This window comes from Sporichthyaceae bacterium, from assembly GCA_036269075.1.
In the GTDB taxonomy this organism is placed as follows: Bacteria; Actinomycetota; Actinomycetes; order Sporichthyales; family Sporichthyaceae; genus DASQPJ01.
In genome coordinates this window covers 1-57,671 of sequence record DATASX010000012.1, presented here as the reverse complement: position 1 = coordinate 57,671, position 57,671 = coordinate 1, and the positions used below count along the sequence as shown (strand labels likewise).

Below are 57,671 nucleotides of genomic sequence, written 5' to 3'. Positions count from 1 at the left end.
CTGCCGGGCCCGGGTCGCGCCGACGTGCAGCAGTCGGCGTTCCTCGGCGACCGCGGCATCGTTGACCGCGTAGCTGATCGGAACCATGCCCTCGACCAGGCCGACGATGAACACCACGTCCCACTCCAGGCCCTTCGCGGAGTGCAGCGAGGCCAGGGTGACGCACTCCAGCGTCGGGGCCTGCGAGTCGGCGGCTCGGCTGTCCAACTCGGCCACGAGCGCCGCGAGGTCGGCGCTCGGGTCGAGCTCGACCATCTCCTCGGCGATGCGCAGCAACGCCGCCAGCGACTCGGCCCGCTCCCCGACCGCGCCGGCACCGGAGGCCGAACCGGCCACCAACCCGGCGTCTGCCAGCAACGTCCGGACCGCGTCGACCAGGCCGTCCGGTTCCTCGGCGGAGTCGGTTCCGATCGCTCGGGACCGGGCCGCGCCGCGCAGGCGGACGATCGCGGCTTTGACCTCGGGGCGTTGGAAGAACTTCTCCCCGCCACGCAGCGCGAACGCGATACCGCGGTCGCTCAAAGCCTGCTCGTAGGCCACCGACTGGCTGTTGGTGCGGAACAGCACGGCGATCTGTGCCGCGTTGACACCCTCGGCCATGACGGCGGCGATCCGGGCCGCGACCGCCTCGGCCTCGGCGGGCTCGTCGGAGTGCTCGGTGAGGCTCGGCGCGGGCCCGTCGCCGCCGACTGCCCGCAGCGCCACCGCCTCGGCGCCGGGCCCGAGGACCGCATTGGCCACCCGGACGATCTGCGGCGTCGACCGGTAGTTGCGCACCAGGCGGACGAGTTCCGTGCCCGGGTGCCGGCGTGGGAAGCCGAGCAGGAACTCGGCGCTGGCGCCGGCGAACGAGTAGATCGTCTGGCTCGGGTCGCCGACGACGCACAGCTCGTCGCGGCCACCGAGCCACAGTTCGAGCAGGCGTTGCTGCAGCGGGCTGACGTCCTGGTACTCATCGACCACGAAGTGGCGGTACTGGCGGCGGACCCGCTCGGCGACGTCGGAGTTCTCGGCGAGGACACCGACCGTGAGCAGGAGGATGTCCTCCATGTCGATGACACCCCGCCCGGCCTTGACGTCCTCGTAGTTGGCGTAGAGCTCGGCGAACCCGGCCGGGTCGAGGTTCGCCGGCGGGGTGCGCCCGACCTTCGCGGCCGCGGCGACATAGTCGGCTGGGGCGACCTGGCTGACCTTCGCCCACTCGACCTCGGCGGCCAGGTCGCGGACCTCGGCCGGGCCGGGCCGCACACCGTTCCGGACCGCCGCGGCAGCGACCAGGGGCGCTTTGCTCGCCTCGACCCGAGGCAGCTCGCCGCCGATCGCGGTGGGCCAGAAGAACTGGAGCTGGCGCAGCGCCGCGGAGTGGAACGTGCGGGCCTGGACCCCGCCGGCGCCGAGGGCCCGCAGCCGGGTGCGCAGCTCGCCGGCGGCCCGGGTGGTGAACGTGACCGCGAGCAGGTGCTGGGCCGGGAACGCACCGGTGACCACGCCGTGGGCGATCCGGTGGGTGATGGCCCGGGTCTTGCCCGTCCCGGCCCCGGCCAGCACGCAGACCGGTCCGCTCAAGGCCTCGGCCACAGCCCGCTGCTCGGGATCCAGGGCGTCGAGGATCTGCTGCGGGGACGGGATCACTGAGCCATCCTGACAAATGGGTACGACAACTCGGCGCCGGGCAGCCTCCCCGACTCCCCGGGATGGAACACTTCCCCGGCCGAACTGGTTGAAGTTGCGAACGGTTTCCCCAGGAAGGGTGCCTCAGTGACCCAGAGCGCGACCATCACCGTTTTCAGCACCTCGTGGTGCGGTCCGTGCCGCCGACTGAAGACCCTGATGCAGGCGGAGGAGATCCCGTTCACGGCCGTCGACATCGAGACCGACCCGGAGGCCGAGGAGTTCGTCAAACAGGTCAACCGTGGCAACGCCATCGTCCCGACCGTGCTCTTCCCGGACGGCACCACGCTGACCAACCCCACCCTGGCGCAGGTCCGCGCGCAGCTGGCGGCCGCGGGCTGATCGCTGCGCCCGTCGGCAGGCGGACGTCCGAATTCTCGACCTGATCCTGGAGCGCGGGTTTAACCTGCAGCGATAGGCCTCTCACTTGAATTTCTCGCACGCATCCGCCGCGGTTGGACCGCGCTGCTGACCGCGGGGTCGATGGCAGCGGTCGCCACGCTCTGCGTGCTGGACAGCGACAACGCCACGGGCGTCTCGAGCTGTCAGGCGCCCCCGGCGAGCAAGGGCGGCGACGAGGGCCCCAATTCCGCCACAGTCGCCGCAGCGCAGGCCGAGGCGGACCGCATGATCGCGCTGGTGCAGAGCCCGGCCGGTGCCCGCGCGGTTGCGACCGATCCATCGGGAGGCGGCCCGGTCTGGGAGTCGGCGGTCACCAAGCACAAGGTGCAGAGAGGCCGGTCCTGGAAGCTGCCGGGGACGTTCGAGCAAGCGCTGACATGGCTGGTCTCCTACGACCCTCCGATGCTTGCTCGAAACGGCCTCGAGATGGAGAACGCCTCGACCTCGTACGCCAGCGCAATCGGGCCCAAATTCGCGACTGCCGATCGGACCTACGGCGACGTGCACCGCGGCCACTGGTCGGACGCCTCGTTGAAGGTCGTGGTCAGCCGCGGCTCCGGGGACACCGCCTACCTGGACGCGGTCGGCCTGGCGTATCCGCTGGACGACCACATCCGCCGCGACATCACGCCGTGCCCGCGATTGCGATGCCGGTCGACCAGCCGTGCCCATGAACGGTCTCGCCGAATGGCGTCGGCCCGGCGTGGACAACCCGGGACAGCCTGATCTGGACCGGACGCTGGTGCCGGCAGGAACGCCGAGCGGCGGGCGGATCTGCTACTACGGCGAGGCCGTCAGCGCGTCGGCCCAGCGAGTGCTGGACGGGCCGACCGCGGCGTGGATGGCGCAGCAGGTCCGCTCGGTGCATCTGGACCACGACGACTACGACGGCCCGTACGGCGGCCTGGGAACCAGCGGCCCTGGCGCGGTGATCCTGGCGCTGTCCTATCCCGGTCGGCCGGACGTCGACGTGCAGGCGGAGAACCGGTCGGGTCTGCGGGACGCGGCCAACGGCCACATCGAGGCCGACGGGACCCCTTGGGGCGACAGCGGGTTGTTCTGCATGCTCACCCGCGCGCTGCCGAACCTGCCGCACGACCTGACAGACGGTTGTCCCACAACCGTCCACTGACCGCGGCGCGGCTCACCACTTGTTGTCCGGCGGCAGCGGACCGCCGAACCAGAGTTCGATCAACCACCGCGCGATCGAGATCGCGCCGGGCATGAGCGCTTCGCCTCGCTTGCCGGCGGTGATCAGTTCCTCGCGGGTGAACCAACGGGCCTCGGTGATCTCGGCGACGTCGACGCTGATGGTCGGATCGGTGGCGTGCGCCGTGAATCCGAGCATCAGCGAGGCCGGGAACGGCCACGGCTGGCTGCCCTCGTAACGGACGTCGGCGACGCGGACGCCGACCTCCTCGTGCACCTCCCGGATCACGGCCTGCTCGAGGGACTCACCCGATTCGACGAATCCGGCCAGCGTGGAGAACCTCCCCGGCGGCCAGGCCGGGTTGTGGCCGAGCAGGCAACGGTCGTCGTCGTCGATGACCAGCATGATCACGGCCGGGTCGTTGCGCGGGAAATGCTCGGTGCCGCACCCGGTGCAGACCCGGACGTGACCGGCCGCGGCGACGCTGGTCGGCGAACCGCATTTCGGGCAGAAGCCGTGTCGCGCGTGCCAGTTCGACAGGCCGACGGCGTGTGCGAACAGGCCACTGGCCGCGGCGGGCAGCGACGCGGACAACTCCCGGACGTTCGCCGAGCGCTCGTCGCCGCCCAACTCGAATGGGCCGTCGGCGGCGAAGAAGGGGGTGCCGTCCGGGCCCATGCCGAGGAAGTAGCGCGCCGCTCCCGGGTCGGTCTGCCCCGGGGGCAGGTAGGCGAGGTCGGAGCTGTCGGCGCGGAGTGCCACTGCGCCGTCGTGGACGCGCAGCATCAGGGCCCGCGGGTCGTTCCAGGCCTGCTCGAGGGCGGCCGGGTCGGACCGCAGGGTCGAGGCCCGGTCATGGGACCCGCCGGACAGCGGCATCGCCGGCAGCTTCGCGTCGATGCTCCGATCGGTGGCCCAAGCGGATCTCTGCACCGTCATACGGCCGACCCTATGTCGCGGCCGGTACCGGCCCACCGGACAACACCGCCGCCAGGCTCGCCGCATCCGGCAGTTCCGGTCGGGTCGTGCGCCCGGATCGCACGAAGTGGAACGCCGCGGTGACCGCCGCGGGGGCGACGCCGGCTATCTGCGCCCAGGCCAGCCGGTAGAGAGCGAGCTGGGTGGGGTCGGCCTCGGTCCGCAAGCCGGTCTTCCAGTCGACGATCTCGTATCCGGTCGCGGTGGCGTAGACGGCGTCGATCCGACCGCGCACGACCCGCCCGGCCAACGGCAACGCGAACGGCGCCTCCACTCGGATCGGCACCCGGTCGGCGAACTCGCTGCGCTCGAAGGCCTCCTGGAGCATGGCGAGTTCGGCGTCGCTGCACCACGCAGCGTCTGCCCCGCCGGGCAATTCGTCGTCGTCGACGAGCACCTGCTGGCCGAACCGCGAGACCAGCCACGAGTGGAAGCGCGATCCGCGCAGCGCGGCCGGGGCCGGCGGGCGCGGCATCGGTCTGGCCAGGTCGCGGGCCAGCGCGTCGGGCCGGGTGGTCAGCACCCCGAACTGAGACACCGTCAGAGTCGTCGGCAGCGTGACCTCACGACCCCGCGGCCGCCGGGCTTGCGCGGCCGCCAGCAGCAGGTCGAGGTCGTGGTCCCAGGCCGCCACGCGGCCGCGTTCGAGGTCGGTCAACCCGGCCAGGACGGGGCCGGAGCGCTCGTCCGGCCCGGCCCCGGCGAGGGCGGCGCGGACCATCTCGGCGGCGTCGCGGCGGACCCGGAACGCCTCGGCGTCGAGCGGTGCCGGCCAGACCTGGCCGCCGGCCTCGGCGAAGGCCGGGTTGGTCGCGCCCGGCGTCGGATCCGGTTCCCAGGGTCCGCCGGGGTCGCGGCCTGCTGCGGTGGTGAAGGCCCGCGCAGTGGCGAGGTACTCCGAGGGACCGCGGGGCCGTTGCTGAGTAGGACCCCACCAGTGGCCCGACATGACCAGCCGGTGCCGCGGTCGGGTGACCGCGACGTAGGCCAGCCGTAGCTCCTCGGCGGCGGCCTGTTCGCGGACGGCGGTGTCGAACACGCCCAGCCCCTTGGTGGACCACGCGAGCACCTCCGGCAGCGAGTCCCGGTCGCCGCGCAGTGGGAACGGCAGGCAGTGCCCGCCGGTCGTCCACCGCGACCGGCCGCGGGTGGACGGGAACACCCCGGCGCACAGGCTGGGCAGCACGACGACATTCCACTCCAGACCCTTGGCCTTGTGGGCAGTCATCAACTGCACGGCGGCACCGGCGACCGGCTCGGCCGAGTCGAGTCCGCGCTCGTGCTCGGCGGCGGCCTGCAGGTAGGCCAGGAACGCGCCGACCGAGCAGCCGCCGTCGAGGTCGGCGAAATCGGCGGCGACGTTGAGGAACGCCTCGACCGAGTGCCGCCGCCGTACCCGGCTCCCTGCCGCGCCGACGGCCAGTTCCACGTCCAACCCGGTCCGGGCCAGGATCAGGTGGAGCAGTTCGAGCAACGGGTCGCCGAGGTGGGCCCGCAGGCTGCGGAGTTCCGCGTCGAGGGCGGCGTAGCGGACCCGGGCCTGCTCCGAGTACGGCAGCTCGCCCGGGGCGGCCATCGCGTCGGCCAGCGCGGGCCGTTCCACCGGGTCGGGGATGCGGATCGTCGACCGGCGCGCGGCGGGATGGGCGGAATCGGCGGGATCGGCGGGATCGGCGACCAGTTGCTTGGCCCGGCGGCCGAGCAGCGCGAGGTCGCGCGGCCCGATGCGCCACCGGGGCCCGATCAGCAGTCGGATCAGCGCGGCGTCGGCGGTCGGTGAGTCCAGAACCTCGAGCGTGGCGATGATGTCGGCGATCTCGGGCAGGTGCACCAGGCCACCGAGCCCGACGACCTCGACCGGGATCTGACGCCGGATCAGCTCGGTGTGCAGCGGCCCGATGTCGCGGGTGGCGCGCACCAGCACGGCTATCTCGGCCGGTGGCGTGCCGTTGTCCAAGGCGTCGGCGACCTGGTCGCCGAGCCAGCTCAGCTCGTCGGCCCAGGTCGGCAGCAGTGCGGTCCGGATCTCGGCCGTGCTGTTCGGCAGCGCCGGGAGCAACGGCTCGACGCCGGCGTGCAGGGCCCGCAGCGGGGCCGCGAGTTCGTTGGCCAACGCCAGCACCGGGGCCGCGTTACGACGGTTCTGCCGCAGTGTCAGCCGTTCCGGGAGCTCACCGGCCCCGGCGGCCGGGTCGACGAAGTGTTCCGGGAACTCCTCCAGGTTGGCCACGCTGGCCCCGCGCCAGCCGTAGATGGCCTGGCACGGGTCGCCGACCGCGGTCACCGGGTGTCCGGCCCCGAACAGACCGACGAGCATCCGGCGTTGGGCGACCGAGGTGTCCTGGTACTCGTCGAGCACGACGACCCGGTGGCGGGCGCGTTCGGCCACACCGACGGGTGGACACTGCTCGGCCAGGCAGGCTGCCAGGGCCATCTGATCGCCGAAGTCGACGAGGTCGCCGGCTTTCTTGGCGGCCCGGTAGGCCTCGACCAGATCGGTGAACTCGGACCGCCGGCGGGCCGCGACCAGGGCCCTGCCGAGCGCCGAGGAGGCGCCCGCCGACTGCGGTTCGCGTTCCAGCCGCTCGATCAACTGCCGGTCGAACGACCGGAGTTCGGCCAGGTCGACGAGGTGTTCGGAGCACTCTGCCTCGAGCGCCAGCAGGTCCGGCGCCAGCAACTTGATCGACTTGGTCAGGGATCGGATCGGGCCGGGCGCGGACCGGATGACTCGGGCGGCCAACTGGTAGCGGGCAGCGTCGGTCAGCAGCCGCGCCCCCGGTTCGATCCCGAGCCGCAGGCCGTGCTCGCGGATCAGGTCGGCGGCGTAGGCGTGGTACGTGGAGATGCTGGGCTCGCCGGGATCCTCGTCGTGGGCGGCGACCACGGCCGGGTCCGGGACCAACCCGGCGCGACGCAGGGCAGTGCGCACGCGGTGGGCCAGTTCGGCCGCGGCCTTGTTGGTGAAGGTGAGCCCGAGGACCTCGTCCGGGCGGGCAGCCCCGGTGGCGACCAGCCAGACCACCCGCGCGGCGATGACCGTGGTCTTCCCGGATCCGGCGCCGGCCACCACGACCAGCGGGTCCGGTCCGGCTGTGATGGCCGCCAACTGCTCGTCGCTGTAAGGCACCCCGAGCAACCCGCACAGATCGGCCGGTTCGCGGACCGCGCTTGCCGCCGCGGGCCCAGCCAGCCTCATGCCAGTCCTCCACCGTGGGCGTGGGCGCTGCAGCAGCGCCGGAACTCGCACATGTCGCACTCGGCTGACGGCTCGGGGTCGAACCGCTCGGCCCGGACGCGCCGGGCGGCCGCCCCCAACTGCGCGGCGAACCGATCGGCGACCTCGGGGTCGGCGGCGGCCGCCTGGGTGTGGATCTTGGGCTTGCCGGTGCGGTCGGGTTGGCGCAGCATCACCAGCTCGGCACCACCTGACGGACCGTCAGCTCCGTCGAGGTCGGCCAACGCTCCGGCCTGCACCGCGAGTTGGTACGCGCCGAGCGCCGGGTTGTCGGCCACGTCGGCCTTCGACACGGCGGTGCGGCCGGTCTTGAGGTCGACCACCCGGACCGCGCCGCGGGCGTCGCGCTCGACGCGGTCGATGCGGCCGCCCAGCCGCACCGTGGTGTCGCCGGCCTCGAGCTCGACCCGGAACGGCACCTCGACCCCGAGCAGGCTGCGATCCGGGCGGGAACCGTGCCAGGTCAGGAACGCCTCGAGTGTGCCGGTGGCCTCCTCCTGCTGCTGCTCGGACTGCCAGTCGGCCTCGAAGGGCACCTGGTCCCACACGTCGCGCAGTTGGGCGGCCAACTGTTCGGCGGACACGGCGGAGCCTGCCTGCTCGGCCAGCGCGTGGAGCAGGCTGCCGACCGCCGTCGGGGCCGAGGGCGCCGATGCGGCGCCCACCTCCCGACCCAGGAACCACCGCAGCGGGCAACTGGTCAGCCCCTCGACGGCCGAGGGGCTCAGGTCGAGCGGCCGCTCCGCGGCACGGAGCGGCTGCGGGGCGAGGCTGGGTTCCAGGACGCCCCACCAGGCGTCCGGATGCGCGGCGGGCGCGAGCCTGCGACCGTCGGGGTCGCGCGCGGCCGCGAGACGCGCCAGGCGGGCCGCGGCGACCGACCGCAGTGAGTCACTGCACGAGGCGTCGGTGACCACCGACCGCAACTCGGCGGCCAGCGCAGCGGCGCTCAACGCCCGCCGCCCGGTCTGCAGATCCTCCACCGCGGCAACGCCCAACTCGTGCACGAACCGGGAGGGCCGGTCCTGTTCCGAGTCGCCCCCGGACACCGCCGTGACCAGCAACCGGGCCCGCGCCCGGGTCACGGCGACATAGAACAACCGGCGTTCCTCGGCCAGCGTCGCCGACACGCTCGGCGGCGGCGCGAGGCCGTCGGAGGTGATGCGGTCGCCGGACAGCAATGTCCCGCGCCGACGCAGGTCCGGCCAGCAGCCCTCCTGGACGCGGACGACGGCGACCAGCGGCCATTCCAGGCCCTTGGCCCGGTGCGCGGTCATCACCGCCACCGCATCGACGCCGCGGGCCGCCGAGCCGGGGCTCTCGAACGGGACCTCGCTTGCCGCCACGCAGGTCAGGAAGTGCCGCAGGTCCGGGCGCCCCGGGCTGCGCTGGGCTTGTTCGGCGAGTGTGAACAGGGCGCAGACCGCATCGAGGTCGCGGTCGGCGCGAGCCGCCGCCGGCCCACCGCCCAGCGCCGACCGCTCCAGCCGGTCGGGCCAGTCGGTGCCCGACCACAGGTGCCACAGGACGTCGTGCGGACCGGCGCCGCCGGCGTGCGCCTGCGCCGCGCCGGCCAGCAGCCGCGCCAGCCCCCGGACCGCAGCGGCCACCGGGTCGTCGAGGTCGAGCGAGTCCGGGTCGGCGAGGGCGTCGCGCAGCAGCTCGCTCGCCGAGGCCGCCGGCTTGCCGACGGACCGCGCCATCTGCCGGAGCCGGCGGCCCAGCGTGCGCAACTGGACCGGGTCGAGGCCGGCCAGCGGTGACAGCATCAAGGCGGCGGCCAGGTCCGGGGCGACCGCGGCCGGGTCGGCGACGACCTGAAGCCCCGTCAGAAGGGTTGCCACCGCGGGTTCGGCCCGCACCGGTACCTCGTCGAGTGCCAGGAACAGCGGGATCCCGGCCGCGCCGAGCACCCGTCGGACGGCCGGGATGTCGCGCACCCCGGAGCGCACCAGAACGGCCATCGCGCTCCACGGCGTGCCCTCCTCCAGATGGGCGCGGCGCAGCACGTCGGCGACGTGGCTCAGCTCAGCGGCCGCGCTGCCGAACAGGCGCACCTCGACCTCGGACTCCGGCCCGGGCGGCAGCACGCTGCGCAGCCCGCGGTGCCGCAGTGCCACCGCCGCGGACAGGCCGCTGACCGGCAACCGGCGGGCCACCTGCCGGCTGGCGGCCAGCAGGCCGGGGGTGGCGCGGCGGGATACCTCGAGGACGACGGTGGGCGCGGCGGTTCCGTCGAGAGCCCGGAAGCGGTCGCCGAACTCGAGGATCTCGCGGACCTCCGCGCCCCGGAACGCGTAGATGGACTGGTCCGGGTCGCCGAATGCGATGAGCTCGCGCCCGTCGCCGGCGATCTGCCGGAGCAGCCGGACCTGCGCGGGGTCGACGTCCTGGTACTCGTCGACCAGCACCACGTCGTAGCGCGCGCGGATCGCGGCGCGAGCGGCCGGCTCCTCGAGCAGGTACAGCGCACGCCGGATCAGCCCGGCGTGGTCGAGCATCCCGCGGGCGTCGATCACGTCGAGGTACGTGTCGGCGAAGTCGGCCAACGCCGACCAGCGGGCCGCGCCGGCCGGGTCGGCCTCGACCAACGCGCGCAACTCCACGTCGCGTTCGGCGATGCGGGCCAGCACCGCCTCGACCTCGTCGGCCAATCCGCGGGTTCCCAGCGCCGCGGCGATCTCCTCGGGCCAGTCGATGGCCGCCGGGGTGCGCGTACTGCCCCGCAGCAACTCGCGGACGGCAACGTCCTGCTCGGCACCGGAGAGCACCCGCAACGGCGGCAGGTCCTGCCCGCGCGCGGCGTTCAGCAACGCCAGACCGAAGGCGTGGAAGGTCCAGGCGGCCGGTTCGACAGTGGTGCGCGCCAGCCTGCGGCCGATGCGGTCGCGCAGCTCGCCGGCGGCCTTGCGACTGAACGTCAGGACCAGGATCCGACCCGGATCGACCCCGCGGGCGACCCGGGCGGCGACGGCCTCGACCAATGTCGTGGTCTTGCCGGTGCCCGGACCGGCCAGCACCAACAGCGGACCTCCGGAATGGTCGACCACGGCACGCTGCGCCGGGTCGAGCCGCGGCGGGTCGGCTACGGGCGCGGGCCCGCGCACCAGCCTGGCGCCGCCGTGCCTGACCTCCCGACGCGACATGCTGCTCCCCCGAGCGCTCGACGGACTCCCCCGACCGGCGGCCTGGCGCCGGATGAACTGCTTGGGAACATCCGATCAGGCACCACCGACAGTTTCATCGGCGGACTCACCTCACCTCGCGCGGAAGTGCACCGGCTTCGGTTCGGTTCGCCCGCTTCATCGGCGGACTCACGGCCTATCCCGGGATCCAGCGGGCCCGGTCCATGTCGATGCGACCGCTCCGGCGCAGCGGCACCCCTTCGGCCACCCACTCCCGGCGCGCACGGAGGTCCTTGCCGGGCGGGGCCGTCCCGTCGGCGTGCACGACCCGCCACCAGGGCACGCCACCGCCCTCCCGGGACAGCACCGAGCCGACCTGGCGCGGTCCGCCGCCGCCCAGGTACTCGGCGATGTCGCCGTAGGACATGACCCGCCCGACCGGGATCGACTCGACGACCGCGAGCACGGATTCCGCGTAGTCCTCGGACACGGCTCGGCCGGGCGAGGGATCCCCTGGCCCGGCCGGATGCCTTGCGCCGTCGCCCGACGGGGCGTCACCCCGTCGGGCACTCATAGCGCGCCTGCGTTCGTGCTGATCAGTTCTCCTTGTTGCCCTTCGGCAACGAGGCGCCGTTGGTGAAACCCGCCAGCACGGGCACCGAACCCGGCTGGAACGAGGCGGTGCCCTTGGCCAGGGTCAGCCCCGCGATGCCGGAGTGCTGCTGGGCGTACGCCAGGACGTGGGCCAGGTCGGCCACACCGTTGCTGCCTGGCAGCGGGGCGATCGCCAGTGTCGACAGGACGCCGAACGCCTTGCCCTCGGAATCGATGAAACCGCTCCCGGAGTCGCCTGGCACACCCGGCGAGAACGTGTAGACGGTGTGCTCCCAGCCGTCCGGGTCGGTGCCGAGGCTGACACCCTGCTTCGGCGACAGGTACGAGATGCCGCCACGCAACGGCGAGTTGCCGTAGCTGAGCACCGACTCCCCGCCGTTCACCGGGGTCTCCCGCAGCCCGGTCGGGCCGCCGAACAACGGGATCGACGGGTTGACCTTGTTCAGCGCTTCGTCCGGGATGCGGACCAGGGCGAAGTCGTTGTTGGCGCAGACGTCCTCGGTCTTCTCCCCCAGCTTCTGCATGGTCAGCCAGGAGTTGTAGACCAGGGTTCCCGACACCTTGGAGTCGCCCAGCAGCACGGAGGTCCCGAGCGGCAGCGACTTGGAGTTGCAGCCGTTGGTCTCGTTCGGACCGCCCGTGCCGGAGCAGTGGGCGGCCTGGCCGATGTACGCGTGGTGCTGCGCGTCGTAGAACACGAAGTTCGACGTGCACACCGCGTCCTTGGTCGTGGTGTTGATACCGGGGTGGATCGAGGACGTACCGAAATCAGCCCACTTGGGAATGGCGGGCGGCGGTGCCGTTCCGGCGCTGGCCGTCGCCATCGGCGCGAACACGGCGGCGGTCATGGCGGCGGCGGCGACGGCGGTGCCAAGCGCGGTCCGGCGGAACACTCGCTTTGAGCTCATCGGCGAACTCCAGGGGCGTCGAAGGACATCTGTGCCGGGCGTGCTCGGGACCGTAGCCCGTCCGGCGTGAGGAATTCGGGAACGAACCGCCACCGGCTTGCACAAACTCCCCGGAAGGGCCCGTCCGCACCCAACGAGCAGCGTTGCTCGCAAGGTGATCGAGACTGTGTGGCTTTGCGCAATCATGGCGCTAAGGCCCTGGTCAGCCCAATACCCCTGATCCGGGGCAATCAGTCGAAACCGGGACAACCCGGCCGCCCACGGATCGAATTCTCAGCTAATTTTCAGAAAACCCACCGGCCTAGTACGACGGTTTGTCCGGTTCGATCTGATTCACCCAGGCCAGCACGCCGCCGCCCACGTGCACCGCGTCCGCGAAGCCGGCGCCCTTGGTCACCGCGAGCGCCTCGGCCGAACGCATTCCACTCTTGCAGTAGAGGACGACCTGCTTGTCCTGCGGCAGGCGGGCCAACGCGTTCCCGTTGAGGAATTCACCCTTCGGGATCAGGGTCGCCCCGGGGATGGAGACGATCTCGAACTCGTTGGGCTCCCGGACATCGATCAGCGCGATCGCCGCGTTCGAGTCGAGCAGGTCCTTGAGCTCCTTGACGGAGATCGTGGACTCCTTCACCGCGTCGGACGCCTCCTCGGAGACCGCGCCGCAGAAAACCTCGTAGTCGATCAGCTCGGTGATCGCCGGGGCGCTCGGGTCACGACGAACCTTCACGGTGCGGTAGCTCATCTCCAGTGCGTCGTAGATCATCAGGCGCCCGACCAGCGGCTCGCCGATGCCGGTGATCAGCTTGATGGCCTCGGTGACCATCACCGAACCGATCGAGGCGCACAGCACGCCCAGCACGCCGCCCTCGGCGCAACTCGGCACCATGCCGGGCGGCGGGGGCTCCGGGTAGAGGTGCCGATAATTCGGCCCGTACTCCTCCCAGAACACGCTGACCTGGCCCTCGAACCGGTAGATCGAACCCCACACGTACGGCTTGCCGAGCAGCACGCAGGCGTCGTTGACCAGGTAGCGGGTGGCGAAGTTGTCGGTCCCGTCCACGATCAGGTCGTAGTCGCGGAAGATGTCCAGCACGTTCGTGGAGTCCAGCCGGACCTGGTGCAGGTTGACCTTGATCAGCGGGTTGATCTCGGCGACCGACTCCTTGGCCGACTGGGCCTTGGGCTTGCCGATGTCGGACTGGCCGTGAATGACCTGGCGCTGCAGGTTCGACTCGTCGACGACGTCGTCGTCGACGATCCCCAGCGTGCCCACTCCGGCCGCAGCCAGGTAGAGCAGCGCCGGAGACCCCAGACCACCGGCGCCGACGCACAGCACCTTGGCGTTCTTCAGCCGCTTCTGCCCGATCATGCCGACGTCCGGGATGATCAGGTGGCGGCTGTAGCGACGCACCTCGTCGACGGTCAGCTCAGCGGCAGGTTCGACCAACGGTGGCAGGCTCACGGCAATCTCCGAGGTTCGGGCTCAATGCTGTGTGGGCGACAACCGTGCCACGGACCGCCCCATTCCGCGCCGCCGACCCCCGCCGAAGTGCCCTAACCCCGAGCGGTTGCCGGGCCCGCCCCGTACGGCAGCCAGTTGGGCCGGCAACCCTCCAGCGACTTGGTCTGCTGAACCATCACCGGGGCCGGGGCGCCCGGGTACGGGCAGTGCACGTGGTGGTGGCCGAGGGCGTGCCCGACCTCGTGGTTGATGACCTCGAAGCGGTAGTGCCGCAGGTCGTGGCCGTAGGTGGGCGATCCGTAGAGCCAACGATCGGAGTTGATCACCGCGCGGCCGCGCTGGAAGCAGGACACCGCGCTGTCGGTCTGCAGCGGCGCGCACTCCTTGTCGGTCAGCGCCGGGCTGGACAACGACACCCGGACGTTCACCCGACCACCCGAGACCCGGACGAACCGCAAGGTGCGCCCGCCCTGGCCCCAGCCGAGCGGGTCGTTGAGGATCCGGCCGACGTAAACCGCGAACATGTCCGCGTCGACGGGCAGGCCCTGCTCTACCTCGACCGTGTAGCGGATGATCCGCCCGACCCCGACTGCCGGGTCGGTGCCCGGGGCGATCAGGTAGCGGCCGGTGGTCCGAGCCACGTCGGGTCGATGGGCGGCGGCCACCGGAGCGGCGGTGACCAGGGAGACGGTCAGCGAGATCGCGGACACCACAGACAACTTACACCACATAGTCATCAACGGTAACTTCCACAACAGCCCACCGCTCACACCTCGAAGGGGTCGGGCGTGTCAGTCGACCAGGTCGCCGGCCGGTGCCGGGTCCGGCTCGTCGGCGTCCTCGGTGTCCGGGTCGGCCGGCAGCAGCACCAGCACGCTCGCGCCACCCAACGGCGGCCCGTTGCGAGCCTCGACGGTCCCGCCGTGCGCTGCGGCGATCGCCCGCACGATGGCCAGCCCGAGCCCGGCGCCGCCGCCGGTGGCGTCGCGGGTGCGGGCACCGTCGCCCCGCACGAACCGGTCGAACGCCGAGGACAGCACCGTGGCCGGGAAGCCCGGGCCGTCGTCGGAAACCGCCAGCTCGACGGAATCGCCGTGCATCGTGAGGTTGATCCGCACGTGGTGGGCACCCGCGCCGCGGGCGTTCTGGAGCAGGTTGCCCAGGACCTGGCGCAGCCGGTTCTCGTCGCCCGGGCACACGGCCAGGTCGCCGGACACCGAGACCTCGAGGTCGAGCACCGGACCGAGCCGACGGGCCTCGGCCAGGCACAGGTCCAACAGGTCCAGCCGGGTCGTGCCGACCACCAACGTCCCGGCCCGCTGCCGGGCCAGCAGCAGCAGGTCCTCGGCCAGCCGGGCCAGGCGCTCGTTCTCGGTCGCCGCCGCCCGCAGCGAGCGGTCCAACCCCGCGGCGTCCCCGGTGTCTGCCGCCAGGCGGGCCAGTTCCAGCTCGCCGCGCATCACCGCGATCGGCGTACGCAGCTCATGGCTGGCGTCGTCGACGAACGCGCGCTCCCGCCGGAACGCGACCCGTAGCCGCTCGAGCATCCCGTCGAGGGTCTGGGCCAGGCGGGCCAGTTCGTCGCCCCCCGGGACGGATGACAGTCGCGCCTCACTCTCGAAGGAGGAGATCGTCTGGGCCTCCTTGGCCATCCGATCGACCGGTGCCATGGCGGCCCGGACCACCCGCCAACCGGCCAGCACCACCAGGGCGATCAGCAGCGGCGCGGCGATCGAGATGATCAAGATCAGCCGGTTCTGCGCGTTCAGCACCGGCTCGGCGGACACCCCGACCGCGAGCAGCCCCAGGCCGCCACCCAACGGACGGGTGAACAGCCGGACCGGGGCGTTTCCCGAGGTCTCCAGGTTGAGGTTGCGGGTGATGCCGCGGCCCTCGAGCTGTTTGGCCTCCTCGACGCTGAGCAGCCGACGCCCGGCCAGCGCCGTCGAGGACACGAGCACATTGCCCGCCGGGTCGTAGAACTGTGCGAGCGGGTCGCGGGTGACGGTGTCGAGACTGCCGGAGTGGACCGCCGAGGCCAGGTAGCCCGCCCGGATCTGCAGGCCGCGCTCCTGCGCGCTGGTCAGCTGTTGGTTCAGGACCGCGTAGAAGATCCCGAAGGCGATCAGCAGCGCACCGGAGGTGGCCATACCGAAGGTCAGCGTCACCCGGGCCGTCAACGAGGTGGGCCGAAGTGTCACCGCAGCAGTGTGGAGCCAGTTTTTCGTTTTCATGATTCAGTCATCCGGCTCGCGGCACCGTGGGGGTACGGCGAAACCGGGACAAGTCTGCACGCGGTGGACCGAACAGGGCCGCCCGGTACGGAATCTGACTCGGCGAGGTCGTAGACGCTGGTTCCACGTCACCCAGAGCTCCCCCACCGGCCGGTCCGCGGGACCCGGATCAGTCCGGTGGGGGTACTTGGCGTTCGGGCGGGGTAAGACTCGGAAATGGCAACTGGTGTTGCCGATGAGAGCGAAGCGGTAGGACAAGCACGGCGTGCAGACGCGTCCGACTGCTTCGATCGGAGTCGGCATCCAACGGCACAGTGGAACGGATCCGCATGCGACTGCTGCTCGTCGAGGACGACCCCGGCATGGCCGAGATGTTGTCCGCAAGCCTGCGGCATCAGGGCTACGCGGTCGACCGTGCGCGCAGCGGCGACGACGCGCTGTGGAAGGTCCGCGAGAACCCGTACGACGTGATCGTGCTCGACGCGATGATCCCGCCGCCCGATGGCTTCGAGGTCTGCAGGCAGATCCGCGACGAGGGCCGCTGGGCCCCGGTCCTGATGCTGACCGCGCGCGACGCCGTCGCCGACCGGATCCGTGGCCTCGACGTCGGCGCCGACGACTACCTGACCAAGCCCTTCGCGCTCGACGAGCTCCATGCGCGCCTGCGTGCGGTGACCCGACGTGAGCCCGCCGAGCGGCCGGTGTCGCTGGCGGTCAACGACCTGACCATCGACCCGGTCACCCGGATCGTCGCGCGCGGCGGCGTGGAGATCCCCCTGTCGCCGAAGGAGTACGCACTGCTGTGCGAGTTCGTCCGCCGGCCAGGTGAGGTGCTCTCCCGGACGCACCTGATCGAGCACGTCTGGGACTTCGCCTACGACGGCACGTCGAACATCGTCGACGCCTACGTGAAGCACCTGCGCAGCAAGATCGACCGGCCCTTCGGCCGCGACACGATCAAGACGATCCGCGCCGTCGGCTACCGCTTGGACCCGGAGGCCTGACCCGCCTCGCCGGCAACCGGCAAAGATGCACAGGTCCTGCACAGCCAACCCTCACGACCCTGTCACGCGCCGAGCGCGACGATGGAATCGCCCGCACGGACAAACCGGTTGAGCTCGATCCAGCGTCTCACCGGCTCGTGGGGCAGCGCAGCAGTCCGGAGCCTCACGATGCCCCGGCCGGGAGTTCGGCCCCGGCCCGCGTCGCCGGACCTGCCACGAACGGGCCGCCCCGGACCGGGACTGCGAACGCAGAGCCGGGGCGGCCCGTCGTCCGTTCCGCCGAGCCGGGGGTCAGGCGGTCCGCTTTGTGGCCGCCGCCTTTGCGGTAGCCGTCTTCTTCGCCGGGGCCTTCTTCGCCGGGGCCTTCTTGGCCGGGGCCTTCGCCGCCGCCTTCTTCGCAGGCGCAGCCTTCGTGGACTTGGCGGCGGCGCTCTTCTCGGCCGCCTTGGCCGGGGCCTTCTTCGCGGGCGACTTGGCGGCGGCCTTGCGTGGTGCAGGGGCAGGCGACTCCTCCGGTTCGGCGGTGCCCTCGCGGCGGGCCTTGGCCCGGGCGACGCTCTGGCGCAGCGCCTCCATCAGGTCGATGACCTCGGCCGCGGGTTGCGCCTCGGCGTCCGGCGTGACGATCTGACGCCCCGCCACCTTCGCGTCGACGACCGAGCGCAGGGCGGCCGCGTACTCGTCGGTGTAGTCGTTCGGGTCGAACTCCGAGGTCATCGTCTCGATGTAGGCCTGTGCCATGTCGACCTCCTGCTGACGCACCGTCACATCAGCATCGGGGACGAGCGCGGCAGGGTCGCGGATCTCCTCGGGCCAGAGCATCATCTGCAGCAGCAGCACGTCGCCGTGCGGCCGGATCGTGGCCAACGACTCCCGCGAGCGCAGCGCGACCTTGACCACCGCCACCTTGCCGGACTTGGCCAACGCGTCGCGCAGCAGCACGTACGGCTTGGCGCCATGCTGGTCGGCCTGCAGGTAGTAGCTCTTGGCCACGGCCACCGGGTCGAGATCCTCGGCCGAGATGAACTGGAGCACCTCGACGCCCTTGGTCGAGGCCAGCGGCAACGACTCCAGGTCGGCGTCGTCGAGCACGACCAGTTCGCCGCCACCGAGGTCGTAGCCCTTGGCGATGTCGCTGTACGGGACCTCGGCGCCGTCGATCTCGCAGATGCGCCGGTAGCGGATGCGGCCGCCGTCGGCAGCGTGGACCTGGCGCAGCGATACGCCGTGCTCCTCGGTGGCTGAGAAGACCTTGACCGGGATCGAGACCAGGCCGAAGGAGATCGCGCCCTTCCAGATCGTCTGCATGGGTTCTTCTTCCCTCGCCGGCGCTGCCGATGCAAACGGTAGCCGCAGGTGAGCTACCTCAGCCGCAGGATTGACCCGCGCTGCGCTGCGCCGCCGCGATGCGCTTGCGCAGGCTCGTGGAGTCCGCGTAGGCGCGGATCTGCGCGGTCGGGTCCTGCGGGACGATGAACACTCGCTGCTCACCCGCCGTCAGCTTCGTGCTCGACGAGTCGTTCGCCGCGTACGCACTACCCACCGAATAGGTCACCGAGGTCGGCCCGGACCCCGGCGCGATCCACTCCTGGACCGACAGCACCAACTGGTACTGCCCACCGCCGGTGCTCGTGATCGAGACGACCTTTCCGAGCAGGATCCCCCGGGCACAGCCGACCGCGTCGGCGAAGGCAGGCGCACCCGCGCTGCCGGGCGCGGACTTGGCGGCGACCTTCCCGCTGGTGGTCGCAGTGCCGCTCGAGCTCTCGGCCGCGGCCGCCGGGGCCGGGGCCGCCGCGGCTGCGCCCGGCGCCGCGGGCGCCATCATCCGCATACCGTTCATCGACTGCACGCTCGACCCACCCGCCGTGGACACGGGCGCCGACGCGGCCGAGTGCGAACTCGAACCTCCGCCGCCGCCGTGCAGCACCAGCGCCGTGCCCAGCCCGGCCACCAGGACCACCGAGGCCGCGGCGGCCAGCATCGCCCGCGACGGCCGGCGCCGCAGCGGCACGACCACCCCGGCGGCGGGCTCGGCCGCGAGGGTGTCGCCGATCAGGCCGAGCGCCCGGGCGATGGCATCGACGTCGGCGGCGGCGCGCTCGTGCGCGGCCAGGGCCGCCGGATCGGCGTCGTCCTGGGGCCCCAGGCCGTCCAGCACCCGGGCCAGGGCGAGGTCGTCGGGGTCACCGGGCAGTTCGGGCTCGGTCATCTCAGATCACCTCGCTCTCGCGCAGGCGGTCCCGCAACGCCCCGACGGCCGCGTGCAGGCGGCTCTTGACGGTGCCTTCGGGGATGTCGAGTTCGAGCGCGATGTCGCGGACCGGCAAGTCGGCGTAGAAGCGCAGGGCGAGGACCTGGCGTTGGGCCGGCGGCAGCGCGTCGAGGCCGGCCGCGATGGCCAGCGCGAGCACGCGATCCTCCGGGGACGGCTCCGGCGGGGCCGTGATCCAGCGGGCGGCGAGTCGGTCGCGCAGCCCGTCGTCGCGGCGCTGCCCGCGGTGCCAGTCGACGGCAACCCGGGAGGCGACCACGACAGCCCACGCGATCGGGTCACGGATCTCCTCCTTCCCGGCCTCCGGCCGGCTCAGCAGCCGCAGCCGCACCTCCTGGACGCCGTCGTCCACCTCGTGCGCAGGTACCCCACCCAGGGCGAGGACGGCCCGGACCCGCGCCACGCCAGAGGCGGGCAGCGGGTCGGCGGTGTCGTCCAGCACCACCGTCTCCTCTTCAGCAAGGACGGATCAGGGCGGCAATTCGTTCGCCGGGTTGAGCCGTCTCAGCAAATCATTGGGATGCTGGGCGATGTGTCTGGTTCTCAACGCGTCGCGGTGCAGATCGAGGGACGAGACCTCTCCCTGTCGAACCTGGACAAGGTTCTCTATCCGGCCGACGGGTTCACCAAGGCCGAGGTCATCGACTACTACACCCGGATCGCGCCGGTCCTGCTGCCGCACCTGCACAACCGGGCCGCGACCCGGGTCCGGTTCCCGGACGGCGTGGGCGGGCCCTCGTTCTTCGAGAAGAACGCCCCGAACCACACGCCGGACTGGGTCCGCACGGTCACGCTGCCGGCGCCGGGCAGCACCAAGGACCGCGAGGAGGTCCGCTACGTCGTCGTCGCCGACCTGCCCACGCTGGTCTGGCTGGCGAACCTGGCGGCACTCGAACTGCACGTGCACCAGTGGCAGGTGGCGGCGGACGGCTCGCCGGGTCCGGCCGACCGGCTCGTGCTGGACCTGGACCCCGGGGCGCCGGCCGCTTTGCCGGAATGCGCGCAGGTGGCGCTGCTGCGGGAGGAACTGGGCGAGCTCGGCTTGGACCCGGTGGTGAAGACCTCGGGCTCGAAGGGCCTGCAGCTCTACGTCGGGTTGAGGCCCACCCCGGTGGCCGAGGTGCATACCTGGGCGAAGGCGTTGGCTGAGCGGATGGCCGACGCCGCGCCGGACCGCATCGTGCACCGGATGGAGAAAGCGCTGCGCGGCGGGAAGGTGTTGATCGACTGGAGCCAGAACGCGGGCGCGAAGACCACCGTGGCGCCGTACTCGCTGCGGGCCCGCGAGCACCCGACCGTCTCGACCCCCGTCGATTGGGACGAGGTGGCCCAGGCGGCGGCCGGCGAGCCGCTGGCGTTCACCGCGGGTGCGGTCCTGGACCGGGTGGCCGCCCGCGGCGACCTGTTCGGGGGGTTGTTGCACGACGCGGCCGCGTTGCCCTGAGCCAAATTGCTACCGAGGAGTAAACTTCAGGCGTCCATCGACCGGCTCAACGAGGAGTTCGGGTGAGTGCCATCGACGAGACGACGCGACGAGTAGGTCGCCTGCCCCGCACCGCACGTCGTCGACAACTCCTGGACGCCGCGCTGGCCGTCTTCGTGGCGCAGGGCTACCACGCCGCCGCGATGGACGACATCGCCGAGAAGGCCGGGGTCAGCAAGCCGGTCCTGTACCAGCACTTCCCGGGCAAGCGCGACCTGTACCTGGCACTGCTGGACGAGAGCGCCGAGTCGCTGGTGAGCGCGCTGCGCACGGCGCTGGCCTCGACCACCGACAACAAGCTGCGGGTGCGGGCGACCATGGGCGCCTACTACAGCTACGTCAGCGACAAGACCGGCGCGTTCCGGTTGATCTTCGAGTCGGACCTGACCGGCGAGTCGGACGTGCGGGAACGGGTCGAGGCGGTCGGTCGGCAGTGCGCCGAGATGATCAGCCACGTCATCGCCGAGGACACCGGACTGCCCGAGCCGGAGTGCCGCCTGCTGGGCGCCGGCCTCGCGGGCGTCGCGCAGGTGACCGCCCGGGCCTGGGCCGCGGACGAGTCGACCATCACCGCCGAGGAAGCCATCGACCTGGTGTCCTCGCTCGCCTGGAGAGGCATCAAGGGAGTTCCGCTGCAGCCTTCCCACCCGTAGCCCCGCACAGCCGAGGTTCGGGCCGGATAAGGTCCGTACTCGACGGAGAGGGGAATCGGTGGAGATCAAGATCGGCGTGCAGCACTCGCCGCGGGAGCTGACGGTGGACAGCCCGAGCGAGGCCGAGGAGATCGAGGCCGCGGTGGCGGCTGCGCTGGCCGGAGACACCGCCGTGCTCACCCTGGTCGACGAGCGCGGTCGCAAGATCATCGTCGCCGCCGACAAGATCAACTACGTGGAGATCGGCGAGCCCGAAGCCCGCCGCGTGGGCTTCGGCGCGCTCTAGGAGCCTGCTGGGAAGGGCGGCGCGGCGCCCTCGTTCAATAACCCGGCGGCAGGCCGGCGAAGCACTCGAATCGGCCGCCCTCGGGGGCGGCGTAGCCGGCGGCCGCGATGGTCAGGGACGCGTAGCAGTCGTTCGCGGCCGGAAGCGTGTCCCGGTGGAACGTGACCGGTGGTGCCAGCCCGCCGAGGGTCTCGTTCTTCACCCGCCAGAGCCCGTCCAGGAGCAGTTCCCGGGTGATCGGGCCGGTGCGCGCGCTCGCCGAGACTGCCGCGACAGCCGCCTCGAACAGGCGTCCCGCGGTGAACTGGGTGATCGAGTTCTGGTCCACCGACGAGCCCGGCGCGAAGCGGTCGTAGGCCGCGCGGAAGCCCCGGGCCCCCGGGGAGTCGGTCGCCAGGAACGGGGCCGTCGCGGCGCCGAGGAACGCGCCGAGCCGGCGGATGTTCGGGTCGAGTACGGACTCCGCCGTCACGGCCAGCGCCGAGGTGGCGATCGCCGGTCGGTAACCGAGACTGATGCAGGACCGCGCGAACCGGGCGTTGCCCGATCCCTCCATCGCGACGAAGACCGCCCCGGCACCGGCGGACCGCAGGGCCTGGCACTCGGCGGTGTAGTCCGGCGAGGTGATCGAGGAGACCTTGCGCAGCACCACCTGCAGGCCGGCCACCTTCGCCATCGCCTCGAAGTTGGCGTTGATCTGGCCGCAGATCGCGGCCTCGACGCAGTAGACGAGTCCGACCTTCGTGCTGTGCGCGGCGACCGCCGCCTCCTTCATGGCGCCGGCGTAGGCCGCCAGTGGGCTGCCGCCCTGCGGGAAGAACCACCGGCTGGAGAACCAGGACGGCTCGACCAGGTCGCCGCCGACGAAGGGCACCTGGTTCTGTTCAGCAAACCGTTTCGCCGCCGCGAACGTGGTCCCGAGCCCGGCTCCGACGATCGCGATCGCCTTCTTCTCGTTCACCAGCGTCGCCAGGTTCGTCGTGACGCGGGCCGGATCGGCCGCGTCGTCCATCTGGTAGAGCCGCACCGGATGGCACTGCACGCCTCCGCGTGCGTTGACCTCGCGCAGCCAAAGGGCCAGACCGGTCCGCATGTTGAAGTCGGTGGCACCGATGATCCCCGAGCTGGGCGAGGTCTGCCCGAGTACGACAGGGGCCAGGGACTGCCGGCACGCGCCATCCCCACCGGTTGGCACGCTCGGACCGGTCGGGACCCGTGGTGCCGCGGACGCCGCGGACGACACCCGCGGAGCTGGGGCGCCGGCACGGGGACTCGCCGCGGGCGTGACGCTGGTCGACGGCCCGGCCGCGGCGGTGGCGCCCGGCGATGGGTCGGCGCTCACGCGACCCGCGTCATCCGCGGTGACCGCCGGCTGTCCTGACGGCGGGGACGTCCGGAGGGTGAGGGCGGTGCCGTCCGCCGCGGCGATCTGCTCCGGGGACATCCGCGTCCCGCAGCCACTCATCGGCAGGACGAGCGCCAGCAGCCCGGCGAGGGCCGCCGCACGCGGGCGGCTCATGCGATGCGCCCGGTCATCGGTGCCGACGTGCCTTCATCCGGTGTTGGAATGCCTCGAACCAGATGCCCTGGCACGGCCCGTAGCCGACCTGTCCCGCGTCGGTCTCCCAGCGGTAGACGCTGTCGTAGGTGAAGGCATGGGGCCAGGCGACGATCGGGGAGGCCGCGAGCGCGTGGCCCCGCATGCGCAGCACGATTCCCGCGCTGTCCTCGGCCTCGATCTCCTGCGCCAGGGGGAAGTGCAGCGTCGGATGGGTCTCGGTGACGGTGCGCTCGACGCGGCGAAGCTCGCGGATCTCGTCGCCGCGGCCGACGAAGGCGAACATCGCGTCGGGACCCTCGAAGCCGACCTGGTTGAAGTACCGGCCGTCGTCGAAGTACACGGGCGTCCACGAGATGGGCCGGTCGAAGCGACCGCGCCGGTCCTCGGTGCGGTCCTGGTTCCAGGACCGGTCCCGGATGGTGTTGCAGTCGATGGCGTACGTGCGGCCGTGCAGTGTGAGTTCCCCGACGCAGTGCATGAACTGCTCGCTGCCACCGGGGCGCAGGGCACCGGCATGGTTCTCGCCGGGGATGACCGCGGCTCGGCCCAGCAGCGGACTCAGGGCCGTCTGCTCCAGCTCGAACGCCGCCCGGCCGTCCGCGCTGCGGTAGCTGATGCGGGCCTTACGGCCGAGCTCGGTGAACTCGATGCGATACCCACGGGTCGTCGTGATGACGCTGCCGTCGACCTGCGGCCAGGGCAGCGTCATCGAGTAGTCCAGGTGCGCCATGTCGAGGACGCAGGTGTTGTCCAGCCCCTGGAAGATCTGGACGCTGCCCTGCATCAGTGGGAAGTACGGCTGGTAGCGGATGTAGCTGTAACAGCCGATGCCCGCCTCGGGGATCTGGAACCCGAAGTAGTGGGTGTGGGTCGTGTGCGGGGCGTAGCACCCCGCCTGTTCGGTGGGGTCGAGCCCGATGAGGTCGCTGATCGGCGGCTGGATGTGATGGGCCATCAGCGGTGGCCCGCCCACCCGGTTACCTCACCCGTCGGCGCCGGCAGCCCCAGGTACCCGGCGAGCATCACGCTGGGCGGGTTGGTCAGCCAGATCATCGAGTCCGGTGGGACGAGACCGGCGTCGATCATCAGGTGGCCCGCGCGCATCATGGCGAGCGCGCCGAACACCGCGGCGAGGCACTCGTAGTAGTGCAGGTGCCGCATCGGGAGCCCGGACAGCTCCTCGAACCGGGCGAGAATCGCCGTGCGGCCCGGGAAGCCGGGCGGGCTCGGTGCGCCGAAGCCCTCGCTCCAGAGCCGCAGCGCGTACAGAAAGTACGCGACGTCCAGTTCCCGACTGCCGATCGAGGCGAGCTCCCAGTCCAGCGCGCCGGTCACCGACAGGTCGTCGGCGAAGAGCATGTTGCCGATCCGGGCGTCGCCCCAGCACAACGCGAGCGCCTCGCCGGTCGGGGCATTCGCGCGCAGGTACTCCAGCCCGGCCGCGATCGTCGGGTGCGGCGTCCCGCGGTGGCCGGTCGCGTGCAGGTGGTCCAGGTGGTCGACCTGGGCGGCAACCCCGACCCGGGGCAGGCGCAGTCCCAGGGCGGACCAGTCGGCGCGGGAGACCTCGACGATCGTCGCGATCGCGTTGTCGACCAGACGGCCCTGCTGCTCGGGGGACAGCTCGAGCACCCAGCCGTCCAGCGAGTAGGGCGGATCGTCCGGTGGGACCCGCCCTTCGATGTGCTCCATCACCAGGAAGCGACCGCCCAGGACAGCTGGGTCGGCCTCGACGGCGACGACGCGCGGGGTCGGGACCGCGGTGTGCTCGAGCGCACGCATGACCGCCGCCTCGTCCTGGAGCCGATAGGCCGGGAACAGGCCGACGCCATCGGCCGGCGCGACCCGCACGACGAAGCGGCGCTGCTGTGCGGTGAACAGCGCCGTCTCGCAGGACATCCCGTTCGAGCGGGGCACCACGACATCGGCGACAACGACCTCCCCGTCGAGGTGGTCGGCCAGCCAACGCTGCAGCGCCGGACCCGCCGTGGCGGGGTCGAGTCGGTTCGTCAGTGCCACGTCGGAATGCTCCGCCGCGGCACCGCTGTGTAGTAACACCACATAACGACGGACACTAGCAGCTGTGTAGTGTCACTAGTCAATGAATGCGTCGAAGAAGAGGCCCCGCCGCACGTCCGCGGACGTGCGCGAACTGCTGCTGCGGGCGGCGCGGGACGAGTTCCTGTCCAAGGGCTACTCCGGCGCCACCACCAAGGCGATCGCGGCTCGCGCCGAGGCGTCCGAGACGGTGATCTTCAACCAGTTCTCCGACAAGGCCGGCCTGTTCGCGGCGGCGTTCGTCAGTCCGTTCGGCGAGGTGGTCGACGAGTATCTGGAGGCGCGCAACAACCCGAGCCGGTCGTCACCGCAGCAGCGCGTCGAACGATTCGTGGAGCACTTGTCGCGCCTGGCGCGGGAGTACCGCTCGATCCTGATCGCGGCGGTCGCGCACCGGGTCGACGGCAGTGCCGATCGAGACCGGGCACCGGCGCAGGACGACCTGCTCGATCAGCTTTCCGCCGAGCTCCAGAAGATCCTCGGGATCGGCGAGCTCACCGAGGTGCCCGGCTTCGGTCGCTTCGGGCCCGAGACCCGCGCCTCGGCCGCCGCCATGGTGCTGGGCATGGCCCTGCTCGACGACCTGATCTTCCCCCGCGACGCGGTCCGACCCAGCCAGAAGCGCCTGGAAGCGGAGATGTCGGCGGCGTTGCTCGATCGCCTGCGCCGGCCGGACTAGCACCTAGGCGTCGAGGCCCAGCGCGGCCATCCGATCGGTGTGCGCCTTGGTCAGCCGGTCGAGCATGGCGGCGATCTCGGTCAGGTCCATCCCCGCCCCGCCGACGACCAGCGCCGTCAGGCCCTCCCGCTCAGCGGCGATCTGCTGCGCCTGCGTGACGACCTCACCCACCAACCGGCGACCCCAGAGCGCGAGCGGCCCGGCGACCCGGCGGTCGGCGGCGATCGCGCCCCGGATCCGGTCGACCGCGAACTCCGAGTGACCGGTGTCGGCCAGCACCCGCAGCACCAGCTCACGGGTGGCGGGATCCAGGTGGATCCCGATCTCGCGGTAGAAGTCCGCCGCCAGGCCGTCGCCGACGAAGGCCTTGATCAGGCCCTCGAGCCAGTTCCCGGCCGCGGTGCGCCGGTGGAACGCCGACAGGTCCTCGACGAACGGCTCCATCGCGACGCCCGGGTCCACACCCAGTTCGGTCAGCCGCTCGCACAGCAGCCGGTGGTGGTTGAACTCGGCCACCGCCATGCTGGCCACCTCGGCCTTGTCGGCGATCGTCGGGGCCAACGCGGCGTCGTGCGCCAGGCGCTCGAAGGCCAGCAGTTCCGCGCAGGCCATGAGCCCCAGCAGGTCGATCACCGCGGCGAGATGCTGGGGATCGGCCGGCCGGGTCACGGCGCTGGGTGCACCCGGTTCCTGGGCCGTCATGGGCCGAGTTTAGGTCGTGCCGCGACAGGCGCCGGGGCCGCCGCCCGGCAACGCCGCGTATGTGCCGCGAGGTACTGGACACCCACGTCGAGACGGGCGCGAGCGGGGCCGCGCGTCACGCGGCTCATTCGTGCGACCGCGAACGGTTATGCTCCGGTTGACTATTGATGATTTCCAGCCGGCCCACGGCGCCGGCGCAGACGCCGAGAGGCGATCGATCCTGACAACTTTCCACGATCTCGGCGTGATCGCCGCGATCACCGACGCGCTTGCCGAGGTAGGCATTCGCGAGGCCTTTCCCATCCAGGAAATGACCCTGCCGATCGCGCTGACCGGCACCGACGTGATCGGGCAGGCGCGCACCGGCACCGGCAAGACCCTGGCCTTCGGCATCCCGCTCCTGCAGCGTCTGGTGGGGCCGATGGACGACGACTTCGCCGACCTGGCGGTGCCCGGCGCCCCGCAGGCGCTGGTGATCGTCCCTACCCGCGAGCTCTGCGTCCAGGTGACCGGAGATCTCGAACTGGCCGGCCGCCGCCGCGGGGTTCGGGTGGCCGCGATCTACGGCGGTCGCGCGTACGAGCCTCAGGTCGCGATGCTGAAGGCCGGGGTCGAGGTCGTGGTCGGCACCCCCGGGCGCCTGCTCGACCTGCGCAAGCAACGGCTGCTCGACCTCTCCCACGTCAAGTCCCTCGTGCTCGACGAGGCCGATGAGATGCTCGACCTGGGCTTCCTGCCCGACGTCGAGCGGCTGATCTCCGACACCCCGGCCAACCGCCAGACGATGCTGTTCTCGGCGACCATGCCGGGCCCGGTCATGTCGCTGGCCCGGCGGTACCTGCGGACCCCGACGAACATCCGGGCCGAGTCCGCCTCGGCCGAGCAAACCGTCCCGCTGACCTCGCAGTACGTGTACCGGACCCACCAACTCGACAAGATCGAGTGCCTGGCCCGGATCCTGCAGGCCGAGGGCCGCCGACTGGTGATGGTGTTTGCCCCGACCCGACGGCTGTGCCAGAACGTCGCCGACGGGTTGACCGAGAGAGGCTTCGCCGCCGCCGCCGTGCACGGCGACCTGGGGCAGGGCGCCCGCGAGCAGGCGCTGCGGGCGTTCCGCAACGGCAAGGTCGACGTGCTCGTGGCCACCGACGTCGCCGCCCGCGGCATCGACGTCGACGACGTCACCCACGTCATCAACTACGAGTGCCCCGACGACGACAAGACCTACCTGCACCGCATCGGCCGCACCGGTCGGGCCGGGCGCACCGGGGTCGCGGTCACGTTCGTCGACTGGGCCGACATGACCCGCTGGACGCTGATCGACAAGGCCCTGGGGCTCGGTCTGGGCGAACCGGCGGAGACCTACTCGACCTCGCCGCACCTGTACTCCGACCTGAACATCCCGGCCGGGGCCAAGGGCGTCCTGCCCAAGGCGGCACGGACCCGGGCCGGGCTGGACGCCGAACAGGTCGAGGACCTCGGGGAGACCGGCCGAGCGCGGTCCAAGACGCGGTCGACGCCACGATCGGACGGCGCTCGCGGCTCTGACGGCGCTCGCGGCTCGGGCGGCTCGGGCGGCAGCGAGGAGAAGCGGGCGCCGCGGCCGGTCCGCAAGCGCAGCCGCAACCGGACCCGGTCCGGTCAGCCGGTCAGCGAGGGTGCCGGTGGCGACTCCGCCGGCGCGCCGGCGGAGGCCGCATCGGACAAGCCGAGCCGGGCCCGGCGCCGCACTCGCGGCGGTTCGGCCGAGGGTGAATCCGGCGGCTGACCCAGGTCAGCGCCGGCGCGCGCTGACGCGGACCCAGGTCCGCCGCTCGCACGCCGGGCAACGCATCCACGACGGGTAGTGCCTGCGGATGATCGGCAGGTGGAAGCTCGGGATGGCTGCGGTCAGCACCTGGACGGCGGTCATGGCCGTCGTCGCCCCGCACTTGGAGCACGTCAGCACCAGCGCGCCGAACGGGATCGGCGCGGGCCCCGGCGCCGGCTGACTGAACAGGGCCCGCTTGCCCTCGGTGTCGCCCCGCGGGGCGGGCATCGGGGTTCGCCGGCGGACGGCCGGCTCACCGGACCGGGGCTTGATCCGGTCGAAGCCGCTCACCGGCGTGCCTCCGTCCACCCGCGCGAGCCTGTCACCGGCGTGCACTGGGACATTTGTTCACTCGCAAGCTCGCTCACCGGGCGTGCCTCCGTCCACCCGCGCGAGCCTGTCACCGGCGTGCACTGTGACATTTGTTCACTCGCAAGCTCGCTCACCGGGATCTCACAGGTTCCAACGCCCCGTCCTTGAGCAACCGGCTGGCGAGCTCCCGGTAGGCCTTCGCGCCTGCCGAACGAGTCGCGGTGGTGAGGATGGTCTGCCCCGCGGCCGGCGCCTCGGCGAAGCGGATCGATCGCGGGATCGCCGGCTCGAGCACCGGGATCCGGTAGCGCTGACCGATGTCCTCGAGCACCGCGCGGGCGTGCTTGGAACGGCCGTCGAACAGCGTCGGCAACACCCCGAGCACGTTGAGGTGCTTGTTGGTCACCGACCGGACGTTGTCGACGGTGTCCAGCAACTGCTTCACACCGCGGTGCGCCAGGGTCTCGCACTGCACCGGGATCAGTAGGTGGTCAGCCGCGGTCAGCGCGTTGATCGTCAACACACCCAACGCGGGCGGGGCGTCCAGGATCACGATGTCGTACTCGCTCTCCAGGTCGGCCAACGCCTTGCGCAGCACGAACTGCTGCCCGTTGCGAGTACCCAGCGATTTCTCGGCACCGACCAGGTCGATCTCGGCGGGCAGGAGGTCGGGGCCGCCCTCGATCCGCTGCACCGCGGTACGGGCAGGTACCCGACCGAGCAGGACGTCGTGGATCGACAACTCCAACTCGTCCGGGTCGAGCCCGAGGGAGAATGTGAGGCAGGCCTGCGGATCGAGGTCGACGACGACGACGCGCTTCCCGAGTTCGCCCAACGCGGTACCCAATGAGGCGACCGTCGTGGTCTTGGCGACCCCACCCTTTTGATTCGCCACAGCCAACGTGCTTGTCACAGGGACAATCATGCCCTTCCGCATGTTTCGCGACATCACCGCTTCGCCGATAACGTCGCCAGTTGTGAGTACTCCGCCACACCTGCGGCTGCCCGCCGGCGCTCGCGCCCACCTGTTGCGCACTTCGCGCGGACCGTTCGCCGTACATGAGGCACATCCGCCCCAGGGGTCTCACCCGCGGGGCACTGCTCTCCTCGTTCCCGGTTTCACCGGGTCCAAAGAGGATTTTCTCACCGTTCTCGAATCGTTGTCCGGCGCGGGCTACGAAGTGATCGCGATCGACCAGCGCGGCCAGTACGAGACACCGGGTCCGGATGACGCCGAGGCCTACAGCCTGGACGCGCTCGGCGCCGACCTGCTCGCGATCGCCGAGACGACCGGCGGCCCGGTGCATCTGGTCGGACACAGCTTCGGCGGGCTCGCGGTGCGGCAGGCCACGATCGCGGCACCCGAGGCGGTGGCCTCCGCCACGTTGCTGTGCTCAGGGCCGGGCCGGCTGAGCGGGCCCTCGGCGGACAAGCTGGAGACGTTGATCGGCGCGCTGACCATGTTCTCGGTGGCCGACATCTGGGGCGTGGTGAACGCCACCGCGGAGGCCAACGGGGAGCACGTCGGGATCGCCCCGGAGGTGCTGGAGTTTCTGGAGCGGCGGTTCAAGCAGACCACCGCCCAGAACCTCGCGACGCTCGCCGCCATCCTGCTGAGCGCCGAGGACCGGACCGCCGAACTGGCCGCGGCCGGGGTGCCGACACTGGTGCTGTGGGGCGCCACCGACGATGTGTGGTTGCCTGGTGTGCAGGCCGACATGGCCGCCCGGCTGGGCGCGGCGGGGGTGGCGATCGAGGGCGCCGGCCATTCCCCGGCGGTCGAGAACCCGGTCGGGACGGCGGCGGTGCTGATGCGGTTCTGGGCCGGCCTCCCCACTCCCGCAAAGATCGCGGCGAGCTTCGACGAAGGCCCTTGAAACTTGCCCCGGACAGGGCAACATGGTTGCGGGCAGGGTGCTACTGCGCTCGTGTTCCTCGCCGGACGATCCGATCGCCCGGCGCCGTTGCCTGTGCCGGATGTTTTTCGACACCGACGAAGGATGATTCTGCGTGGAGCTGCGCACTGCGCTGCGCGACGAACCGGGTGAGGTCAGCCGAGCCCGGCACCTGGTAGGCCACAGCCTCGACCGTTGGGGCGTGCCCGACGCCGAGGGCGTCGCGGCTCTGCTGACCAGCGAACTGGTGACCAACGCCCTGCGCTACGGCCAACAGCCGATGCGTCTGGTGGCCCGGCGGGCCGACCAGGGGGTACGCGTCGAGGTCCACGACGGCCGTCCGGGCGAGCCGCCCCGGGTGCGCAACGCGCAGCCCGAAGCCACCGGCGGCCGCGGGATGATGCTCGTCGAGGCCTTGGCCACCCGCTGGGGCTGGTCGGAGTTCGGCGGCAGCAAGCAGGTCTGGTTCGAGCTGGAGACCAGCAGCTGAGCCCGCCCGCCCCAAATTTCCCCACTTCTGCTGCCTGTCCCACCTGTCGACGCGTGCCGATACGTGGGACAGGCCCCAGAAGTCGGGGGTTATGGGGCCGTCACCAGCCGCGTTGCGAGGTCCGGCGGGTCGAGTTGTCGACGGGGGTCGGCAGCTGGCTGGCCGACAGGGCGTCGCGGCGCAGCACCTGGAGCAGCTCCTCGTAGGGGCCGACCAGGTAGGCCTGGTCCCCGGCTCGGAAGCGGGTGCCGCTGCGCGGCGGATGTTCCAGGGAGTCCGGGGCATCGGCCCGACGGATGGCGATGACCCGGGTCCGGGCCGACAGCTCCTGCATGGCCAGGCCGTCCAGCCCGCCGTCGGACGCGACCACCAGTCGGGCCATCAGGAACGGCACCCGCTCGATGTAGAACGTGTTCAGAACGTGCAGCCCGAGGGCCGCGCCGACGAACCAGGGCGCCGCGAGGGCCGAGGCCGAGCGGACGTAGGCGAACCCGAGACTCGTCTCGACGGTCTCGGCGAGCGTGGCGTCGAATACCCGTAGGACGACCGGGACGTCCTTGAACCGCTCGCCCAACTGATCGCGCACGGCCAGGCCGGTCTCGATGTTGACCAGGTCGTCGCTGGTCAGCACCGCCACTGCCTTGGCCCGGTCCAGCGCGACCGAGCGCAGCGTGGCCGGCTGGGTCGCGTCGCCAATCACAATCGGCACGCCCAGGCCACGGGCCTGGGACAGGTAGCGGTTGTCCTCGTCGCGTTCCAGGACGACGACCGTTACCCCGGCGGCCTTGAGGCCTTCCATCACCCGCACGCCGACCGACCCGAGGCCCACCACGACAACGTGCCCCCGCAACCGGCCGACGTTGCGCCGGCCGAGCGACTCGGCGATGCGACGGGACACCAGCAGGTTGGTGACCAGCGCGAACAGGACCGCAGCCAACGTGACCCCGACGATCATCAGGCCGATCGCGTAGATCCGTAGGCCCTGGGACTGCTGGGCGAAGGAGAAGTCGCCATAGCCGATCGTGCCGATGGTCTCGACGGTGAAGTAGATCGCGTCGATGACGTTCATGTGGTGGCCACCGGGCTTGCGGTATCCGGATCGCAGCACAAGGACCGAGATGAGAGTGACCACAAGCAGCAGCCCCAGCGTCACGCCCATCGCGCGGTCGGCCTCACGGGCCAGCGTGCGCATCAAACGGGACGCAGCCGCGAACACCGCCGACGCCCCGGTGGGACGCACGAGGCCGTCCTCGAACACTGCCCGCCGCGATCCGTGGCCGGCCAGCTCCTCCTCGGTTCCGATCACCGAGACCCGGTCGCCCGCCGACACCCGGTGGTCGCGCCCGGGGCACACGACCAGGGCGCCCGGCCCCGTGGCGGCGGCTTGCGTGGCTCCGTCGTGGACCACCGCGATCGGCGCGAGATTGCCGAACAGCTGCCGCAGTGTGCCGTCCGTGGTGGCGATCAACTCGGTGGCGACGAACCGGGCACCCTCGATGTCCATCAGGTGCTCACGCTGCCGCAGGCAGGTCTCCACGACCGAGGGCGCGGACAAGGTCGCCACGTCGAGCACCGTGCCCGGGCCGGTGAGGCCGCTCAACGCCCGACCCACGGCCGGGTTGGAGAGCTGGACGACCAGCCGCACGTCCGGTCGCACCCGCAGGATCAGCAGCGAGGTCTCCAGGCCGATCAGGTCGTCGTCCATCGCGCAGACAACCGCGACCGCGCCGGCCAAACCGGCGGCAACCAGAGCCGTCTGGTCGCGGGCACTGGCCGCGATCCGCGGGATCCCCCACCGCACCAGCGCCTGCTGCCGCTGCGTCTGGCCACCGTCGGCGACCACGACCACCGCCACCCCAGACAGGTGCAGCTGCTCGATCGTCCGCATCGCCACGCCACCGAGGCCGCAGACGATCACGTGCCCGGACTTGGCCCGGCAGTCGGTCAGCATGGTGGGGAGTATCCCCCGCCGGCAGCTGACCCAGTCCTCAGGAGTGCGGTGCCCGCGTGGCGCCGGCAGTCAGCCGGGTGGACAGCGCTCCGAGCGGAATCTGCAGGTCGCGGGGGGCCTCGCGCAGGTCGACGAACGTGAGGTTGTCGTGGACCAACGCCCCGGCCCCGGCCGGCCAGATGATCAGCCACAGCCACATGGCGTTGGCCTCGCCGACGTAGACCGCGCGGTCCGGCTCGCCGTCGACGCACCACAGCGCCGTCGGGTGGCCGGCCACCGTGACCTTGGCATGCGGGCCGGTGGTCGTGGACAGGCTGGGCCCCGGGTCGAGCCCGGGCATGCCCGCCCAGTGCGAGCCGAGCCCGACACCGGGCTCCTCGGCGATCACCAGCAGCTCGGAGAACCCGCCGAGCGGGTTCGGCCCGGCGCAGGCGATCAGCCCGGCGCGCGCGCCGTGCCGTTCGTCGCCGGCCCAGGTCAGCCCGGTGGCCAGCCAGCCGGCGGGTAGCGGCCAGGGCATCCAGAACGGCACCCGCGAACCCTGCACGTCCTTGGCGATCCGGTCGTGCACCGGCAGCCCGACCGGGGACACCGGATCGGTGTCCCCGTGCTCGGCGCACCGCCAGGCATTCGACCAGAGCCCCGGGGCCCGCACCGGCCCACCACATCGCGCACAGCTGTGCTGCCCCGTCATGACGGGGCGCCCGGACCGGTCACCGGGACCAGGGTCGGCGGCCTCATGCACCCGACGTTCCACGCCGCAGCCCGACTCGTCAACCCCTCCAGCAACACTCGCGCTCGACGTACCTCGCACTTGTGTCGGCGTGTCGGGCTTTCAGCGACTCCTGATGCCCCCACACGCCCGCACAGGTTGACGTTCTTAGGCTTGCGGGATGGGCGCGTTGCCGAGTGTGGTGCCGTGCGTCGGGGCGATCGTCCACGACGACGAGCACCGGCTGTTGATGATCCGGCGGGCGAACCCGCCCGCGGCGGGTCGGTGGTCGCTGCCGGGCGGACGGGTCGAGGGCGCGGAGACCGACATCGAGGCCGTGCGCCGGGAGGTCGTCGAGGAGACCGGGTTGGAGGTCACGGTCGGGATCCGGATCGGCACGGTCGTGCTGCCCGGGATCGACGGGATTTCCTACGACGTGCGCGACTACGCCTGCGCGGTGGCCGGCGGGCGGCTGCGGGCCGGCGACGACGCCACCGACGCGCGCTGGGTGCGCCGCGCGGAACTGGTCGTGCTGGACACTGCGCCCGGCCTGGTGGACACGCTCGAGCAGTGGGGGATGCTGCCCCGATGAGCCTGACCCCGCTTCCCGACATCTGCGGCCCGTCCCACGCTTCGCAACCCGCCGAAGGGTGCGACACGCCGCAGAAGTCGGAAGGGTTTCAGCCGCGCAGCTGGCGCAACCGGGGGCGGATGCCGGAGCCCAAGCGGGCGCGCCTCGCGGTCCGGGCCGCCGACCTGGCATTCGCCGACGCCATGGACGCGGCCGCCTGGGCGCCGCAGGTGCTCGACATCGGCTTCGGCTACGGGGAGTCGTTGCTGGCGCTGGCCGCGCAGGTGCCGCAGCACCGGATCCTCGGGGTCGACCCGCACGCCCCCGGCCAACTGCGGGCGATGGACCGCATCGCCGAGGCGGGCCTGGACACCGTCCGCGTCCTGCCCGCCGACGTCACGAGCCTGCTGCCCCTGCTCGCGCCCCGATCATTGATGATCGTGCAGGCGCTGCATCCGGACCCGTGGCCCAAGCGCCGGCACGCCGCCCGGCGGCTGTTCTCGCCGGCGGTGCTCACCCGCTGCCTGGAGCTGCTGGCACCCGACGGCGTGATCCACGTCGTGGTCGACGACGACACCTACGCCGCGGCACTGCGCGCCGAGCTGTCGGCCCACCCGCTGCGTCGGGTCGAGCTGCCGGCACCGCCGGAGACGAAGTACGGCCGGCGCGCGCGAGCGGCCGGCCGGACGGTGCATCAGATCGCTTACCGGAAATCGATCTGAGACTGCGTCAGACCGGGATCAGTGCCCAGTAGTCCAGATCCAGCAGGACGTCGGCCACGTATTTGGAGTCCTCGCCGCGCAGGGCCATCGACTCGTCGCGGCCACGGGTGGCAACCAGCCGCAGGCGCAACGCGCCGACCCCGGGCGCGTCGGTCTCGGACTTGTCGAGCACCTCGGACCAGGCGTAGACGGTGTCGCCGGCGAACGCCGGGGACGTGTGGGCGCCGGCGTTGATGGCGGCGATCAGTTGGGCGTTGGCCAGGCCGTTGAAGGACAGGGCGCGGGCCAGCGAGATGATGTGGCCGCCGTAGATCAGGCGCTTGCCGTCCGGGCGCGCCTCGACGTTGAAGTGCACCTTCGAGGTGTTCTGCCACAAGCGGGTGGCCAGCATGTGCTCGGCCTCGGTGAGCGTGACCCCGTCGACGTGGTCGATCTTCTCGCCGACCTCATAGTCGCCGCAGCGGTACGGCTCGCCGGCGGCGGCGAAGTCGTAGTTCGTGAAGTCCAGCCCGGCCGGAAGGATCAGTTCCTTCGCCGACAGCGCCGCGGCCAGCTCCGGCAGCACTACGGCAGGCGCGGCTGCGTTGAAGTCGCGCTTGTGCACCATCACCCAACGTGCCCAGTCCAGGGCCACCTCGCCGCGCTGATTGGTGGCCGTGGACCGGACGTACACCACGCCGCTCTTGCCGTTGGAGTTCTGCTTGAGCCCGATCACCTCCGACGTGGTGCGCAGGGTGTCGCCTGGCACGACCGGGCGGTGGAAGCGCAACTCGGCGTAGCCCAGGTTCGCCACCGCGTTCAGCGAGACGTCCGGCACCGTCTTGCCGAAGGCGATGTGGAAGGCGATCAGTTCCTCGACCGGCGCCGGGTCCAGCCCTACCGAGGCGGCGAAGGCCGCTGAGGACGGCACCGCGAAGCGCGTCGGGTACAGCGAGGTGTACAGCGCGCGGTCGCCCTCGGTCACCGTGCGCGGGGTCGCGTGCTCGAGCACCTGACCGACGCTGAAGTCCTCGAAGAAGTTGCCTGGGTTCGTCTTCGCCATGAGCGGCAATTCTGCCGGATCGCGGACGCCGGGCCGGCGGGGGCTTCGTCACGTTCCTGCGGCCCCGCACGCGACTGTTGACGAATGGGGACGCGGAGGTTCGCGGTGAATGTCCGGATTGACCCGTTCGGCGTACTTCGGTGGCGCACTGATTGCGGCCGCGCACAGGCTGTGGAGTGCAAGCGCTGCGGCGAACCTGCCGCGCCGGACCCGGAGGTGCTCGTGCCCACGATCGAATTGACCACGCCGGAGACGGACCAGCCGGTCATCCCCCGGCAGCGGACATCGGACGACCCGTCGACCCGCTCCGAGCGCCGCACGGCGCGATCGGGCCACCTGACCCGTGAGCCCTCGGCAGCCCGCGCCCTGCGCGGTGCGGCCCTGCTGCTGGTCCTGGGCCACCAACTGCTCCCCTACGACACCGCCGCGGCGGCCGGCCCGGCAGCGTTCGCGGTCGCGCTGGCCTGCCTGCGCACCGGTGCTAAGCGCACCGAGCGGCCCCGGCACAGCGCTCGCCCCCAGACCGGTTGGCAGACCAACTCGACCGGCGCCACGGTGATCATGTGGCTCGGCGTGCTCACCGTGCTCGCGGCGGGCTTCGCCCCACTGTCCTCACTCGCCGGTGGCCCGCCGGCCGGCCTCGGCGCGGTCGCGATGCTGCTGGCGGCCCGGCGGGCCTGCGTCGCATCGCTCGACGGACCGCTGGCCTCGCGCCCAGTGCAGTACGCGGGTCGGTTGGCCTTCCCGGCCTTCGGCTGGATGGCGGCCTTCGTCATCCTGCCGGCGTTCGTCGACCGCGGCCTGCCCTTCGGTGTGCGGGCCGGCCTGGCCCTGGCGGGCCTGCTGCCCGCAATGCTGACCCTGCGTCAGTTCGACGTCTGGAACCGCAACCGCAGCCCGATCCGACCCGGCGGCTCGTACGTGATCGCCACCGGCGCGGCCCTGAGCCTCGGCGGGCTGGTCCTGGCCCCGGCCGGGGCCCCGCGCCCGCTCGGCTCCGCCGCGGAACTGGTCGCCGCCGTCAGCTCCGCCCCGGCGGCGCCGACCGCACCGGCGACGGCCGATCTGCCCGGCGGTGCCGGTTGCTGGTCGGTCGCCCCGAACTGGGCCCCGGCGAACTGCAGCTTCGGTGACAAGGCCGCGGCGGTGTCGGTCGCCCTGGCCGGAGGGGCGCGCGCCGGAGCGTGGCTGCCGGCCCTGGAACTGCTCGCCGCCGGCCGGCACTGGCACATCACCTCGTTCCTCGCCCAGGATTGCGCGCTGACCGCCGCAGCCCGAGCCGGCGCCTGCGCGAACTGGGTGCACCACACCCAGAGCGCAATCGGCTCCGGCAACTACGAACTGGTGCTGCTCGACGACTCCTCGCCCACCGGCGACCACTCCGTGGCCGACGCGCTGCGCAAGTCCGGCAAGAAGGTTGTCACCGTCCCGGACGCCGGTTCGCCGGCCGACCTGCCCTGACCCGGAACCACGAAGGGGCGCCACCGCGATGGTGGCGCCCCGTCGGTCCGTCCTGGCGAGCGTGGGCCGATCAGGCGGCCGGCGGCTCGAACTTCGGGGTGCGGGCGAAGCCGGCCGCGCGGCCCTTGCCGGCCACGACCAGCGCCATCTTGCGGGAGGCCTCGTCGATCATCTCGTCGCCCAGCATGACCGCACCGCGCATGCCGCCTGCGGCCGAGCAGTAGTAGTCGTAGGCGTCGAGGATCAGCTCGGCCTGGTCGTAGTCCTCCTGGCTCGGCGAGTAGACCTCGTTCGCCGCCTCGACCTGGCCGGGGTGCAGCACCCACTTGCCGTCGAAGCCCAGGGCGGCCGAGCGACCGGCCACGCGCCGGTAGCCGGCGACGTCCTTGATCTGCAGGTACGGACCGTCGATGGCCTGCAGGTCGTTGGCACGGGCGGCCATCAGGATCCGCATGAGGATGTAGTGGTAGGCATCGCCGACGTCGTAACCCGGCGGCTGCTCGCCCACGATCAGCGACTTCATGTTGATGCTGGCCATGAAGTCCGCCGGGCCGAAGATGATCGTCTCGACGCGGGGCGAGGCCTCCGCGATCGCGTCGACGTTGATCAGGCCGCGGGCGTTCTCGATCTGCGCCTCGATGCCGATCCGGCCGACCTCGAGCCCGACGGTCTTCTCGATCTGGGTGAGCAGGGTGTCCAGCCAGATGATCTGCTCGGCCGTCTGCACCTTCGGCAGCATGATGCAGTCGAGGTTGTGTCCGGCGCCCTCGACGACCTCGATGGTGTCGCGGTAGGTCCACGAGGTGGTCAGGTCGTTGACCCGGACCACGCGGGTCTTGCCGGCCCAGTCGCCCTCGTTCAGCGCGGCGACGATGTTCTTGCGGGCCTCGGGCTTCGCCAGCGGCGCGACGGAGTCCTCGATGTCGAGGAACACCTGGTCGGCGGGCAGGCCCTGGGCCTTGCCCAACATCTTCGGGTTGCTGCCCGGTACAGCGAGGCAGGAACGACGCGGGCGCAACTTGGAGGCTTCACTCATTTGACGGGTACAACCTTCCGCGGACACGGCTGAACAGACCGCCGTAGCGTAGCCCTCACCTCCGGGTTCGGGCTGTGCCGTGGTTCACCTGCACAGTGTTAGCTGCTTCGCTCCGCGACCTCGACCCTGCCTCGAGCGGAGCGAAGACCATCCGCCGGTTCTCGGCCCGGACCACGACCAGCACCCCGGCCAGCAGCAGGACCGCGGCCGGCACGACGGTGGCCGGCGGGGTCTGGCCGAGGAACACCGCGGCGATCAGTGCGGCCCCGGGGACCTCGAGCAGGATCGCGGTGGCGACCACCGTGGCCCCGACCCGGCCCACCACCCGGTTGAACAAGGTGTGCCCGAGCAGTTGCGCGGTCACCGTGAGCGCGACCAGTCGCAGCCACGTCTGCGCGTCGTAGCCGGTCAACCGGACCCGGCCCATCAGCGCCGCGGCCAGCAGCACCAGCGCACACGTGCCGTAGCACAGCGACGTGTAGACCCCGGTGCTCACGCAGCGGCGGGCGACCTCGCCGGCCATCGTGTACGCGGCCGCCAGCATCCCGGCGAACAGCGCCATCAGGTCGCCGGTCAGCGCCCGCCCGGACACGGCCAGGTCGGCCCAGGTCACCAGCGCCACCCCGAGCATGGACAGCCCGATGCCGGCCCAGGTCAGCCGCGAGACGGACCGACCGAGCAGCCGTGTCCCGAGCGCCGTCCAGACCGGCTGGGTGCACACCAACGCGGTCGCCGAGGCCACGGTGGTGTACCGCAGGCTGGGCGTCCAGAACGCGAAGTGTGCCGCCAACAGCACCCCCGCCAGCACGATCACCGCGATCTGACGCCGCGTCAGCCCGACCAACTCGGCCCTGGTCGCACGGCGGGTGAAGATCGCCGCCGCCGTGACGCAGGCCCCGAAGGCGTTGCGCCAGAAGGCGATCGCCAGGGCGGGCGCGGCCAACGCGGTGATCATCGGACCGGACGTCGACACGGCCAGGCTGGCCAACCCGAGCACGGCCAGGTCGGCCCGCGGCCCAACTGCGCGCCCACCGACCGCGGGCGCCGCCGGCTCGATCGGGCAAGGCGCAGGATGCACCGGGCGATTATTGTTCCCCCGCTGCGCCGAGCGTTCGGAATTACGCGGTGCGGCCCGGCAGATAGCCTGACCGCGAGAATCCGCCCGGCGATCATGCGGCCACGCCGGCTCCTGCTCCGAACCCCGGGAGGTAGACCATGTCCGGTCCGACCCCCACCCGGGTTTTCGTGGCCCGGTTGGCCGGGCTGTCGGTGTTCGACCCGAACGGCGAGTCGGTCGGCCGGGTCCGCGACGCGGTCGCCACCGTGCGGACCACCGGGGAGTCCAGCCGGGTCATCGGCCTGGTGGTCGAGGTGCAGGGCCGGCGCCGGATCTTCGTGCCGATGAGCCGGGTCACCTCACTGGACCGCGGCCAGGTCATCACCACCGGGGTCGTCAACCTGCGCCGGTTCGAGCAGCGGTCCGACGAGACCCTGGTCGTCGCCGAACTGATCGACCGCAAGGTGACGCTGCTGGCCACCGGCGAGGAGGTCACCGTCGTCGACATCGGGATGGAACAGGCCCGCACCAACCGCGACTGGGTGATCTCGAAGGTCCACGTTCGCAAGAGCAGCGGCGGCATCAATCCGCTGCGCCGGCGGGGCGAGTCCCTGACGGTGGGTTGGGACGCGGTCGCCGGCCTGACCGAGGGGCAGGTTGTGCAGGGCGCGGCGAACCTGCTGGCCACCTTCGAGAAGCTGCGACCGGCCGACCTGGCCAATGTGCTGCACGAGCTGACCCCGAAACGCCGGGCCGAGGTGGCCTCCGCGCTCGACGACGACAAGCTCGCCGACGTCCTCGAGGAACTGCCCGAGGACGACCAGGTCGAGATCCTCAACCACCTGGCCGCCGATCGTGCCGCCGACGTGCTGGAGGCCATGCAGCCCGACGACGCTGCCGACCTGCTGGGTGAACTGCCCAGCCACGAGCAGGAGAAGTTCCTCGAGCTGATGGAGCCCGAGGAAGCCGAGCCGCTGCGCCGGCTCCTGTCCTACGCCGACGACACCGCGGGTGGTCTGATGACCACCGAAGCGGTGATCCTGCCGCCGAACGCGACAGTCGCCGAGGCGCTCTCCCGGATCCGGCACCGTGAGCTGACCCCGGCGATGGCCGCGCTGGTCTACGTCTGCCGGCCTCCGCTGGAGACCCCGACCGGGAAGTTCCTCGGCGTCGTGCACTTCCAACGGCTGCTGCGCGAGCCGCCGGCCGAGCTGATCACGGTGGCGATGGACCGGGAGATGAAGGCGCTGCCGCCGGAGACCCCGCTGTCCGACGTCACCAGTTTCCTGGCCACGTACAACATGGTCGCCGCACCCGTGGTCGACGCCGAACACCGCTTGATCGGCGTGATCAGCGTTGACGACGTGCTCGACCATCTGCTGCCCGAGGACTGGCGCGGACGGGAGTCCGAGGAGGGCGACGAGGACGAGGACGACGTCAATCCGGACGACACCGGCCGGATCAAGATGTACCGCCCGCTGCACAGTTCCTGACCCCCGACGGGTCCTGATCGGAGGTCCACGAATGAACGAGCTGGGTAGATGAGCACGGCGGAGTCCTCGGGGCGCCGCGGCGACTCGCTGGGCTCGCCGATCGGCCCTCGATTCCGTCGACCGCAGATCGACGCCGACACCTTCGGCGCGATCTCGGAGGACATCGCGCGGTTCTTCGGCACCGCCCGCTACTTGTTCATCCAGACCGCGCTCGTGATCGTCTGGATCAGCATCAACGTCACCTGGGCGGCGACGCGCTTCGACGCCTACCCGTTCATCCTGCTGAACCTCGCCTTCTCCACCCAGGCCGCCTATGCGGCGCCGCTGATCCTGCTGGCCCAGAACCGCCAGGCCGACCGCGACCGCGTCCAGATCGCGCGCGACCGCGAGATCGAGGAACGACAGCGGGCCACCACCGACTACCTCGCCGTCGAACTCGCCGACCTGCGCAGCGCGCAGAACGACGCGGCCACCCGCGACTACATAGACCGGGCCCTGGAACGCTTCCGAAAGGAACTGCTCACCGAACTGCGCGACATCGCAGCCCGCGACGAGGACAAGGACTGAGCGCCGCGGCCGGTCAACCGCGACCTCCGCGGCAACATACGATTCGAGGTATGGCAGCACCCGACGTCCAGGCAATCCACGCGGCCCTCGCAACCGTCGAGGACCCCGAGATCCACCGTCCGATCACCGATCTAGACATGGTCGCCGACGTATCGGTGTCCGGCGGGAACGTGGTGGTCACGGTCCGGTTGACGGTCGCGGGCTGTCCGTTGCGCGACAAGATCACCCGCGACGTGACGGCCGCGGTCAGCAAGGTGGCCGGCGTGATCGGCGTCGAGGTTCGGCTGGACGTCATGACCCCGGACCAGCGCGAGGCGCTGCAGACCAAGTTGCGCGGCGGGGCCCCGGCCAAGGAGATCCCGTTCGCCGCGCCCGGCTCGTTGACGCGGGTCTACGCGGTGGCCTCGGGCAAGGGCGGCGTCGGCAAGTCCTCGGTCACGGTGAACCTGGCCGCGGCGCTGGCCGCGTCCGGGAGGTCGGTGGGCGTGCTCGACGCGGACATCTACGGCCACTCGGTGCCGCGGATGCTCGGCTGTGCCGACCGGCCGACCCAGGTGCAGAACATGATCATGCCGCCCACCTCGCACGGGGTGCGGCTGATCTCGATCGGGATGTTCATCGAAGGGAACACCCCGGTGGTCTGGCGGGGCCCGATGCTGCACCGGGCGTTGCAGCAGTTCCTCGCCGACGTCTGGTGGGGCGACCTCGACGTGCTGCTGATGGACCTGCCGCCGGGCACCGGCGACATCGCGATCTCCGTGGCGCAGCTGGTGCCGAACGCGGAGATCCTGGTGGTGACCACCCCGCAGCAGGCCGCCGCGGAGGTCGCCGAACGGGCCGGCGCGATCGCCACCCAGACCCACCAGCACATCTTCGGCGTCATCGAGAACATGTCGTACCTGCCGTGCCCGCACTGCACGGCCGAGGGCCGCGACCACCGGCTGGAGCTGTTCGGTCGGGGAGGCGGGGCGCAGGTCGCCGAGGGCCTCAGCCGCACGCTCGGCGTCTCGATCCCGGTGCTGGGCGAGGTCCCGCTGGACCAGCGACTGCGCGAGGGCGGCGACACCGGCCAGCCGCTGGTGCTCGCCGATCCGACGGCCCCGGCCTCGCAGGTGCTGCGCGGCATCGCCGACCGGCTGGGCAGTCGCTCGCACGGGCTGGTGGGCCGTTCGCTAGGGCTCAGCCCCGTCTGAGCCGCCCGCCGGGCTGGGCGCCCTGCGGCCTCAGGTGGTCTCGGGATCGAACGGGGGGACCTCGCCGACGCCGAGCGGGACCTGGACCGGAACCGGGCGCGGCGGGTCGGCCACCGGGGCCATCGGGTTGCGGAGCGTCTCCATCTCGGAGCGCAGATCCATGTCGGAGCGCAGATCGCGGAACGGGTCGTCGTCGCCCAGGGTCTTGCGCAACAGCCCGCGCGGGGTCAGATCGGACAACTTCACGTCGGAGATCTCGGGGCCGAGCTCGCGGGTCAGGTCGTCGCGGGCGTTGTGCATGTACCCACGCATCATCTTGAGGAACTTCGCGGCGTCGGCCGCGAACTTCGGCAGCCGGTCCGGGCCGAAGAGAATGACCGCGAGGACGCCAAGGGTCAGGAACTCCCAGCCGCTGATGTCCAACACACGACGAGCCTAGTGACTACGCCCGTCAGCCGGGACGTACCAGTGAAATCGCTGCGGCGAGCGGCACTCGTACCGAGCCGGTCAGTGCCGCCGGCGGGGTGGCGGTCGGCGTCGGCGAGGCCGGGACGGTGTTGTACCCGACGTGGGCGGCGTTCGGGGCCGAGCGGGCGCGTCCGCCGGTGGCTGTGGTGCGGGAGACCTGATGCGCCCGCTGCGGGGCCGCGGCGGTGAACACCGTCGAGGCCATCGAGATCGCGGCGATCCCGGCGACGCCGGCCGCGAACAACGGGGCCGCGCCGGCCAGCCGCCGCCGCCCGACCTCGGCGACGGGCAACCGGTCCCAGGCCGTCGGGGTCGGGGGCTCGAAGGGCCCGGACATGTCGAGCAGCGAGCTCAGCAGCCCGGCCGAGGGCGCCGGGCCGCCGAGATCGCGCAGATCGACCTTGGTGCGGGACTGCTCCTTGGCGGCCGTACGGCACTGGCCGCACAACAACAGGTGCCCGGCGACCAGCTCGGCGGTCGCGGGCGGCAGTTCGCCGTCCAGGTAACCGGACAGGCGGTGTCCGAGGTGGGTCACGGTGCGGCTCCAGCGCTTACGGGGACCGGCGCGCGGTCGTCCAACGCGGCGCGCAGCCGAGCCCGGCCGCGGTGCACCCGGCTGCGCACGGTGCCCAGTTTGATGTCGAGGGTCGCCGCGATCTCCTCGTACGACAGACCTTCGATGTCGCACAGGACCACGGCCGCCCGGAACTCCGGCAGCAGTTCGTCGAGGGCGCGCTGCACGTCGGCGTCGAGGTGATGGTCCTCGTAGGCCGCCTCCGGGGTGGGTTCGGTGCCCGGGATCCGCTCGTGCGCGTCGTCGTCCAGGCCCTCGAACCGGATCTTGCGCTTGCGGCGCGCCTGGTCCAGGAACAGGTTCGTGGTTATCCGGTGCAACCAGCCCTCGAACGTGCCGGGCCGGTACCCGGACAGCGATCGGAACACCCGCACGAACACCTCCTGCGTCAGGTCCTCGGCGTCGTACCGGTCGCCGGTCAGCCGGTAGGCCAGCCGGTACACCCGGGCCGAGTGGGTCCGGACGATCTCGTCCCAGGACGGCGCAGTCCACTGTGTTTCCTGGTCGGTTTCCTGGTCGGTTTCCTGGTCGCTCGGCGCGGTCGCTCCAGGCGCCGAGGCGGCCGTGGCAGCGGCCGCCCCTACTGCCGAGATGGTGTCCACCCGTGCTCCCTCCGCCGCGATCACGCCGCTCAACCTTCCGCTCCCCGCTGTGGCACACCTGTGTGCGGCGGAGGGACGAACTGTGCGATCGCAGTCCCGAGGAGTCCAACGCCCGACGCCCCGGCCGCGTTCCCGAAGGGCCGCCGGGGTGAACCTCTAAGCTGCGGTGCAGCGAATCCCGGCAGGAGGATTTTCATGACGGTGTCCGACGTCGAATCGGCGCGGTCGGCCCTCACCGACCGGTTCATCGCCGAGGACGACGTGCTGCGCACCGCCCGCGCCCGGGCTCTCCAGCTGGGCGTCCCGGTCCCCTCACCGACGGCCGGGGCGACGCTGCGTTTCCTGGCCGCGGTTCTCGATGCGCACTCGGTGGTCGAGATAGGCACCGGCACCGGGGTCTCCGGGGTCTGGTTGCTGCGCGGGATGCGCGCCGACGGGGTGCTGACCAGTGTCGACGGCGAACCCGAGCACCAGCGCGCAGCACGGGAGACCTTCCGCGCGGCCAACGTCCCGGCCAACCGCACGCGGCTGATCGCCGGTCACGCCGCCGAGGTGCTGCCGCGGCTGACCGACTCCGGGTACGACCTGATGTGGATCAACGGCGACCCGACCTACTACGCCGAGCACCTGCGGGAAGCCCCGAGACTGCTGCGGGCCGGCGGGATCGTGGCGTTCGGCGAGGCGTTCGGCGGCGGCGCGCTGACCGACCCGGCCGTTCGCGACCCGCGCACACTGGCGCTGCGCGACCTGTCCACGGCGTTGGTGGAGAGCGACCAGTTCGCTGCGGTGTTCCTACCGATCGGCGGGGGCATTCTGGCGGCCACCAAACGCGCCCCGCGCTGATTGTCGACCTGAGTCCAGAGATTCGCTCAACCGCAGGTCAGCGGCCTGCACGAAGCCGTCGGCAGGGTGACATCTGTTCGGCGGCCACCCTCTGTTCACCTGGCTGCGGCATGATCGAGGGCATTCGGGCGAGTTCTGACGAGGTGGCGGAGTGAGCGAGCTTGCGAGCGAACCAGTGTCACAGTGCTGGCCGTCGCCCCGCCCGCGGCGCCGAATCGAGGTAAGCCGGTGAGCGTGGAGGCGGCCGGGCGAACCGGGCCGAGCGAAGAGAGTTCCACGGCCCTGCCGAACGACCGGTTCCTGGAGCGCGAGGCCAGCTGGCTGGACTTCAACATCCGCGTGCTCGACCTCGCCGAGGATCCGGCTACCCCGCTGCTGGAGCGGGCCCGCTTCCTGGCCATCTACGCCTCGAACATCGACGAGTTCTTCATGGTCCGCGTCGCCGGCTTCCGGCGCCGCATCGCCGCGGGCGTCGCGGTGACCTCGGTCAGCGGGCACCAGCCCCGGGAGATCCTGGAGGGGATCTGGGAGCGCACCCAGGCCGCCGCACTACGGGCCTCGCACTGCTTCCGCGACCACCTGCTGCCCGAGCTGGCCAAGAACGACATCGAGATCCTGCGCTGGGAGGAGCTGTCCCCGGCGGAGAAGGACGACCTGCTGATCCTGTTCCGCGACCGGGTCTTCCCGGTGCTGACCCCGTTGGCGGTCGATCCGGCGCACCCGTTCCCGTACATCTCCGGGCTGTCGCTGAACCTGGCCGTGGTGGTGCGCAACCCGTCGTCCGGGCGGGTCAACTTCGCCCGGGTCAAGGTGCCGCCGTCGCTGCCGCGATTCATCACGGTCGCGCCGCAGCGGTTCGTCCCGCTGGAGGACGTGATCGCCGCGCACCTGACCGAGCTGTTCCCGGGAATGACCGTCGAGGCGCACCACGCGTTCCGGGTGACCCGGACCGCCGACTTCGAGGTCGAGGAGGACGACGCCGAGAACCTGCTCCAAGCCATCGAGCGGGAGCTGATGCGGCGTCGGTTCGGCCCGCCGGTCCGGCTGGAGGTCGAGGAGACGATCGACCCGGTCGTGCGCGACCTGCTGGTGCGCGAGCTCGGCGTGAGTGAGAACGAGGTGTTCCCGCTGCCCGGGCCGCTGGACCTGACCGGCCTGCACGCGATCGCCGACATCGACCGCTCCGAGCTGAAGTTCCAGCCGTTCGTGCCCTCGACCCACCCGCACCTGGCCGAGGTGGAGAGCGCCAAGCCGGCCGACATCTTCGCTGCGGTGCGCCAGCGCGACGTCCTGCTGCACCACCCGTACGACTCGTTCTCCACCAGCGTGCAGGCGTTCATCGAGCAGGCCGCCGCCGACCCGAACGTACTGGCGATCAAGCAGACGCTGTATCGCACCAGCGGCGACTCCCCCATCGTCGACGCCCTGATCGACGCGGCCGAGGAGGGCAAGCAGGTCGTCGCGCTGGTCGAGCTGAAGGCCCGCTTCGACGAGCGCGCAAACATCGTCTGGGCCCGCAAGCTGGAGCAGGTCGGCTGCCACGTGGCCTACGGCCAGGTCGGCCTGAAGACCCACGCGAAGCTGGCGCTGGTGGTCCGCCAGGAGGGCGATCAGCTGCGCCGGTACTGCCACATCGGTACCGGCAACTACAACCCGCGGACCGCTCGGTCCTACGAGGACTTCGGTCTGCTGACCGCGGACCCGCTGATCGCGGAGGACGTCGCAAATCTGTTCAACGCGTTGAGCGGCTACTCCCGCGGGACGTCCTACCGGCGGCTGCTGGTCGCCCCGCACTCGGTGCGGGCCGGAATCGTCGAGCGCATCGAGGCCGAGATCGCCCACCACCGGGCCGGTCGGCGGGCGCACGTGCAGATCAAGTGCAACTCACTGGTCGACGAGGCGACCATCGACGCGCTCTACCGGGCCTCGATGGCCGGCGTCCCGGTCGACCTGTGGATCCGCGGCATCTGCGCGATCCGGCCCGGGGTCGCGGGACTGTCGGAGAACATCCGCGTCCGCAGCATCCTCGGGCGGTTCCTGGAGCACTCGCGGATCTTCGCCTTCGCCGGCGGCGGCCGCGCCGAGGTGTGGATCGGCAGCGCCGACATGATGCACCGCAACCTCGACCGCCGGGTCGAGACGCTGGTGCGGCTGGGCAGCCCGGACCACGTCGTGGAGCTCGCACAGCTGATGGCCACGGCCTTCTCCGACGAGGTCGCGGCGTGGCATCTGGGCTCGGACGGCAAGTGGACCCGCCGGCACATCGACGCCGAGGGCAACCCGTTGACCGACCTGCAGGACTACCTGATCCGGGTCAAGGCGCGGCGTCGCGCCACTCCGGCATGACCTCGGGCCCGGTCCTGCACTTCTCCTGGCGCGTGGGGCCATCAGCATGTCCGGACAGCCCTACCCGCCAGGAGAAGTCGGTGAGTTCGGGGTGGATCTGACGGCGCTGCTCCCGGCCCCGTTCGGCACGATCCAGGCCGCCGGTGGCGTGCTCTGGCGGCCGGCCGGACGGGATCGGGTCCAGGTGGCCCTGGTGCACCGGCCGCGCTACGACGACTGGTCACTGCCCAAGGGGAAGCTGACCGCCGGGGAGCACCCCGCGGCTGCGGCGGTCCGCGAGATCGTCGAGGAGACGGGGCAGCGGTGCGTGCTCGGCCGCCCGCTGCCGACCGCCGAGTACCTCGTCGAAGGCGTGCCGAAGGTCGTGCACTACTGGGCCGCGCGCGCGATCTCCGGCCGGTTCGAGCCGAACGACGAGGTCGACGCGGTCGTCTGGTTCCCACCCGAGGAGGCGCTGCGCTGGTTGACGCGCGCCGACGACGTTGCCGTGCTCGAGGGATTCCTGGCCTGCCCGGTGGCGACCCGGGCACTGATCGTACTGCGCCACGGGCACGCACTGCCGCGCAAGGCGTGGCGCGGCCCGGACCTCGACCGCCCGTTGCGGCCCGAGGGCACCGACCAGGCGAGTGCTCTGGTGCCGGTGCTGGAAGCGTTCGGGCCGACCCGGGTGCTGAGCTCGCCCGCCCGCCGATGCCAGGACACGGTCACGCCGTTGTCCGCCGCGTTGAGCCGCGGACCGGAGCTGTTGCCCGGGCTGGCCGAGGGGGTGGGCGACGCGGAGTTCGCCGCCGCCGTCGACCGGGTCCTCTGCGCGACCGGCCAGGACTCGGTGGTCGTCTGCAGCCACCGCCCGGTGCTGCCCCGGCTGCTGCGGGCGCTGGAGGCGGCCGGGCGCGGGTGCCTGCCACGCGAGCCGTTGGAGCCCGGTGAGTTCCTGATCTTCCACGCACAGGACGGCGTACTGCTCGCAGGTGAGCGCCACCAGGTGTGACAAACCGTCGGACAACGACGACCAGTTCACCCTTGCGCAACCGTTACGACTACGACCCGACCACGGGAGTGCAGTCGTGGTTCACCCGTCGTTCACCTTCGGCCTCAAGTCGATTCACCTGCGCGCCCTAACGTCGCGGCCCAGGATGCGACTGAAGCCTGCCCGGAAAGGGAACCCTGTGAAGTTTCGCCGCCACGGACGCCTGCCTGTCCTGATCGCCGCCGGCCTCACGCTGGCCGCCTGCGGTACCGACAGCAACACCGCCTCGTCGTCCGGCTCGAGCACCGGATCCAGTTCGTCGTCCACCGCCTCCTCGAGCACCCAGGGCGGCGCCACCACCGCGGGTATCACCTGCGGCACCGGCACGCTGAACGGTGAGGGATCGACGGCCCAGGCCAACGCCATCAGCCAGTGGATCTCGAACTACCAGGCCCAGTGCAAGGGCTCCACAATCAACTACAACGGCACCGGGTCCGGCGCCGGCATCAAGCAGTTCCTCGGCGGTCAGGTGGACTGGGCCGGATCCGACGCCGCGCTGAACCCCACCACCGAGGCCCCACTGGCCAAGCAGCACTGCGGTGGGAACGACGCCTGGAACCTGCCGATGGCCGTCGGCCCGATCGCGGTGTCCTACAACGTCTCCGGCCTGTCGGACGGCCTGGTCCTGGACGGTCCGACGATCGCGAAGATCTTCACCGGCAAGATCACCAAGTGGAACGACCCGGCGATCGCCGCCCTCAACTCGGGCGTCACGCTGCCGGAGAAGGACATCAAGGTCTTCTTCCGGTCGGACGACTCCGGCACCACGCAGAACTTCGAGAACTACCTGGCGGCGGCCGGCGGCGGTGCCTACACCGGCACCCCGGCCAAGCAGTTCAACGGCGGCGTCGGTGAGGGCCAGGCCAAGTCGGCCGGTGTCCAGCAGGCGATCAAGGCCACCGACGGCGGCATCGGGTACCTCGAGTACTCCTTCGCCAAGGACGGCAACCTCTCGATCGCCAAGGTGGCGACCAGCAGCGGCGGCACCCCGGTCGCGTTGTCCGCGGACAGCGCGGGCTCCGCCCTGACGGCCGCCACCCCGGTCGGCACCGGCAACGACCTGTCGATGAAGTTGGACTACGCCACCACCGCGGCGGGCGCATATCCGATCGTCCTGGTGACCTACGAGATCGTCTGCTCGAAGGGCATGGCGGCCGACAAGACCGCGCTGCTCAAGGGCTTCCTGAACTACACCGCCTCCTCGGCCGGCCAGCAGGCCATCACCAGCCTGGGCTACGGCGTCCTTCCGGCGGACCTGGCCGCGAAGGTCGCCACCGCCCTGGCCGCCATCACCAGTGGCTGATTTCGCGACGAAGGCTTTCGGCCCTGCGGGTGGCCCGGCTCCAGCCGGCACCCGTGGGGCCGTCGGCGTCACGTCCACGGGTGACCGCCTGTTCGCCGGGGCCGCAAAGGGCTCGGGGATCCTGGTCATCGCGCTGGTCGCGGCCGTCGCCGCCTTCCTGATCAAGACCGCGGCCCCGTCCCTGATCCACGACCACTCGTCGTTCCTCTACTCGCGCGACTGGGACCTCACCATCGGGGACCTGCACTTCGGGATCGCCGGGATGATCTGGACGACGGTGCTGGTCTCCACGTTCGCGATGGCGCTGGCCGTGCCGGTGGCCGTCGGGATCGCGCTGTTCCTGACCTTCTGGGTCCCGCGCCGGTTCGCCAGCCCGCTGGCGGCGATGATCGACCTGCTGGCCGCGGTGCCCTCGGTCGTCTACGGCATCTGGGGCATCTACATCCTGGCGCCGAAGCTGAACGGGTTCTCGGCCGACATCCAGAAGTGGTTCGGCTGGTTCCCGCTGTTCGGCGCCGCGGGGGTCTCCCGCGGAACCGTGTTCGTCGCGGGCGTGGTGCTGGCAATCATGATCCTGCCGATCATCACGGCGATCAGCCGTGAGGTCTTCGCCCAGGTGCCGAAGACGCAGGTGGAGGCCGCGCTGGGGCTCGGCGCCACCCGCTGGGAGATGATCCGCCTGGCGGTGCTGCCGTTCGGGCGCTCCGGTGTCGTCAGCGGCGCGATGCTCGGTCTGGGCCGGGCACTCGGCGAGACGATCGCGATCACCCTGATCCTGTCCACCCCGCCGGTGGGCTCGGCGTTCCACCCCTCGCTGTTCGCCGGCGGCGAGACCTTCGCCTCCAAGATCGCGAACAACGCGCAGGAGTTCGACTCCCCCGCGAAGACCGGCGCGTTCATCGCGGCCGGCCTGATCCTGTTCATGCTGACCTTCATCGTCAACGCGGCGGCGCGTGCCGTCGTCAATCGAAAGACGGTCAAATGAGCGAGCCTGCGAGCGAATCGATGTCACAGTGCGCGCCACATCCCAACCCGAGCGGACGATCGAAGGTACGCCGGTGAGTCAGGACCTCGCAGCGGCTCCGCCCGGCCGGGCCGCGAACGACAAGGCCCGCAGCGCCGAACTGTTCACCCCTGCGGCGGCCAGTCGCAAGATCGCCGACCAGGCCGCGACGGTTGCGGTCACCGCCGCGTTCGTGGTGGCGCTGATCCCGCTGGTCTGGGTGCTGTGGACCGTGGTGACCCGCGGGGCGAAGGCCGTGTTCGCCGCCGGCTGGTGGACCCATTCGGAGAACGGCATCACCTACCGCCAGTTCGGCGGCGGCGCCTACCACGCGATCATCGGTTCGGTCCTGCAGGTACTGGTCTGCTCGATGATCGCCGTGCCGGTGGCGCTGATGACCGCGATCTACCTGGTCGAGTACGGCAAGGGCAGCTCGCGCCTGGCGAACGCGGTCGCGTTCATGGTCGACGTGCTCACCGGCATCCCGTCGATCGTCGCGGCGCTGTTCATCTACGCCTTGGTCATCACCACGCTGGGCTTCCAGCGACAGGGTTTCGCGGTCTCGCTGGCCCTGGTGCTGCTGATGATCCCGGTGGTCGTGCGGACCACCGAGGAGATGTTGAAGCTGGTCCCGAACGACCTGCGTGAGGCGTCTCTCGCCCTCGGTGTCCCGCAGTGGAAGACGATCGTCCGGATCGTGATCCCGACGGCGCTGCCGGGGATCATCACCGGGATCATGCTCGGCATCGCCCGAGTCATCGGTGAGACCGCACCGCTGCTGATCCTGGTCGGCTACTCGAAGGCCATCAACACCAACCTGTTCCACGGCTTCCAGGGTTCGCTGCCGACGATGATCGTCAACGAGGCCACCAACTTCACGCTCCCGGCATCCGCCGACCGCGTCTGGGGAGCTGCTCTGACCCTGATCCTCATCGTGCTGGCGTTGAGCGTCGGGGCTCGTCTGGTCGCCCGCCTCACCAGCGTGAAGAAATAGGAGAGCCGCCATGTCCAAACGCATCGATCTGTCGGGCCTGTCGGTCTTCTACGGCCGCTTCCGCGCCGTCGACGACGTGAACATGCAGATGGAGCCCCGGTCGGTGACCGCGTTCATCGGCCCGTCCGGGTGCGGCAAGTCCACGTTGCTGCGCAGCCTCAACCGCATGCACGAGCTGTCCAGCGGCGGCCGGGTCGAGGGCAAGGTCCTGCTCGACGGCACCGACCTGTACGCCTCGAACATCGACCCGGTCTCGGTGCGGCGCACGATCGGCATGGTCTTCCAGCGGCCGAACCCGTTCCCGACCATGTCGATCTTCGAGAACGTCGCGTCCGGGCTGAAGCTGAACGGCGTACGCGACAAGAAGCGAGTCACCGAGACCGTCGAGAAGTCGTTGCAGGGTTCGAACCTCTGGAACGAGGTCAAGGACCGGCTGAGCAAGCCCGCCTCCGGCCTGTCCGGCGGTCAGCAGCAACGGTTGTGCATCGCCCGCGCGATCGCGGTCGAGCCGCAGGTGCTGCTGATGGACGAGCCGTGCTCGGCGCTAGACCCGATCTCCACCCTGGCGATCGAGGACCTGATCGCCGAACTCAAGCAGCGCTTCACGATCGTGATCGTCACGCACAACATGCAGCAGGCCGCCCGCGTCTCCGACGCGACGGCGTTCTTCAACATCGCCGGCACCGGCAAGCCGGGCAAGCTCATCGAGATGGACTCGACCTCGCGGATCTTCTCGACGCCGTCGGAGAAGGCCACCGAGGACTACATCTCGGGACGCTTCGGCTGAGCTTGCGAAGCCGAAGGGAAAGCACTGTGGCTGAGCTTCCGAAGCCGAAGGGCAACTGTGGCTGAGCTTGCCGAGTTTCGGACCTAGGTGGGGAAGGCCCCGGTCGCCGTTGGCGGCCGGGGCCTCGCGTTCTCAGCCGAGGCCATGCAGGGCGGCGTAACTGCCCGCGGCCACCAGGGCGGAACCCGGGATCGTCATCACCCAGCCGGCCAGGATGTTCCCGACCGTGCCCCAGCGGACCGCGTTCAGCCGCTTGGTCGCCCCGGCGCCCATCACTGAGGCGGTGATCGTGTGGGTCGTCGAGATCGGGGCGGCGTAGGCATAGGCCGTCACGTAGAGGACGGAGGAGGCGACGGTCTGCGCCGCAAAGCCGCGGGCCGGGTCGAGGTCGATGATGCCTCGACCGAGCGTGCGCATGACCCGCCAGCCGCCGGAGTACGTCCCGACGGAGACCGCCGCCGCGGATGACGCGGTGACCCAGGCCGGGATCGACGAATGCGCATCGAGGTGGTGGCTGGTCAGCAGGGTCAGGTAGATGACCCCGATCGTCTTCTGGACGTCCTGAATCCCGTGGCCCAGGGCCATCGCCGTCGCCGAGGCCGTCGAGAGGTACTTGAACATGCGGTTCAGCGGACCGGGCTTGCCGTTCCGGAAGCCCCAGAGGATCGCCAGCATCAGCAGGAACGCCGACGCGAAACCGACCAGCGGTGAGGCCATCATCGGGATCACGATCTTGTGCCAGACACCGTGCCACTCGACCCCGTTCGAGGCAGCGATGGCCGAGCCGATCAGGCCGCCGAACAGCGCGTGGGAGGACGAGGAGGGCAATCCGAAGTACCAGGTGAACAGGTTCCAGGCGATCGCGCCGATCAGGCCCGAAAGCACGATCACCAACCCGTGGTTCCCGCTCGGGGTCTCGATGATCCCCTTGCCGACGGTGGACGCGACCTTCGTCCCGAGGAAGGCGCCGATGAAGTTCATGATCGCCGCGATCACCAGAGCGATCCGGGGCGTCAGGGCTCGGGTGGAGATCGACACCGCGATCGCGTTCGCGGCGTCGTGGAAGCCGTTGGTGTAGGCGAATCCGAGTGCGACCAGCGTGACCAGGACTGCGGTCGACACTCAGCTTTCCTTCACGGCGATGCTCTCGACGGTGTTGGCGACGTTCTCGAACGCGTCGGCAGCGGCCTCGAGCTGGTCGATGACCTCCTTCAGCTTCATCACCGTCAACGCGTCGTACTCGCCGCTGTAGAGCCGGGCCAGCAGGCGCCGGTAGATCTGGTCGCCGGCGTTCTCCAGCCGGTTTATCTCGATCCAGTACTCGCGCATGTTCTTCATCGCGCGCAGTCGGGGCATCGCTTCGGCGGTGATCTCGGCGGCCCGTTCCAACACCTCGACCTGATCGGCCAGGCCGGCCGGCAGCTCGTCGATGTTGTAGAGCACGACCAGGTCGACCGCGGCGTCGATGGCGTCCATGACGTCGTCGAGGCTGGAGGCCAGGCGGTAGATGTCCTCGCGGTCGAACGGGGTCACGAACGAGGAGTTGACCTCGCGCATGATGCCGTGCGTGATCTCGTCGGTGGCGTGTTCGGTCGCCTTCATGCGCTCGTTGATCTCGGCCCGTTCCGAGGGCACCGACCCCAGAAGCTCCGTCAGCAGCTGTACGCCGACCACGAGGTTGGCCGCGGAGGCGGCGAACATCTCGTAGAACGACGTCTTGCGCGGGGTGAACCGCAGAGCCACGAGGAGCTCCCCTGCACAGGCGTTGGGACGGGGGCGATCGTACGGCCCGGCCGTACCCCGCCCGAACCGGCCCGGACCGCGCGCAACCCGGGGACACGGAACCGCGACACGCCGGGTGCCCCGCCACGGGCGGACCGTGTGACCGGAGTCACCCTCGGAAATACCTCGTATTCTCATTCATGAATTTGTCATATTCCCAGGTCAATTGCGCCGGCATTTTCAAACCTGGACTTTCACCACTTTTTCACGAAAATTCGAACGGCGTGACTGAAACGCGGGCGCCATTTTGTCCGATACCAATCTCGGAGACACAAATGTGGGCAGTTGCCGACGCGAATTGTCGTCGGGCCCCGACCGCCGCAGTCGAGCAGAACCAGGAGCCCAAGAAGTGCCGAAGCACAGTCGAATTCGAGTTCTCCCGTGGGCAGGTGCCGCGGGCGTCGCCGTGCTGGTCGCGGGCACAATCGCCGCGCAGAGCGGAACCGCCTCCGCCACGACCAACAGCGCTCCGGTGCCCGGCCCGCACCAGATGCCGGCCGCGGTGAAGGCCGCGCTGCACAAGCAGTTCGACGAACTGACCAAGCAGACCGCGCACCAGAAGACCACCGCCACGCGTCCGGGCGCGACGCGGGTCGCCAACGTCCCGGCGCAGCCCGCTGCCACCGGCAAGAAGGCCGGCTTCAGCTTCCAGGACGCCAGCTACATCCTCACCATCCGCTCGGCGGGCATCGAGTACTACGACGACATCCCGCGTGAACTCCAGCAGGACCAGGGATTCAGCTACGTCGACCTGCTGCACGACATCGGCCAGCCCCAGGGCCGGTGCGAGACCTTCGGTGCCGCCTACTGGCTCGGCCAGGAGGTCGAGGAAGGCGTGCTCGGCAAGGGCGCTGCCCCGCCCGACGCCGGTGACGTCTCCGGCGGGTACAAGAACCCGTTCGTCTCCCGCGACGTGGAGCCGAACCTGTCGGCCGGCGACAACCAGTCCAACCGCAGCCCGGGCATCCCGAACTACTTCCCGCCGGGCAAGACCGTCGTCCCGCTGTCCCCCGAAGGCCCCGGCTACAAGTGGCAGGCCAAGTGCGACGCCGACACGCACGGCAAGGGCACCGGCGACACCCTGAACGTCGGCGGCCTGGCAGCCGTCGGCAGCACCAGCGAGGGTGCGCTCGACAAGAGCACCGGCGTCTACACGGGCACCAGCCGCGCCTATTTCCTGGGCATGGAGGGAGCCACCGGTTTCGACAGCGGTTCCTCGTTCATGCAGATCACGAATGCGCCCAACGAGCCCGCGAAGATCACCTACCGGATGAGCTACTTCAACTCCGGTGACAACAAGGACAAGAGCGGAATCAGCTTCGGTGGGCAGGACATCCCGGTCTCGCAGTTCGCGGACGCCTTCAACTCCGGCGCCAAGAGCTTCGCCTCGGCGGCCTCGGCGGTCGGGCCGGCCGGCGCCGGGACGCTGACCCCGGAGGTCGGCACCTCGACCGACGGTGACCGGTACTCGATCACCATCTCCGCCGGCCACGGCAACCTCGGCTTCGCCGCCCGTAACGGCACGCTCGGCCAGAACCAGGGCATGCGGATCGGCTCGATCACGTTCCAGGGCCTGTACGGAAACGCCAACTGACGTTCCGGCAGTGCCTATGCACGTTCCGTGATTGCTCAAACACTGCAGGAGAGGGCGCGGCGCGCCAGCCGCGCCCTCTTTGGTGTTTCTGAGATGAAATGTGGCTTCTGAGACAGAATGGCTTCAAGGAGACGGTAGCGGCCACGTTCCGTTACCGATTCCTGGCGATTTATTCACCTTACGTACTGTTAGCTGCGTCACGGGAAATTCGTGACAAATCGGTGAAACGCTGCGCACGGGCAGGCCGATAGTGCGAACAGGTCCACGTCCCCACGTCTCGGATCAATTCAGGAGCCAATAAGTGCCGAACAGCATCCCCACCAGGGCTCTCCCCTGGGCGAGCGCTGCCGGTGTGGCCGTTCTGGTCGCCGGCACCATCGCCTCTCAGGTGGGCGCCGGCGCGGCTGTGGCCGCGCATCCCGCAGCACCCTCCTCCGCCTTCAGCACCAAGAACATGCCGACCTCCGTGCAGAAGGCCCTCCAGGCGCAGTTCGCGTCGATCACCAAGAACAACTCGAAGCACGTCACCCCCAAGGCTGCTCCCGCCGCGGTGACCCCGGCCAAGGCGACCAAGTCCGCCACCAAGGCAGACGGCTTCACCTTCCAGGACGCCAGCTACATCCTGACGTTGCGCTCGGCGGGCATCGAGTACATCGACGACATCCCCCGTGAGCTGCAGCAGGACCAGGGCTTCTCCTACGTCGACCTGCTGCATGACATCGGCCAGCCCCAGGGCCGGTGCGAGACCTTCGGCGGCGCCTACTGGCTCGGCCAGGAGGTCGAGGAAGGCGTGCTCGGCAAGGGCGCTGCCCCGCCCGACGCCGGCGACGTCTCCGGTGGGTACAAGAACCCGTTCGTCTCCCGCGACGTGGAGCCGAACCTCTCCGCCGGCGAGAACCAGTCCAACCGCAGCCCGGGCATCCCGAACTACTTCCCGCCCGGCAACACTGTCGTGCCGCTGAGCCCGGGCGGTCCCGGCTACAACTGGACCGCCAAGTGCGACGACGACACCCACGGCCGCGGCCAGGGTGACACGTTCAACATCGGCGGCTTCCAGGTCATCGGCAGCACCTCCAGCGCCGCCCTGGACAAGGCCACCGGCGTGTACACCGGCACCAGCCGGGCGTACTTCGCGGGCCTGGAGGGCGCCACCGTCTACGACGGCGGTTCCTCGTTCATGCAGATCACGAACTCGAACGGCAGCGACGCCAAGATCAGCTACCGGATGAGCTACTTCAACTCCGGCGACAGCACCGGCAAGAACGGCATCACGTTCGGCGGCGCCGACATCCCGGTGCAGCAGTTCGCGGACGCCTTCAACTCCGGCGCCAAGAGCTTCGGCTCGGCCGGCAGCGCGATCGGCCCGATGGGCGCCGCCACCCTCGAGCCTGAGGTCGGCACCTCCACCGACGGCGGTCGCTACTCGATCACCATCTCCGCCGGTCACGGCAACCTCGGCTTCGCCGCCCGCCAGGGCACGCTGGGCCAGAACCAGGAGATGCGGATCGGCTCGATCACGTTCCAGGGTGTGTACGGCCAGAACAACTGA

General features: G+C 70.9%; 54 protein-coding genes (1 of these 54 running past the window's edge). 26 read left to right on the top strand and 28 right to left on the bottom strand.

Going from position 1 to position 57,671, the window contains the following annotated elements; all coding sequences use genetic code 11:
- On the bottom strand, window positions 1-1,632 hold the 5' portion of the coding sequence (locus VHU88_02195; GenBank protein ID HEX3610476.1) for an ATP-dependent DNA helicase UvrD2. The gene continues 468 nt to the left of window position 1, outside the view; the window shows 1,632 of its 2,100 coding nt (coding positions 1-1,632); the start codon lies at window positions 1,630-1,632; the stop codon falls past the left edge of the window.
- 126 nt (window positions 1,633-1,758) lie between these two features.
- Between VHU88_02195 and VHU88_02190 the strand changes: the two genes are divergently transcribed.
- From VHU88_02190 to VHU88_02180, 3 genes are all read left to right on the top strand, one after another.
- Window positions 1,759-2,013 (top strand): glutaredoxin domain-containing protein, encoded by a 255-nt coding sequence (locus VHU88_02190; protein ID HEX3610475.1) that lies wholly within the window; start codon window positions 1,759-1,761, stop codon window positions 2,011-2,013.
- A 141-nt stretch (window positions 2,014-2,154) separates the two neighbouring features.
- Window positions 2,155-2,799, top strand: coding sequence for a hypothetical protein (locus VHU88_02185; GenBank protein HEX3610474.1), 645 nt, complete (start codon window positions 2,155-2,157; stop codon window positions 2,797-2,799).
- Window positions 2,777-3,205 (top strand): hypothetical protein, encoded by a 429-nt coding sequence (locus VHU88_02180; protein HEX3610473.1) that lies wholly within the window; start codon window positions 2,777-2,779, stop codon window positions 3,203-3,205. Before VHU88_02185 ends, VHU88_02180 begins: the two co-directional genes overlap by 23 nt.
- 12 nt (window positions 3,206-3,217) lie before the next feature.
- Here VHU88_02180 and nudC read toward each other — a convergent pair whose 3' ends face one another.
- The 8 genes from nudC to VHU88_02140 form a co-directional block, all read right to left on the bottom strand.
- The gene (gene nudC / locus VHU88_02175) at window positions 3,218-4,162 is read right to left on the bottom strand and encodes an NAD(+) diphosphatase (protein HEX3610472.1); all 945 of its coding nucleotides are present in this window, start codon (window positions 4,160-4,162) and stop codon (window positions 3,218-3,220) included.
- A gap of 10 nt (window positions 4,163-4,172) precedes the next feature.
- Complete coding sequence (locus VHU88_02170) at window positions 4,173-7,400, bottom strand: ATP-dependent DNA helicase (protein HEX3610471.1); 3,228 nt, start codon at window positions 7,398-7,400, stop codon at window positions 4,173-4,175.
- Entirely contained in the window at window positions 7,397-10,585 is a 3,189-nt protein-coding gene (locus tag VHU88_02165; protein ID HEX3610470.1) for an ATP-dependent DNA helicase, read from the bottom strand. Before VHU88_02165 ends, VHU88_02170 begins: the two co-directional genes overlap by 4 nt.
- A 175-nt stretch (window positions 10,586-10,760) precedes the next feature.
- Window positions 10,761-11,054, bottom strand: a complete 294-nt coding sequence (locus VHU88_02160) for an MGMT family protein (GenBank protein ID HEX3610469.1) — start codon at window positions 11,052-11,054, stop codon at window positions 10,761-10,763.
- Between the two features lie 106 nt (window positions 11,055-11,160).
- Window positions 11,161-12,087 (bottom strand): serine protease, encoded by a 927-nt coding sequence (locus VHU88_02155; GenBank protein HEX3610468.1) that lies wholly within the window; start codon window positions 12,085-12,087, stop codon window positions 11,161-11,163.
- A 301-nt stretch (window positions 12,088-12,388) separates the two neighbouring features.
- Window positions 12,389-13,549, bottom strand: a complete 1,161-nt coding sequence (gene moeZ / locus VHU88_02150) for an adenylyltransferase/sulfurtransferase MoeZ (GenBank protein HEX3610467.1) — start codon at window positions 13,547-13,549, stop codon at window positions 12,389-12,391.
- 92 nt (window positions 13,550-13,641) lie between these two features.
- The gene (locus tag VHU88_02145; protein ID HEX3610466.1) at window positions 13,642-14,259 is read right to left on the bottom strand and encodes a DUF3152 domain-containing protein; all 618 of its coding nucleotides are present in this window, start codon (window positions 14,257-14,259) and stop codon (window positions 13,642-13,644) included.
- Window positions 14,260-14,340: 81 nt separating this feature from the next.
- The gene (locus tag VHU88_02140; protein ID HEX3610465.1) at window positions 14,341-15,750 is read right to left on the bottom strand and encodes a HAMP domain-containing sensor histidine kinase; all 1,410 of its coding nucleotides are present in this window, start codon (window positions 15,748-15,750) and stop codon (window positions 14,341-14,343) included.
- 362 nt (window positions 15,751-16,112) lie between these two features.
- Between VHU88_02140 and VHU88_02135 the strand changes: the two genes are divergently transcribed.
- Window positions 16,113-16,787: a response regulator transcription factor gene (locus VHU88_02135; protein HEX3610464.1), complete on the top strand. Its 675-nt coding sequence runs from the start codon at window positions 16,113-16,115 to the stop codon at window positions 16,785-16,787.
- 291 nt (window positions 16,788-17,078) lie between these two features.
- Here VHU88_02135 and VHU88_02130 read toward each other — a convergent pair whose 3' ends face one another.
- Genes VHU88_02130 through VHU88_02120 form a run of 3 tightly spaced genes read right to left on the bottom strand, consistent with a single transcriptional unit; the run spans window position 17,079 to window position 19,504 of the window.
- Window positions 17,079-18,095 carry a Ku protein gene (locus VHU88_02130; protein ID HEX3610463.1) on the bottom strand — a complete coding sequence of 339 codons (1,017 nt, stop codon included), beginning with the start codon at window positions 18,093-18,095 and terminating at the stop codon, window positions 17,079-17,081.
- 58 nt (window positions 18,096-18,153) lie between these two features.
- A complete protein-coding gene (locus tag VHU88_02125) occupies window positions 18,154-18,999 on the bottom strand; it encodes a hypothetical protein (protein HEX3610462.1) in 846 nt (281 codons plus the stop codon).
- A 1-nt stretch (window position 19,000) separates the two neighbouring features.
- Window positions 19,001-19,504 carry a sigma-70 family RNA polymerase sigma factor gene (locus VHU88_02120; protein HEX3610461.1) on the bottom strand — a complete coding sequence of 168 codons (504 nt, stop codon included), beginning with the start codon at window positions 19,502-19,504 and terminating at the stop codon, window positions 19,001-19,003.
- 114 nt (window positions 19,505-19,618) lie between these two features.
- Here VHU88_02120 and ligD point away from each other — a divergent pair, with 114 nt between their 5' ends.
- The 3 genes from ligD to VHU88_02105 all read left to right on the top strand — a co-directional run bounded on the left by ligD (window position 19,619) and on the right by VHU88_02105 (window position 21,484).
- Window positions 19,619-20,506 carry a non-homologous end-joining DNA ligase gene (ligD, locus tag VHU88_02115; GenBank protein HEX3610460.1) on the top strand — a complete coding sequence of 296 codons (888 nt, stop codon included), beginning with the start codon at window positions 19,619-19,621 and terminating at the stop codon, window positions 20,504-20,506.
- Window positions 20,507-20,568: 62 nt separating this feature from the next.
- Window positions 20,569-21,198, top strand: coding sequence for a TetR/AcrR family transcriptional regulator (locus VHU88_02110; GenBank protein ID HEX3610459.1), 630 nt, complete (start codon window positions 20,569-20,571; stop codon window positions 21,196-21,198).
- A 58-nt stretch (window positions 21,199-21,256) separates the two neighbouring features.
- On the top strand, window positions 21,257-21,484 hold the full coding sequence (locus tag VHU88_02105; GenBank protein HEX3610458.1) for a DUF3107 domain-containing protein: 228 nt from the start codon (window positions 21,257-21,259) through the stop codon (window positions 21,482-21,484).
- 34 nt (window positions 21,485-21,518) lie between these two features.
- Here VHU88_02105 and VHU88_02100 read toward each other — a convergent pair whose 3' ends face one another.
- From VHU88_02100 to VHU88_02090, 3 genes are read right to left on the bottom strand one after another with little or no spacing between them, the layout of a single operon-like run.
- A complete protein-coding gene (locus tag VHU88_02100; protein ID HEX3610457.1) occupies window positions 21,519-23,003 on the bottom strand; it encodes an ABC transporter substrate-binding protein in 1,485 nt (494 codons plus the stop codon).
- Between the two features lie 13 nt (window positions 23,004-23,016).
- Window positions 23,017-24,018: a tyrosine protein kinase gene (locus tag VHU88_02095; GenBank protein HEX3610456.1), complete on the bottom strand. Its 1,002-nt coding sequence runs from the start codon at window positions 24,016-24,018 to the stop codon at window positions 23,017-23,019.
- Window positions 24,000-25,064 carry a phosphotransferase family protein gene (locus VHU88_02090; protein ID HEX3610455.1) on the bottom strand — a complete coding sequence of 355 codons (1,065 nt, stop codon included), beginning with the start codon at window positions 25,062-25,064 and terminating at the stop codon, window positions 24,000-24,002. The genes VHU88_02095 and VHU88_02090 overlap by 19 nt, the downstream gene beginning before the upstream one ends.
- An 82-nt stretch (window positions 25,065-25,146) precedes the next feature.
- On the opposite strand from VHU88_02090, the gene VHU88_02085 reads away from it, so the two are divergent.
- Entirely contained in the window at window positions 25,147-25,782 is a 636-nt protein-coding gene (locus tag VHU88_02085) for a TetR/AcrR family transcriptional regulator (protein HEX3610454.1), read from the top strand.
- 3 nt (window positions 25,783-25,785) lie between these two features.
- Here the strand turns inward: VHU88_02085 and VHU88_02080 are convergent, their stop codons facing one another.
- Window positions 25,786-26,484, bottom strand: a complete 699-nt coding sequence (locus VHU88_02080) for a ferritin-like fold-containing protein (protein ID HEX3610453.1) — start codon at window positions 26,482-26,484, stop codon at window positions 25,786-25,788.
- Between the two features lie 244 nt (window positions 26,485-26,728).
- Between VHU88_02080 and VHU88_02075 the strand changes: the two genes are divergently transcribed.
- Window positions 26,729-28,252, top strand: a complete 1,524-nt coding sequence (locus tag VHU88_02075; GenBank protein HEX3610452.1) for a DEAD/DEAH box helicase — start codon at window positions 26,729-26,731, stop codon at window positions 28,250-28,252.
- 6 nt (window positions 28,253-28,258) lie between these two features.
- Here the strand turns inward: VHU88_02075 and VHU88_02070 are convergent, their stop codons facing one another.
- The gene (locus tag VHU88_02070) at window positions 28,259-28,603 is read right to left on the bottom strand and encodes a hypothetical protein (protein ID HEX3610451.1); all 345 of its coding nucleotides are present in this window, start codon (window positions 28,601-28,603) and stop codon (window positions 28,259-28,261) included.
- Between the two features lie 133 nt (window positions 28,604-28,736).
- Complete coding sequence (locus VHU88_02065; protein ID HEX3610450.1) at window positions 28,737-29,519, bottom strand: ParA family protein; 783 nt, start codon at window positions 29,517-29,519, stop codon at window positions 28,737-28,739.
- A 10-nt stretch (window positions 29,520-29,529) separates the two neighbouring features.
- On the opposite strand from VHU88_02065, the gene VHU88_02060 reads away from it, so the two are divergent.
- Both VHU88_02060 and VHU88_02055 read left to right on the top strand, forming a co-directional pair.
- Window positions 29,530-30,483: an alpha/beta hydrolase gene (locus tag VHU88_02060; protein ID HEX3610449.1), complete on the top strand. Its 954-nt coding sequence runs from the start codon at window positions 29,530-29,532 to the stop codon at window positions 30,481-30,483.
- A 133-nt stretch (window positions 30,484-30,616) separates the two neighbouring features.
- Window positions 30,617-30,991 (top strand): ATP-binding protein, encoded by a 375-nt coding sequence (locus VHU88_02055; GenBank protein HEX3610448.1) that lies wholly within the window; start codon window positions 30,617-30,619, stop codon window positions 30,989-30,991.
- 100 nt (window positions 30,992-31,091) lie between these two features.
- Here VHU88_02055 and VHU88_02050 read toward each other — a convergent pair whose 3' ends face one another.
- Window positions 31,092-32,942, bottom strand: coding sequence for an NAD-binding protein (locus VHU88_02050; protein ID HEX3610447.1), 1,851 nt, complete (start codon window positions 32,940-32,942; stop codon window positions 31,092-31,094).
- A gap of 37 nt (window positions 32,943-32,979) precedes the next feature.
- The gene (locus VHU88_02045; protein HEX3610446.1) at window positions 32,980-33,636 is read right to left on the bottom strand and encodes a DUF6758 family protein; all 657 of its coding nucleotides are present in this window, start codon (window positions 33,634-33,636) and stop codon (window positions 32,980-32,982) included.
- Between the two features lie 199 nt (window positions 33,637-33,835).
- Between VHU88_02045 and VHU88_02040 the strand changes: the two genes are divergently transcribed.
- On the top strand, window positions 33,836-34,246 hold the full coding sequence (locus tag VHU88_02040) for an NUDIX domain-containing protein (GenBank protein ID HEX3610445.1): 411 nt from the start codon (window positions 33,836-33,838) through the stop codon (window positions 34,244-34,246).
- 119 nt (window positions 34,247-34,365) lie between these two features.
- Window positions 34,366-34,947: a methyltransferase domain-containing protein gene (locus VHU88_02035; protein HEX3610444.1), complete on the top strand. Its 582-nt coding sequence runs from the start codon at window positions 34,366-34,368 to the stop codon at window positions 34,945-34,947.
- A gap of 7 nt (window positions 34,948-34,954) precedes the next feature.
- Here VHU88_02035 and VHU88_02030 read toward each other — a convergent pair whose 3' ends face one another.
- Window positions 34,955-35,989 (bottom strand): MaoC family dehydratase, encoded by a 1,035-nt coding sequence (locus VHU88_02030; GenBank protein HEX3610443.1) that lies wholly within the window; start codon window positions 35,987-35,989, stop codon window positions 34,955-34,957.
- Window positions 35,990-36,211: 222 nt separating this feature from the next.
- Here VHU88_02030 and VHU88_02025 point away from each other — a divergent pair, with 222 nt between their 5' ends.
- The gene (locus VHU88_02025) at window positions 36,212-37,450 is read left to right on the top strand and encodes a hypothetical protein (GenBank protein ID HEX3610442.1); all 1,239 of its coding nucleotides are present in this window, start codon (window positions 36,212-36,214) and stop codon (window positions 37,448-37,450) included.
- Window positions 37,451-37,520: 70 nt separating this feature from the next.
- On the opposite strand, the gene VHU88_02020 is transcribed toward VHU88_02025, so the two are convergent.
- Both VHU88_02020 and VHU88_02015 read right to left on the bottom strand, forming a co-directional pair.
- The gene (locus VHU88_02020) at window positions 37,521-38,486 is read right to left on the bottom strand and encodes a CoA ester lyase (protein ID HEX3610441.1); all 966 of its coding nucleotides are present in this window, start codon (window positions 38,484-38,486) and stop codon (window positions 37,521-37,523) included.
- A gap of 55 nt (window positions 38,487-38,541) precedes the next feature.
- Window positions 38,542-39,564 carry a DMT family transporter gene (locus tag VHU88_02015; GenBank protein ID HEX3610440.1) on the bottom strand — a complete coding sequence of 341 codons (1,023 nt, stop codon included), beginning with the start codon at window positions 39,562-39,564 and terminating at the stop codon, window positions 38,542-38,544.
- Window positions 39,565-39,701: 137 nt separating this feature from the next.
- On the opposite strand from VHU88_02015, the gene VHU88_02010 reads away from it, so the two are divergent.
- Genes VHU88_02010 through VHU88_02000 form a run of 3 tightly spaced genes read left to right on the top strand, consistent with a single transcriptional unit; the run spans window position 39,702 to window position 42,796 of the window.
- Window positions 39,702-41,036, top strand: coding sequence for a CBS domain-containing protein (locus VHU88_02010; GenBank protein ID HEX3610439.1), 1,335 nt, complete (start codon window positions 39,702-39,704; stop codon window positions 41,034-41,036).
- Window positions 41,037-41,084: 48 nt separating this feature from the next.
- Window positions 41,085-41,603, top strand: a complete 519-nt coding sequence (locus VHU88_02005; GenBank protein HEX3610438.1) for a DUF1003 domain-containing protein — start codon at window positions 41,085-41,087, stop codon at window positions 41,601-41,603.
- A 50-nt stretch (window positions 41,604-41,653) separates the two neighbouring features.
- Window positions 41,654-42,796: a P-loop NTPase gene (locus tag VHU88_02000; GenBank protein HEX3610437.1), complete on the top strand. Its 1,143-nt coding sequence runs from the start codon at window positions 41,654-41,656 to the stop codon at window positions 42,794-42,796.
- Window positions 42,797-42,826: 30 nt separating this feature from the next.
- On the opposite strand, the gene VHU88_01995 is transcribed toward VHU88_02000, so the two are convergent.
- The 3 genes from VHU88_01995 to sigE are packed head-to-tail and all read right to left on the bottom strand — an operon-like array spanning window position 42,827 to window position 44,440.
- On the bottom strand, window positions 42,827-43,222 hold the full coding sequence (locus VHU88_01995; protein HEX3610436.1) for a sec-independent translocase: 396 nt from the start codon (window positions 43,220-43,222) through the stop codon (window positions 42,827-42,829).
- A gap of 25 nt (window positions 43,223-43,247) precedes the next feature.
- Window positions 43,248-43,799 carry a zf-HC2 domain-containing protein gene (locus tag VHU88_01990; protein ID HEX3610435.1) on the bottom strand — a complete coding sequence of 184 codons (552 nt, stop codon included), beginning with the start codon at window positions 43,797-43,799 and terminating at the stop codon, window positions 43,248-43,250.
- Complete coding sequence (sigE, locus tag VHU88_01985; GenBank protein HEX3610434.1) at window positions 43,796-44,440, bottom strand: RNA polymerase sigma factor SigE; 645 nt, start codon at window positions 44,438-44,440, stop codon at window positions 43,796-43,798. The genes VHU88_01990 and sigE overlap by 4 nt, the downstream gene beginning before the upstream one ends.
- A gap of 195 nt (window positions 44,441-44,635) precedes the next feature.
- Between sigE and VHU88_01980 the strand changes: the two genes are divergently transcribed.
- From VHU88_01980 to pstB, 7 genes are all read left to right on the top strand, one after another.
- Entirely contained in the window at window positions 44,636-45,283 is a 648-nt protein-coding gene (locus tag VHU88_01980) for an O-methyltransferase (GenBank protein ID HEX3610433.1), read from the top strand.
- A gap of 228 nt (window positions 45,284-45,511) precedes the next feature.
- Window positions 45,512-47,629 (top strand): RNA degradosome polyphosphate kinase, encoded by a 2,118-nt coding sequence (locus VHU88_01975; protein ID HEX3610432.1) that lies wholly within the window; start codon window positions 45,512-45,514, stop codon window positions 47,627-47,629.
- Window positions 47,630-47,675: 46 nt separating this feature from the next.
- Window positions 47,676-48,620: an NUDIX hydrolase gene (locus tag VHU88_01970; protein HEX3610431.1), complete on the top strand. Its 945-nt coding sequence runs from the start codon at window positions 47,676-47,678 to the stop codon at window positions 48,618-48,620.
- Window positions 48,621-48,798: 178 nt separating this feature from the next.
- Window positions 48,799-49,962, top strand: a complete 1,164-nt coding sequence (gene pstS / locus VHU88_01965) for a phosphate ABC transporter substrate-binding protein PstS (GenBank protein HEX3610430.1) — start codon at window positions 48,799-48,801, stop codon at window positions 49,960-49,962.
- Entirely contained in the window at window positions 49,955-50,947 is a 993-nt protein-coding gene (gene pstC, locus VHU88_01960; protein ID HEX3610429.1) for a phosphate ABC transporter permease subunit PstC, read from the top strand. The genes pstS and pstC overlap by 8 nt, the downstream gene beginning before the upstream one ends.
- A gap of 73 nt (window positions 50,948-51,020) precedes the next feature.
- Window positions 51,021-51,959, top strand: coding sequence for a phosphate ABC transporter permease PstA (gene pstA, locus VHU88_01955; GenBank protein HEX3610428.1), 939 nt, complete (start codon window positions 51,021-51,023; stop codon window positions 51,957-51,959).
- Window positions 51,960-51,969: 10 nt separating this feature from the next.
- Window positions 51,970-52,746: a phosphate ABC transporter ATP-binding protein PstB gene (gene pstB / locus VHU88_01950; GenBank protein ID HEX3610427.1), complete on the top strand. Its 777-nt coding sequence runs from the start codon at window positions 51,970-51,972 to the stop codon at window positions 52,744-52,746.
- A gap of 132 nt (window positions 52,747-52,878) precedes the next feature.
- On the opposite strand, the gene VHU88_01945 is transcribed toward pstB, so the two are convergent.
- Window positions 52,879-53,868: an inorganic phosphate transporter gene (locus VHU88_01945; GenBank protein HEX3610426.1), complete on the bottom strand. Its 990-nt coding sequence runs from the start codon at window positions 53,866-53,868 to the stop codon at window positions 52,879-52,881.
- Window positions 53,869-54,489 (bottom strand): DUF47 family protein, encoded by a 621-nt coding sequence (locus VHU88_01940; protein HEX3610425.1) that lies wholly within the window; start codon window positions 54,487-54,489, stop codon window positions 53,869-53,871.
- Between the two features lie 388 nt (window positions 54,490-54,877).
- Here VHU88_01940 and VHU88_01935 point away from each other — a divergent pair, with 388 nt between their 5' ends.
- Together VHU88_01935 and VHU88_01930 are read left to right on the top strand one after the other, a co-directional pair.
- A complete protein-coding gene (locus VHU88_01935) occupies window positions 54,878-56,122 on the top strand; it encodes a hypothetical protein (protein ID HEX3610424.1) in 1,245 nt (414 codons plus the stop codon).
- A gap of 301 nt (window positions 56,123-56,423) precedes the next feature.
- Entirely contained in the window at window positions 56,424-57,671 is a 1,248-nt protein-coding gene (locus VHU88_01930; GenBank protein ID HEX3610423.1) for a hypothetical protein, read from the top strand.

Bases quoted from the DNA above. Each gene is read 5' to 3' on its own strand.
- VHU88_02130 (HEX3610463.1), bottom strand. From the start codon at position 18,095: ATGCAGACGATCTGGAAGGGCGCGATCTCCTTCGGCCTGGTCTCGATC.
- VHU88_02005 (HEX3610438.1), top strand. From the start codon at position 41,085: ATGAGCACGGCGGAGTCCTCGGGGCGCCGCGGCGACTCGCTGGGCTCG.
- VHU88_01970 (HEX3610431.1), top strand. From the start codon at position 47,676: ATGTCCGGACAGCCCTACCCGCCAGGAGAAGTCGGTGAGTTCGGGGTG.
- VHU88_02165 (HEX3610470.1), bottom strand. From the start codon at position 10,585: ATGTCGCGTCGGGAGGTCAGGCACGGCGGCGCCAGGCTGGTGCGCGGG.
- VHU88_02040 (HEX3610445.1), top strand. From the start codon at position 33,836: ATGGGCGCGTTGCCGAGTGTGGTGCCGTGCGTCGGGGCGATCGTCCAC.
- VHU88_01980 (HEX3610433.1), top strand. From the start codon at position 44,636: ATGACGGTGTCCGACGTCGAATCGGCGCGGTCGGCCCTCACCGACCGG.
- VHU88_02100 (HEX3610457.1), bottom strand. From the start codon at position 23,003: ATGAGCCGCCCGCGTGCGGCGGCCCTCGCCGGGCTGCTGGCGCTCGTC.
- VHU88_02170 (HEX3610471.1), bottom strand. From the start codon at position 7,400: ATGAGGCTGGCTGGGCCCGCGGCGGCAAGCGCGGTCCGCGAACCGGCC.
- VHU88_02135 (HEX3610464.1), top strand. From the start codon at position 16,113: ATGCGACTGCTGCTCGTCGAGGACGACCCCGGCATGGCCGAGATGTTG.
- VHU88_02060 (HEX3610449.1), top strand. From the start codon at position 29,530: ATGCCCTTCCGCATGTTTCGCGACATCACCGCTTCGCCGATAACGTCG.
- VHU88_02125 (HEX3610462.1), bottom strand. From the start codon at position 18,999: ATGACCGAGCCCGAACTGCCCGGTGACCCCGACGACCTCGCCCTGGCC.
- pstB (HEX3610427.1), top strand. From the start codon at position 51,970: ATGTCCAAACGCATCGATCTGTCGGGCCTGTCGGTCTTCTACGGCCGC.
- VHU88_02020 (HEX3610441.1), bottom strand. From the start codon at position 38,486: ATGAGTGAAGCCTCCAAGTTGCGCCCGCGTCGTTCCTGCCTCGCTGTA.
- VHU88_02030 (HEX3610443.1), bottom strand. From the start codon at position 35,989: ATGGCGAAGACGAACCCAGGCAACTTCTTCGAGGACTTCAGCGTCGGT.
- VHU88_02080 (HEX3610453.1), bottom strand. From the start codon at position 26,484: ATGACGGCCCAGGAACCGGGTGCACCCAGCGCCGTGACCCGGCCGGCC.
- VHU88_02155 (HEX3610468.1), bottom strand. From the start codon at position 12,087: ATGAGCTCAAAGCGAGTGTTCCGCCGGACCGCGCTTGGCACCGCCGTC.
- VHU88_02000 (HEX3610437.1), top strand. From the start codon at position 41,654: ATGGCAGCACCCGACGTCCAGGCAATCCACGCGGCCCTCGCAACCGTC.
- VHU88_02085 (HEX3610454.1), top strand. From the start codon at position 25,147: ATGAATGCGTCGAAGAAGAGGCCCCGCCGCACGTCCGCGGACGTGCGC.
- VHU88_02045 (HEX3610446.1), bottom strand. From the start codon at position 33,636: ATGACGGGGCAGCACAGCTGTGCGCGATGTGGTGGGCCGGTGCGGGCC.
- VHU88_02185 (HEX3610474.1), top strand. From the start codon at position 2,155: ATGGCAGCGGTCGCCACGCTCTGCGTGCTGGACAGCGACAACGCCACG.
- VHU88_02035 (HEX3610444.1), top strand. From the start codon at position 34,366: ATGCCGGAGCCCAAGCGGGCGCGCCTCGCGGTCCGGGCCGCCGACCTG.
- VHU88_02010 (HEX3610439.1), top strand. From the start codon at position 39,702: ATGTCCGGTCCGACCCCCACCCGGGTTTTCGTGGCCCGGTTGGCCGGG.
- nudC (HEX3610472.1), bottom strand. From the start codon at position 4,162: ATGACGGTGCAGAGATCCGCTTGGGCCACCGATCGGAGCATCGACGCG.
- VHU88_02050 (HEX3610447.1), bottom strand. From the start codon at position 32,942: ATGCTGACCGACTGCCGGGCCAAGTCCGGGCACGTGATCGTCTGCGGC.